The 57,671-nt window shown below is 42.7% G+C and carries 44 protein-coding genes, 1 tRNA gene and 2 pseudogenes (1 of these 47 cut by a window edge); 13 read left to right on the top strand and 34 right to left on the bottom strand.

Going from position 1 to position 57,671, the window contains the following annotated elements; genetic code table 11:
- On the top strand, positions 1-467 hold the 3' portion of the coding sequence (locus AC787_RS34675) for a discoidin domain-containing protein (protein WP_414730971.1). It extends 250 nt beyond the left edge of the window; 467 of the gene's 717 nt are visible here — the last part of the coding sequence; its start codon lies off the left edge, out of view; its stop codon occupies positions 465-467.
- A 64-nt stretch (positions 468-531) separates the two neighbouring features.
- On the opposite strand, the gene AC787_RS05880 is transcribed toward AC787_RS34675, so the two are convergent.
- The 3 genes from AC787_RS05880 to bglX all read right to left on the bottom strand — a co-directional run bounded on the left by AC787_RS05880 (position 532) and on the right by bglX (position 3,964).
- Positions 532-1,122, bottom strand: coding sequence for a TetR/AcrR family transcriptional regulator (locus tag AC787_RS05880; RefSeq protein ID WP_054023923.1), 591 nt, complete (start codon positions 1,120-1,122; stop codon positions 532-534).
- Positions 1,123-1,175: 53 nt separating this feature from the next.
- On the bottom strand, positions 1,176-1,631 hold the full coding sequence (locus AC787_RS05875) for a VOC family protein (protein WP_054023922.1): 456 nt from the start codon (positions 1,629-1,631) through the stop codon (positions 1,176-1,178).
- A gap of 158 nt (positions 1,632-1,789) precedes the next feature.
- Entirely contained in the window at positions 1,790-3,964 is a 2,175-nt protein-coding gene (gene bglX, locus AC787_RS05870; RefSeq protein WP_200930699.1) for a beta-glucosidase BglX, read from the bottom strand.
- Between the two features lie 115 nt (positions 3,965-4,079).
- Here bglX and AC787_RS05865 point away from each other — a divergent pair, with 115 nt between their 5' ends.
- The gene (locus AC787_RS05865) at positions 4,080-4,874 is read left to right on the top strand and encodes a helix-turn-helix transcriptional regulator (protein ID WP_054023921.1); all 795 of its coding nucleotides are present in this window, start codon (positions 4,080-4,082) and stop codon (positions 4,872-4,874) included.
- Positions 4,875-4,938: 64 nt separating this feature from the next.
- Here AC787_RS05865 and AC787_RS05860 read toward each other — a convergent pair whose 3' ends face one another.
- The 7 genes from AC787_RS05860 to AC787_RS05830 all read right to left on the bottom strand — a co-directional run bounded on the left by AC787_RS05860 (position 4,939) and on the right by AC787_RS05830 (position 12,595).
- On the bottom strand, positions 4,939-5,688 hold the full coding sequence (locus AC787_RS05860; RefSeq protein ID WP_054023920.1) for an N-acetylmuramoyl-L-alanine amidase family protein: 750 nt from the start codon (positions 5,686-5,688) through the stop codon (positions 4,939-4,941).
- A gap of 182 nt (positions 5,689-5,870) precedes the next feature.
- The gene (locus AC787_RS05855) at positions 5,871-6,986 is read right to left on the bottom strand and encodes a hypothetical protein (RefSeq protein WP_054023919.1); all 1,116 of its coding nucleotides are present in this window, start codon (positions 6,984-6,986) and stop codon (positions 5,871-5,873) included.
- Positions 6,983-8,446 carry a sensor histidine kinase gene (locus tag AC787_RS05850; RefSeq protein WP_054026921.1) on the bottom strand — a complete coding sequence of 488 codons (1,464 nt, stop codon included), beginning with the start codon at positions 8,444-8,446 and terminating at the stop codon, positions 6,983-6,985. The genes AC787_RS05855 and AC787_RS05850 overlap by 4 nt, the downstream gene beginning before the upstream one ends.
- A 2-nt stretch (positions 8,447-8,448) precedes the next feature.
- Positions 8,449-9,144 carry a response regulator transcription factor gene (locus tag AC787_RS05845; RefSeq protein WP_054023918.1) on the bottom strand — a complete coding sequence of 232 codons (696 nt, stop codon included), beginning with the start codon at positions 9,142-9,144 and terminating at the stop codon, positions 8,449-8,451.
- Between the two features lie 269 nt (positions 9,145-9,413).
- Entirely contained in the window at positions 9,414-10,409 is a 996-nt protein-coding gene (locus AC787_RS05840; RefSeq protein WP_054023917.1) for a cell wall hydrolase, read from the bottom strand.
- 215 nt (positions 10,410-10,624) lie between these two features.
- The gene (locus AC787_RS05835) at positions 10,625-11,716 is read right to left on the bottom strand and encodes an NAD(P)H-dependent flavin oxidoreductase (protein ID WP_054026920.1); all 1,092 of its coding nucleotides are present in this window, start codon (positions 11,714-11,716) and stop codon (positions 10,625-10,627) included.
- 255 nt (positions 11,717-11,971) lie between these two features.
- Positions 11,972-12,595, bottom strand: a complete 624-nt coding sequence (locus AC787_RS05830) for a hypothetical protein (RefSeq protein ID WP_054023916.1) — start codon at positions 12,593-12,595, stop codon at positions 11,972-11,974.
- Positions 12,596-12,955: 360 nt separating this feature from the next.
- Between AC787_RS05830 and AC787_RS05825 the strand changes: the two genes are divergently transcribed.
- Positions 12,956-13,222 carry a zinc ribbon domain-containing protein gene (locus AC787_RS05825; RefSeq protein WP_054023915.1) on the top strand — a complete coding sequence of 89 codons (267 nt, stop codon included), beginning with the start codon at positions 12,956-12,958 and terminating at the stop codon, positions 13,220-13,222.
- A gap of 144 nt (positions 13,223-13,366) precedes the next feature.
- On the opposite strand, the gene AC787_RS05820 is transcribed toward AC787_RS05825, so the two are convergent.
- The 5 genes from AC787_RS05820 to AC787_RS05800 all read right to left on the bottom strand — a co-directional run bounded on the left by AC787_RS05820 (position 13,367) and on the right by AC787_RS05800 (position 19,495).
- The gene (locus AC787_RS05820; protein WP_054023914.1) at positions 13,367-14,002 is read right to left on the bottom strand and encodes a YczE/YyaS/YitT family protein; all 636 of its coding nucleotides are present in this window, start codon (positions 14,000-14,002) and stop codon (positions 13,367-13,369) included.
- A gap of 37 nt (positions 14,003-14,039) precedes the next feature.
- Complete coding sequence (locus AC787_RS05815; protein WP_054023913.1) at positions 14,040-15,173, bottom strand: glycoside hydrolase family 88 protein; 1,134 nt, start codon at positions 15,171-15,173, stop codon at positions 14,040-14,042.
- A gap of 38 nt (positions 15,174-15,211) precedes the next feature.
- Positions 15,212-16,084, bottom strand: a complete 873-nt coding sequence (locus AC787_RS05810; RefSeq protein WP_054023912.1) for a sugar phosphate isomerase/epimerase family protein — start codon at positions 16,082-16,084, stop codon at positions 15,212-15,214.
- A 129-nt stretch (positions 16,085-16,213) separates the two neighbouring features.
- Positions 16,214-17,956: a sensor histidine kinase gene (locus tag AC787_RS05805; protein WP_054023911.1), complete on the bottom strand. Its 1,743-nt coding sequence runs from the start codon at positions 17,954-17,956 to the stop codon at positions 16,214-16,216.
- 15 nt (positions 17,957-17,971) lie between these two features.
- Positions 17,972-19,495, bottom strand: a complete 1,524-nt coding sequence (locus tag AC787_RS05800; RefSeq protein ID WP_054023910.1) for a response regulator — start codon at positions 19,493-19,495, stop codon at positions 17,972-17,974.
- 327 nt (positions 19,496-19,822) lie between these two features.
- Here AC787_RS05800 and AC787_RS05795 point away from each other — a divergent pair, with 327 nt between their 5' ends.
- The 5 genes from AC787_RS05795 to AC787_RS05775 all read left to right on the top strand — a co-directional run bounded on the left by AC787_RS05795 (position 19,823) and on the right by AC787_RS05775 (position 26,211).
- Positions 19,823-20,701, top strand: coding sequence for an ABC transporter permease (locus tag AC787_RS05795; protein ID WP_161807519.1), 879 nt, complete (start codon positions 19,823-19,825; stop codon positions 20,699-20,701).
- A gap of 22 nt (positions 20,702-20,723) precedes the next feature.
- Positions 20,724-21,575: a carbohydrate ABC transporter permease gene (locus AC787_RS05790; RefSeq protein WP_054023908.1), complete on the top strand. Its 852-nt coding sequence runs from the start codon at positions 20,724-20,726 to the stop codon at positions 21,573-21,575.
- A gap of 37 nt (positions 21,576-21,612) precedes the next feature.
- The gene (locus tag AC787_RS05785) at positions 21,613-23,094 is read left to right on the top strand and encodes an extracellular solute-binding protein (RefSeq protein WP_054023907.1); all 1,482 of its coding nucleotides are present in this window, start codon (positions 21,613-21,615) and stop codon (positions 23,092-23,094) included.
- A 73-nt stretch (positions 23,095-23,167) separates the two neighbouring features.
- Entirely contained in the window at positions 23,168-25,084 is a 1,917-nt protein-coding gene (locus AC787_RS05780) for a heparinase II/III domain-containing protein (RefSeq protein WP_054023906.1), read from the top strand.
- A gap of 83 nt (positions 25,085-25,167) precedes the next feature.
- Positions 25,168-26,211 carry a LacI family DNA-binding transcriptional regulator gene (locus AC787_RS05775; RefSeq protein ID WP_054023905.1) on the top strand — a complete coding sequence of 348 codons (1,044 nt, stop codon included), beginning with the start codon at positions 25,168-25,170 and terminating at the stop codon, positions 26,209-26,211.
- Between the two features lie 46 nt (positions 26,212-26,257).
- Here the strand turns inward: AC787_RS05775 and AC787_RS05770 are convergent, their stop codons facing one another.
- The 9 genes from AC787_RS05770 to AC787_RS05730 all read right to left on the bottom strand — a co-directional run bounded on the left by AC787_RS05770 (position 26,258) and on the right by AC787_RS05730 (position 42,011).
- Positions 26,258-31,711 carry an OmpL47-type beta-barrel domain-containing protein gene (locus AC787_RS05770; RefSeq protein ID WP_054023904.1) on the bottom strand — a complete coding sequence of 1,818 codons (5,454 nt, stop codon included), beginning with the start codon at positions 31,709-31,711 and terminating at the stop codon, positions 26,258-26,260.
- A gap of 106 nt (positions 31,712-31,817) precedes the next feature.
- A complete protein-coding gene (locus AC787_RS05765; protein ID WP_054023903.1) occupies positions 31,818-33,377 on the bottom strand; it encodes an extracellular solute-binding protein in 1,560 nt (519 codons plus the stop codon).
- A 95-nt stretch (positions 33,378-33,472) separates the two neighbouring features.
- On the bottom strand, positions 33,473-34,351 hold the full coding sequence (locus AC787_RS05760; RefSeq protein ID WP_054023902.1) for a carbohydrate ABC transporter permease: 879 nt from the start codon (positions 34,349-34,351) through the stop codon (positions 33,473-33,475).
- A 50-nt stretch (positions 34,352-34,401) separates the two neighbouring features.
- Positions 34,402-35,325, bottom strand: coding sequence for an ABC transporter permease (locus tag AC787_RS05755; protein WP_054026919.1), 924 nt, complete (start codon positions 35,323-35,325; stop codon positions 34,402-34,404).
- 210 nt (positions 35,326-35,535) lie between these two features.
- A complete protein-coding gene (locus AC787_RS05750) occupies positions 35,536-37,341 on the bottom strand; it encodes a sensor histidine kinase (protein ID WP_054023901.1) in 1,806 nt (601 codons plus the stop codon).
- Between the two features lie 21 nt (positions 37,342-37,362).
- Positions 37,363-38,973: a response regulator gene (locus tag AC787_RS05745; RefSeq protein ID WP_054023900.1), complete on the bottom strand. Its 1,611-nt coding sequence runs from the start codon at positions 38,971-38,973 to the stop codon at positions 37,363-37,365.
- 131 nt (positions 38,974-39,104) lie between these two features.
- Positions 39,105-40,511 carry an FAD-dependent oxidoreductase gene (locus tag AC787_RS05740; protein WP_235560911.1) on the bottom strand — a complete coding sequence of 469 codons (1,407 nt, stop codon included), beginning with the start codon at positions 40,509-40,511 and terminating at the stop codon, positions 39,105-39,107.
- 432 nt (positions 40,512-40,943) lie between these two features.
- Positions 40,944-41,438, bottom strand: a complete 495-nt coding sequence (locus tag AC787_RS05735; protein WP_063847490.1) for an SDR family oxidoreductase — start codon at positions 41,436-41,438, stop codon at positions 40,944-40,946.
- A gap of 99 nt (positions 41,439-41,537) precedes the next feature.
- Positions 41,538-42,011, bottom strand: coding sequence for a MarR family winged helix-turn-helix transcriptional regulator (locus tag AC787_RS05730; RefSeq protein ID WP_054023898.1), 474 nt, complete (start codon positions 42,009-42,011; stop codon positions 41,538-41,540).
- A 151-nt stretch (positions 42,012-42,162) separates the two neighbouring features.
- On the opposite strand from AC787_RS05730, the gene AC787_RS05725 reads away from it, so the two are divergent.
- The 3 genes from AC787_RS05725 (at position 42,163) to AC787_RS05715 (ending at position 44,085) form a co-directional block, all read left to right on the top strand.
- On the top strand, positions 42,163-42,747 hold the full coding sequence (locus AC787_RS05725; RefSeq protein ID WP_054023897.1) for a DUF3238 domain-containing protein: 585 nt from the start codon (positions 42,163-42,165) through the stop codon (positions 42,745-42,747).
- Positions 42,748-42,803: 56 nt separating this feature from the next.
- Positions 42,804-43,388: a DUF3238 domain-containing protein gene (locus tag AC787_RS05720; RefSeq protein WP_054023896.1), complete on the top strand. Its 585-nt coding sequence runs from the start codon at positions 42,804-42,806 to the stop codon at positions 43,386-43,388.
- A gap of 70 nt (positions 43,389-43,458) precedes the next feature.
- On the top strand, positions 43,459-44,085 hold the full coding sequence (locus AC787_RS05715) for an FMN-dependent NADH-azoreductase (RefSeq protein ID WP_054023895.1): 627 nt from the start codon (positions 43,459-43,461) through the stop codon (positions 44,083-44,085).
- A gap of 254 nt (positions 44,086-44,339) precedes the next feature.
- Here AC787_RS05715 and AC787_RS05710 read toward each other — a convergent pair.
- From AC787_RS05710 to AC787_RS05675, 9 genes and pseudogenes are all read right to left on the bottom strand, one after another.
- Positions 44,340-44,414, bottom strand: a tRNA-Val gene (locus AC787_RS05710).
- Positions 44,380-44,658, bottom strand: a pseudogene (locus tag AC787_RS34670) (hypothetical protein). Before AC787_RS34670 ends, AC787_RS05710 begins: the two are co-directional and overlap by 35 nt.
- A gap of 20 nt (positions 44,659-44,678) precedes the next feature.
- Positions 44,679-46,985, bottom strand: coding sequence for a helix-turn-helix domain-containing protein (locus AC787_RS05705; RefSeq protein ID WP_054023894.1), 2,307 nt, complete (start codon positions 46,983-46,985; stop codon positions 44,679-44,681).
- Positions 46,986-47,065: 80 nt separating this feature from the next.
- Complete coding sequence (locus tag AC787_RS05700) at positions 47,066-48,580, bottom strand: extracellular solute-binding protein (protein WP_054023893.1); 1,515 nt, start codon at positions 48,578-48,580, stop codon at positions 47,066-47,068.
- Positions 48,581-48,672: 92 nt separating this feature from the next.
- Complete coding sequence (locus AC787_RS05695) at positions 48,673-49,053, bottom strand: Rieske (2Fe-2S) protein (protein ID WP_054023892.1); 381 nt, start codon at positions 49,051-49,053, stop codon at positions 48,673-48,675.
- A gap of 20 nt (positions 49,054-49,073) precedes the next feature.
- Complete coding sequence (locus AC787_RS05690) at positions 49,074-49,949, bottom strand: carbohydrate ABC transporter permease (protein ID WP_054023891.1); 876 nt, start codon at positions 49,947-49,949, stop codon at positions 49,074-49,076.
- Positions 49,949-50,851 carry an ABC transporter permease gene (locus AC787_RS05685; protein WP_414730970.1) on the bottom strand — a complete coding sequence of 301 codons (903 nt, stop codon included), beginning with the start codon at positions 50,849-50,851 and terminating at the stop codon, positions 49,949-49,951. The genes AC787_RS05690 and AC787_RS05685 overlap by 1 nt, the downstream gene beginning before the upstream one ends.
- A gap of 11 nt (positions 50,852-50,862) precedes the next feature.
- Positions 50,863-51,978, bottom strand: a complete 1,116-nt coding sequence (locus tag AC787_RS05680; RefSeq protein ID WP_054023889.1) for an amidohydrolase family protein — start codon at positions 51,976-51,978, stop codon at positions 50,863-50,865.
- A gap of 254 nt (positions 51,979-52,232) precedes the next feature.
- Positions 52,233-53,132 (bottom strand): LysR family transcriptional regulator, encoded by a 900-nt coding sequence (locus AC787_RS05675; RefSeq protein WP_054023888.1) that lies wholly within the window; start codon positions 53,130-53,132, stop codon positions 52,233-52,235.
- 112 nt (positions 53,133-53,244) lie between these two features.
- Here AC787_RS05675 and AC787_RS05670 point away from each other — a divergent pair, with 112 nt between their 5' ends.
- A complete protein-coding gene (locus tag AC787_RS05670; protein ID WP_054023887.1) occupies positions 53,245-54,651 on the top strand; it encodes an MFS transporter in 1,407 nt (468 codons plus the stop codon).
- 49 nt (positions 54,652-54,700) lie between these two features.
- Here AC787_RS05670 and AC787_RS05665 read toward each other — a convergent pair whose 3' ends face one another.
- Positions 54,701-55,651 (bottom strand): SDR family NAD(P)-dependent oxidoreductase, encoded by a 951-nt coding sequence (locus AC787_RS05665; protein ID WP_054023886.1) that lies wholly within the window; start codon positions 55,649-55,651, stop codon positions 54,701-54,703.
- 345 nt (positions 55,652-55,996) lie between these two features.
- Here AC787_RS05665 and AC787_RS05660 point away from each other — a divergent pair.
- Positions 55,997-56,600 (top strand): annotated as a pseudogene (locus tag AC787_RS05660) (transcriptional regulator).
- Positions 56,601-57,671 lie beyond the last annotated feature (1,071 nt).

Genomic DNA, 57,671 nt, shown 5'->3' with positions numbered 1-57,671 from the left:
AGGCAATTGATGCTGCGGGCAATCTTTCTGCGAGCAGCAATACAGCCAGTGCAACTACAAGCCCGATTTCAACAAACACGAACCTCGCTCTAGGTAAGACCGCTGTAGCAAGTTCAATAGAGGGAACTGGATTTGAAGCTTCCAATGCGACTGACGGCAACTCAGCGACAAGATGGGCAAGTACTGAAGGAAGCAATAACGAGTGGATCTACGTGGACCTTGGTTCTATCCAAAACATCAACCGAGTGAAATTGAACTGGGAGGCTGCTTACGGTAAAGGCTATAAAATCCAAGTTTCCACGAATAGTACGACTTGGACAGATGCTTTTACAACAACAACAGGCAACGGAGCTATTGATGATGTTACTTTTACAGCTAAGAGCGGCAGATACGTCAGAGTGCTTGGTACAGCTCGAGGCACAGCTTACGGATATTCACTTTTTGATTTCGAAGTATACGGCTCTTAAAGGGTAAACAAATACAAAGCCTGATGAGAATTCTCTTTCAGGCTTTGTATTTGTTCTATTACATTTAACGAAGACCATCAAGGAGCATTCGCAGCGTCTGCAGACAATCCTCCATCGCTTCCGCAGCTTCCGCTGCGTCCGATATCTGTGCCAGCCAGAGTGCCGCTTCATTCATAGCTCCAGACAGCAAATGTGTGGCAGCATCCAGTCGAACACCTCTGAGATAACCTTGTTGCTGCATCATTTCCAGCTGTCCATGCAACAACTTCATAGACTGCTGCTCATCTTGCAGCCGCCATTCCTCCCAGCCAAGCACGGCAGGACCATCAATTAACATAATCCGCCTGTTCTCTGGCTCTATCGCCACTGTAACGAATGCTCGGCAGCCTAGAAAGAGCTGCTCCCACAGATCGTCGCTGAGCGAAGCTTCTTGCTCCAGTCGCTGTGCCACTTCGGATTGAACAAGCTCAAGCACAGCCCGGAATAAACCCTTTTTACTGTCAAAATGATGATATACAGCTCCCCGTGTCACTTCAGCGTTTTTCGCTAATTCCTCTAATGAGCTGTCAGCATATCCATATGTGGTAAAATGATGCCTCGCCACTTCCAGTAGTTTATGTATGGTCTCAGCAGTATCCTTCTTATTTTTTCTCATCCATCTTCTCCTATTTCCTTAACAAGCTCAGAAGGAGGTTCAAGCCAGCTCATTCAATTTCCAGCCACTGTTCCCTCTTGCTGCCACACAGATTCTACATAGTTCATGCTTTCTTCCTCCGAAGGCGGAATGATTGCAATTACATCTATTAATACGCCGCCTGGATCTGAGAGAATAAAATGCCGTTGCCCAAAATCCTCATCCCGAATATCCTGTTCCAAAGCCAGCTTCTCATCAAGCACCAAGCGTTTGTATTCACTATCTACATTATCAACTTCCATGTTTAGAATCAATCCTTCAGCCCGCTTACGATAATTCGCTGGAATCGTCGGATGACTTGCACTGAGCAGTGCTAATTCATAGCTTCCTTGCCCTTCACCAGCCTTCCGCAAGCTCACATACCAGTCAGACTCATACACAACTTCAAAACCAAAGTAACGTTGATAAAAGTCAGCGCTTTTTGCTACATCCTGCGACATGACAACCGGATAAAAACTGTTGATTTTCAAATGAACGCTCCCCCTTAGGATTCAATTGATTGCTGTACCTAAATATTAACATACATACTGTTTGTATGTAAATGACTTTATTTCTTATTCTGTATTACCAAGCGATTTGAAACAATAAAAAAAAACACCAGAATCATCTGGTGTTTTACTGTTCATGCCTATTCGACTACGATTTCACCAATCAAACCCTTCTCAGAATGAGGTCCAACCATCAATTGAAAAATACCAGGCTCAACCGCGAGGTTATCTTCTACTCCTATGATCGCAAGTTCAGAAGGTGTAACTGAGAAAGTCACCGTCTTCATCTCGCCCGCGCTTAAGCTCACCTTGGCAAAGCCTTTTAATTTTTTGAGCGGCTGTGTTACGCTTGCGGCTACATCACGAATGTACAACTGCACCACCTCTTCCCCCGTATAGCTACCTGTATTCGTAACATTAACAGAAACAGATACGGAATCCGAGCAGCTTATGCGAGTAGAGCTTATAACAAGATTATCATATTCAAAGTCGGTATAGCTCAAACCGTACCCGAATGGATACAAGGCTTGCACTGGAGCATCGATGTATCTTGAAGAATACACACCACCTGGAGGACGGCCGGTGTTCTTCCGGTAATAATAAAGAGGCACTTGTCCCACGCTCCGAGGGAATGTTACTGTCAGCTTGCCGCTTGGATTATAGTCTCCAAACAAGACGTCAGCAATGGCGTTTCCGCTTTGAATACCTAAGTGCCATGCCTCTACAATAGCTGTCGCTGATTCATCCAGCCAAACTGTTGTCAGCGGACGGCCGTTAAACATAACAACGACAACCGGCTTACCTAGCTGAATCGCTGCTTCCACGAGCTTACGCTGCTTCCCAGGCAAGTCCAGTTCTGATCTAGAATTCCCTTCACCGCTCATCGTCAGGCTCTCGCCTACAGCAATAATGGCTACATCAGCTTGAGCAACTGCTGCCAGCGCTGCTTCAAACCCGTTTTCGTCTTCACTCTCAATACCGCAGCCTTCCGCATAGAGAAGCTGTGTATCTGGTGATATTTTTGCTTTGATACCATCAAGCAGTGATACGACATCATCCGCATTACCGTCAGCAGCCCAGCAGCCTAATGGGTCTTTCGTATTCGTTGCCATCGGTCCGATAACAGCCAATGTTTGCACCTGTTTGGACAGTGGCAGTGTTCGACTGTCATTCTTGAGCAGTACGATGGACTCTCGCGCCGCCTCGCGAGCCAATGCAACATTCTCCTCTGACAAAATAACGCTACGGCTCAGATCTGGGTTTACGTATGCATTCTCGAACAATCCAAGCTTCATTTTTACAGCTAAAATCCTGCCTACAGCTGCGTCGATAAGACTCTCGGCAATCCGGCCTTCCTGAACGAGCTTCGGCAAATATTTATAGAAAATACCTGAATGCATATCCATATCCGTACCCGCTTTAATAGCAATCTCACATGCTTCCTCCGCATCTCGGGCAACTCCATGAGTGATAAGCTCACCAAGAGCATTGTAATCACTAACGATGACGCCTTCAAAACCCCATTCCTCACGTAAAATGGTCGTAAGTAAGTAGCGGTTAGCACATGCAGGAATACCATTCAACTCGTTAAAGGATGCCATAAGGCTAAGCGCTCCAGCTTCAACCGCTTTACGGAATGGTGGTAAAATAACTTCACGCAGCACCCGGTCCGAGACGTCTACTGTATTATAATCTCTACCTGCTTCTGCAAACCCATAACCAGCAAAATGTTTAGGGCAGCTTGCAACGGACAAGCTTTCATTAGAGGCGTCAGCAAGTTCTGCCCCCTCAACCCACGCTTCAGCCATAATCTCGCCAACATGAGGATCTTCTCCCATCGTTTCGGCAATTCTTCCCCATCTTGGATCTCTCGTAATATCGATCATCGGGGCGAACACCCAAGAAATACCGTCGGATGCTGCTTCCTTGGACGCAGCTGCTGCTGTTCTTCTAATTAATGCAGGGTTCCAGCTTGCCGATTGAGCGAGCGGAATAGGGAATACTGAGCGGTAGCCGTGAATAACGTCTCTACCAACAATCATCGGTATTCCAAGACGGGATCTTTCAATCGTTTGCTGTTGCAGCGTATTCGCTTGTTCAACTCCCGATAAATTAAACAACGAACCTAACATTCCCTTATCGATGAGTTCCTTCATGATTTGATTGATCTCACCGCCAGCATCGGGGTTTATCGCGTGAAAGCCCCAGTCAAATTGCGACATCTGGCCAATTTTTTCTTCTAATGTCATCTGAGAAATCAAAGATTGCACTTTCTCCTTTATTTCTGACGAGAACAACTTCTGCTTTCCTGCCACCTGAAACAACTCCTTTATTCATATACACATGATTATGAAGGAAATGAACGGGTATGTGTAGAAACAAACTAATGATAAACATCAACGATCTGCTTATGGCACAGGAGGATTACCTATGAAGGATACTGGAATAAAGCTGGATTATTGTGCCTTTATGTACCATAACACACCTTTTCGACATACCTATCGATATGGCCTCGAAACCTATATCATTCGATTGCAGACAGAAGGTCTATGCCAAGCCTTAATTGCAGGCCAACTGGATATCATCGAGCCTGGCGACCTTCTTCTGTTTGGGCCTGGTGAAGCTTATGATCTTAGAATTGGCGAGCTTGGACCAAGCGGCGACTATTACGTTATTTGCAGCGGTGCTTGGCTTGATGAATGGTGGAAGCTGCAGCGGAGACCCCAAAGGACAAAAATAGGTGAGAACAGCAGAATAGCTGCGATATGGCAGCAGTTAATATTAGAAAGCAGACGGCATGATGGAGGAAATCCTGAGCTATTACACACGCTGATGCAGTCACTATGCTATTTGCTGGATAGAGCCATAGATGAAGCAACATCTTACACTTCCGGCCCAAAGCTGCTCTCTTATAAAATAAAGCTTTATATCGAGGAGCATGCGATGATTCCATTCACATTGACCGATGCTGCGAAGCATGCGGGACTAAGCGTATCACGCTCGGTTCAGTTGTTTAAAGCTGAATTCGGCTTCTCCATCATGCAATATGCCCAGAAGGTGCGTCTAGCGATGGCTCTTGAATTAATGGGCAAAAGTCCGCTTACACTCGAACGCATTGCCGAAGAAACCGGGTTCGGCAGCTATACTTACTTTCATCGGGTGTTCCAGCGGTATTACGGCATGTCACCTGGCGTGTACCGAAAGCAAATGGCAGACAAACAATAAACCAAGTCCAAAGGACGTGGTTTATTGTTATGTTTTATTTTTGAAGAGATTGATTATAAACGTATTAGGATTGTATGATTGCTTCTTCTGGATTGTTCTCAAAATATTGCTTTAAACCGTCAACAATGGCTTGTGCCGCACGATCTTGTCCATCTTCTCCAAGTAATACCGCCTCTTCAGCGGGGTTTGTCAGATAGCCTACTTCCAGCAAAATCGCCGGCACCTTGCTTAATGAAAGCACTTTTAATTCTTCATACCGTATTCCACGATCCCTGAAACCCATTGCCTTTACAACATGATTATGCATAGTCTGAGCTAATTCAATATTGTCATCAAAACGGTAAAATGTTTCAATTCCTCCAACGTTCTCGTCCTTAAACGTGTTCGCATGGATGGATAGAAGAACATCTGCTTTCATTTGGTTGGCTATATCAGGACGCTCGTCCAGCTCGATGAACGTATCGTCAGTACGGGTTAGATGCGGTTCAAACATGTTCTCTTGCTTTAGCAGCTCATAAACTTTCTGAGATAGCGATAGTGTAAAATATTTCTCCCTTTGCCCGCTAGCCCCTTCAGCTCCTGGATCTTTGCCACCATGTCCTGCATCAATGACAATTTTGTAGACCCTCTCCGGTTGTTCTTCCAAGGCTTCCTGCTTCGTTGGAATCGCTGTTGGGATGGCTGACAGAGCTCGCGACTTTTCTTCTTTGTTTGCGGTAAAGCCGATTAACGTTACACTAATCAAAATTAGAGTGAATAGAAATACAATAAATCTTACTAGACGAGATTTTCGTTTCTTCATATACGAGTGCATGTTGTCCTCCTAAGTAAAAGATGTTAAGCAGCTTCTATTATTTATACTAAATCCTCATTTCGAGCACTTCTCCAACTTGTAAATAAGTTGTATCTAAAAATGTTGAACCACGTCGTTTTATGCAATGCAAAAAAAAACTGCCATCGCAGCTGGAAGCTGTGATGGCAGTTCGGAGAGATTTTTTATTTAAACTCAATGATGTAATGCATCGAATACTGTACCGCCAATTTGCTTTTAATTTGTGCATCAAAGGACTTCCAACCGTTCAAATAGAGCTTATTGCCGGACGGACTCCATTCCATTTGACCCGGATCTATCCCTTTGAAGACCTCCTGTTCATTCAAAAGGTTGTTTCCTTGCAATTTGGCAATATAGGTATTTTGAGAATCTTTCGAATACGCAATGTACTTGCGATCCCTCGTTAACCGGAAATTACCGACTTGCTCACCTAAGATTGTGGTAGCCTTATTACGACGATCATAAGCGAAAAGCAAATTGTTCTCGCTGACAAACAAAATTTGATCATTATTGAGAAAGTCTGCCGTCCCATCACGATTTAACAAATGATTATACAAACTGACAACACTGTTATCATTTAATTTACCGAAGAAGATCGATTGTCCATCAACCATTTGTTTAACGATCAATACCGTTTCCCCATTATCAGAAACTTTCGCATATCTCAACCAACTCTTCTCGCCTTCATTCGGTATATCAATTTTCTTCAGCTTTTTAGTCGTTACGTCGTAAACGACCAGCTTTTCTTCATTCTGATCGTCCCATATGAAAAAAGAGAGGTATCGGCTGTTGTTAGACCAGATCATCGTAGCCGCCGACAACGGGCTTTGACTATCATCGATTGTAGTAATCGCCTTACCATCATTCAGGCTGTAGAGCTTCATCGTTCTGCTTCTTTTATCATCCCAAACGTAAACAGCGATATAGAGCCCATCCGGGGATACCATGCTGGCTTCTGCATTTTGACTGAAGCTCATTACTTTTTGCATCGTTTGATTCTTATAATCGAATCGTTGCAGCGTTTGACTTAAATCCATAGTCTTGCGCATGCCAACAACTTGCTCATTGTCTGTCCATCCAAGAATTCGGATTTCATTCTGTTCTTCCTCAAACATTCGATATATTTTGTTTACTTCAAAATCACCGTTCGAATGGGCCAATTCCGGTGCTGCTTCTGCCTCTGTATCCGGGATAACGACGGTTCTTGAATTAAATTTCGTAGATGCACAGCCCGACAAGATAACGATGATGAGCAGAGCAAGGATTGATTTTCTAATCATAAAATCACCTGCTTGTTATCCATTTGCGGAATTTGAACAATAACGCTTGTTTCTCTTTCCTCGCTTTGGATCTGAATCGTTCCTTGATGTTCTTCTACAATCGCTTTGCTTATGCTGAGACCTAATCCGCGACTGCCGATTTCTTTCACAAGACGACCATTTTCTCTGTAAAAGGGTTCATAAATACGGGCTAAATGCTTCGGAGCAATAACATCTCCCTGATTAATAAAAGTGAATTGTACGAACTCGGAAGTCAGTCCTGCCATCACAATAATTTCAGAAGAAGAATCGCTGTATTTAATCGCATTATCGATCAAGTTGATAAATAGCTGTCTTAGTTTAGTTGAACTACCCTCAATGATAAGATGATCTTCTACCTCGCAAGAAATTTTCTTTTTATATTTTCGGGCTTTGAACGCCATTCCTTCGCAAACGCTCTGCAAAATAAACCCAGCATCAACCATTTCAAAGGCTGCTTTAGAATCCGTCTCCTTGGACAACTCGAGCAGCTGCAAAACCATTTCATGAAGGCGCGCACTCTCATCCGCAATATGCGCAATGCCTTTCTCGAAAAAAACCTCATCACTCTGCCCGTTCTCTTTGATCATCTGCGCGTAACCCATGATAGAGGTCAGAGGCGTCTTCAATTCATGGGTAACGTTGTCGTAAAATTGTTTGCGGTGTTGGTTTAACTCTTTAAGACGATCACGGTCCTTTTCTATTTTACCGATTTGTAATCGAATTTTCTCAATCATTTGGTTGAAGTTATGAGCAAGCTTGCCAAGCTCGTCCTTTCGGTTTAATGAGATATGGACATTAAGATTACCGTTTATGACTTCTGTTGAAACTTTGGTCATCTTGACGATGGGGAGCGTAATGTTCCAGAACAACGCAAAGCAAAGCAGCAAGCCCATAGCAAAAATTGCGATGGTGACATACAAAATGATATCTAATATTTGCCTGCTGTTCTCATAAAGCATCGATACGTCTTTGGAAAATCGTAAAATGCCTATTTTTTCGCCGTCAATGACAACAGGATATGAAAAATAGATGGAGGATATCTTTTCTTGATGAGTGATTGTATAGGCTGTTTCTCCCTTTAAAGCATGCTTGAAATCGTCTCCGGGAGGACTCATGAAGGCAGCGTCGTCCGATGCAGCCATCAGGTTGCCTTTTAGAGAATAAACAGCAACTTGACTAGAAGTAATGTTTTTCAAATCGCCGACCAATTCTTTCGACATCTGCTCAAAATAAATCTCATCATGACTATAATGATTGATCATAAACGTTTGTTTCACATAAACATTGCTGTTTTTCTTCATGGTGTTCAAATCCGCCGTAATGATTGTTTCGTTGTTGGATTCAATAATTTGCATGACGAAATGGTGCAGCAGCAACAGCGATGTGAAAAAAATAACTAACAATCCGATTAAAAACTTAACCTTGATAGACTGTATCATGTTCATTCCACATTCTTCTCGAATTTGTAGCCGACACGAAATACCGTAGTAATGATGTCATTGGCATCAAGCTTTTTGCGTAAACGCTGAATATGAATATCAACGGTTCGAGTATCACCAAAATAATTATAACCCCACACTAAATCAAGCAAATTTGAACGAGTAAATACTCGTCCTCTAGAGCTGGTTAACGTCATCAAGAGATCAAATTCTTTTGGTGTCAGCTCAATGAGCTCATTGTCTTTTTGGACCATTCTTTCGAGCACATTAATTTCTATCGTTTTAAACTTGATTGTAGCTGGTACTGTTTCTTCGTTCACAGCCGATACAGGATTGATTCTACGCAGTAATGTACGAATGCGGACGATTACTTCACGCATATCGAATGGCTTCGTAATATAATCGTCGGCGCCAAGCTCCATCCCGATGACTTTATCGGAAATATCCGACTTAGCTGTAATCATTATAATCGGAAGCATGTATTTCCCCATTATTTGCTTGCAAATATCGAGGCCGCTTTGATCGGGAAGCATCCAATCAAGCAGCAGCAGATCAGGTTTGAACTCTTCGATTTCTCTTAAGCCATCCTTGCCGTTATGGGCAAGTCTGGTTTGAAATCCCTCCTTCTGCAATCCATATGCAAGCAAATCAGCAATAGCTGCTTCATCTTCTATAATCAATATTTTGGTAAGCTCCATTCGTTCATCTCCATTCCACCTTGATGGTATCACAGCCTCGTTTTGACAAACAACTAAGCTCGCAAAAGTTTACAGTATTGAAACAAGTCGGATGTATAAGACTGGATTTATTTAGCATGCGCAAAAAAAACCTTCAACACACTTAAAAAGTGAATCGAAGGTTCTTTTTTGTGCATGAAATGCACAAATTGGCTGTGCAACCGATGACTTCAACCCTGTTAAAAAAAAAAGCCCGCCACAGCCTTATCATGGCCATGGCGGGTGTACATCTATTTAGCAAAACTATGATTGCCGATCGTCGTAATAACGTCTAAGCTGGACCAAAACGATCCTTTGGAAATATCGGGGTTGAAGAAATAGACCGCATTCTCCACGTTATTTTTTCCGTTCAAGGCATCTTTGGCGGCGCGAAGAGAGCTTGCGTTGGGCTTACTCTTATCTAGGAGGCCATTATGTGCTGGAGGGAACTGCTTTCCTGAATAAAGGACGTCGCGTATCGTATCCGGGAACCTCTCATCCTTCACTCTGTTTAATATCACATTCGCTAAACCAAGCTGTCCTTCGTAGGATTCATGGCCTGCTTCAACCATCGTAATCTTGGCAAGAAGCATGTAGTCCGATTCTGAGAACGGTTTTGCTAGTTGATCAACGTTTGAAGGAATGACCACCTTGAGTTTTGTTCCCGGCTTGATCAGCGATTTGTTATCGAGCCCATTCCACTTCAATAGCTCCGTCTTGCTGCTGCCAAACTCCTTACTGATCTCATCCAATCCGAAGTCTTCCTTTATTACAGCAGGCTGCACTTTTATGAGTTCAACAACGCTTGATTCTGAATTTAATGCCACGTTAGCATGCAGCATTTCCGACAATTGGCGCAGAGGAGCATACAACCTATTGTCCTTTAAGAATGGTACCGCATCCAATTTATAACGGTCTTCGTTGAAATAAACAACAGGGACTCCATTTCCCAGCACAACTTTATCCTTGAATTCCGTATGTATCGTCACTTCTTCATTGACATGATCCCAGCTTGACTTGGCACCGAATAAATCAGCGATTTGGGCTACGGGCACAAACAATCTTCCATCGGACATATAAAGTGGATCAGTTATCTTCACAATTTTCCCATTAAATTTTACAGTCCACTCATTCGCAGCTGCTGCATTCCCTGCGTAGACACTCGATATAGGTCCGATACAAAGCAGAAACAAACCTAAAATCATGGTGATAATAAGACTTCTAAACGGCTTGCCATCTCTGATCATGCGTACCTCCCAGTAAATTAAGTTGGTGTAAATTCCAACGTTCATCTTCTGGGCAAAATTATATCACAGTTTATTACGACATTAGCATTAACATTTTCACAGAATTAGCCATAATCACAACGTAAAAAAACTTGGAGTGATCTTAATTACATCTTAAAGATTGTGTTTCGGGCCCTACCACGATTCAGGCAGGCGGTATAATATCCGAAACCTTGTCAAAGGGACTTGCTCTCTTGACATATCGAAAGTGCTTGCCCGATCGTCTCCGCAACAATATCCTCCGCAGTTTGACCGGAAGTTAGCAGCCTTGTACCTTGACCTGCCCATAAAGACATATACTCTGGATTGTTTTGGCGGCTGGCGGCGTTTCTTATATCACGGGTCACCGTGTTTTGAGTTGGAAAAGGAAGTGGCTCGATACCGCTCTCATCCCACTGCTTAATAAATGAATTGCGTATTCCTCTTGCAGGTCGACCCGAGAAAGCTTTGGTCATAACGGTACTCTCTTCCGTGCTTCCCAGCAGTGCCTGCTTGTAAACCTCATGCGCACCAGATTCAATCGCTGTTAGAAATCGTGTCCCCATCTGAACACCCTGTGCTCCTAGAATCAGTGAAGCCACCAGTCCCCGTCCATCCATAATGCCGCCCGCAGCAATGACCGGAATGCTCACACGATCTACAATTTGCGGTACCAAAGCAAACGTCCCAATATTGGCGCCCATCTGATGCTCTGTAATATCAAACGTTCCTCGGTGTCCACCCGCTTCGCTGCCTTGGGCAACTATTGCATCACAGCCTGCTTGCTCCGACTGGAGAGCTTCATTCACCGTTGTTACCATCGTAACAACAAGAAGTTTAGCCTCTTTAGCTTGCCGCATGAAAGGCTCCGGAAGTATACCGAATGCTGTGCTGATGACAGGTACCTCCTCTTCGAGCAAGACAGCCAACTGTTTCTCAAATCGATCTGGAGTCGCCACGTGATCCGCACTCGCATGAGGGATTCCAAGCGTATTACGCATGAGATTCAACTCTCGCTGAGCTTCACCGATTCTAGTATTGTTGTCCGAAGCTTGCGAAGCGAAAAGGTTAACTGCAAAGGGCTGATCTGTCAGCTTGCGGATTTCATGTATAGCTTCACGAATAGCAGACGGCTCCATGTAAGCTGCACCAAGCGTTCCTAGTCCACCTGCATTCGATACTGCGGCTACCAGTTTTGCAGTCGAAGGCCCGCCTGCCATTCCTGCTAAAAAAAGCGGATAACGAATATTAAATAGTTGGCAAAGCTCGGTTTGTAGTGTTATTTTCATAATTTCCTCCATGAATCAATTTCCTGTATTTCTGCAAATGGTATTGTAAACTCTTCACACCTATTTAATCCCTTTTTCTACATTCTTTCTAAAAGCATACGCCATCTCCTCCATGAAGCAAAGAGCAGATAAGCAAAAAAAGAGGTTATCCCTCTGAAGCCCATTTATGCTCCATCGGAATAACCCTGTTAGGAAAATGTTTATTTTTAATAAAAACGCAACCCTTATCAGGTTGCGTTAAATACATAATAAATATTAGTCTAAGCCATGTTCTTTTCGAATGTCATACATTCCTTGAATCAGCAGCTCTCCCGGATCCCGGTTCAACTGCAAATGTGTCAACAATAGATGCAAAGAAATAGCGCATACGTTATTTCCATCTATGATCGTCGGAAATCCAGCTTCAAAGATCGGACCATGGTCTTCCTTCCAAGCTAGACCCGCATGTACCTGCTCCGGAGCAAACTCTTCCGTTACAGCTTTTATACATTGCGGAACGAGTATGTTGTCGATTATCGCTTTAGCCTCTTCTTCGGTTGTAGCTGGTTTTGGGAGGGGCTTGCCGCCCTTGGTCTCCATAAGATCGACGAAAAAAGAAGCCATCCACACTGCAGGATCATTGTCCGATTGGAATCTGGCGATCAATTCGTGCAGAAAAAATCCGCAGGAATATATACTACCCGATTCATCCTTCACATGAAACACAAAAACCGGACCGTAATCTTGGAAATTCGACACTTGTGCTTCAACGTCGTTATAGTGCATTTTTAAAGCTACAAGGCCATTATGGTACACAGCCTTTATAAGCTCCGCCCATTTCTCCTCGGACATCGCATCTTCCTTGCTATTAACTTCCTCGTTAGTTGTCTCATTGTTCATTTTCTTAGTCCCACCTGTCTCCTATTATACTATCATCTTGTAAAGCAGGCTTAATTACGTTCACATCATACGGCAACACTTCTGCAAATCTATTATGGATTACCACAAATGGTTACACCTATTATTATAGGCATGTGTCTATCAGACTAGCAATCTCTATACTATAGCAAATTGAGGATATTCGAAAGATTTGAATGATGAATAACGACAACGATGAGGTATCTGAGAGCAGTTATATTGTCCGCCAAATAAAACTTTTGGTTTAAGCAGGGGTTTGAGGTATTGGGGATACCGTGTGAATGACGTATAATTAACGGTACGAATGGATAGAGGCAATCATTTAACAAGGGGACAAAGGAAATGAACAAAGTGTATAAAAATTGTCAAAGCTGCGGAATGCCGCTATCTCGCGATGAACAAGGCGGGGGCACGGAAATGAACGGCGATAAAAACAAAAAATACTGCAGCCATTGTTACGAGAATGGGGCATTTGTGATGCCGGACATGACGGTTGACCAAATGAAGGATCGAGTTAAGCAAAAGATGGTTGAATTCGGTTTCCCCAAATTTCTGGCCGGCCTCTTTACTAGAAATATTCATAAGCTTGAGCGTTGGGCAAAGAACTAACGCGCAAGGCGAGGATTCCCATCGGACCGCCGGTGTCACTATGGTCGAGCCCGGGTACGACCGGATAAACGCTCTACCATACAAACCAACCACGCTCATATTGGCGTGGTTGGTTTCATTTTTCATTTAGAAATTTCGGGAAATCTAGCAGGATATATATTTTATAACCCTACGTTTGTTCAGTCTATCCTGTAACCATCCAATACAAGGTCCTGTTAACACCACCGATAACACCGTCACAATACCTACAAAACCTCCCAGTGAAAGTCCGATCACGGTATATAATGCATCAGTTAATATCCGAATTCTCTTATAAGGGATACGTGTCATATCCGAAATGATAAGGCCTACGCTGTCAGCAGGACTCGCGCCGAGCTGGGGAGAAATATAGAGATATACACCGAAAGACAAAAAGATTGTACCCGTAAACGCTAGAATCAACTTCAACCACAGTGACAGATCCGTACCGATGAATGGTCCGATCAGATGGTTGAAAAAATCGAGCAACGGACCTGCAATGAATAATGACAGGAAGAGAGAAACATTAATATATTTCCTCTTAAAGATGACTAGAAGAATGACAATGATGGAATTCAGCAGCAAATTTGCTTGTCCATAACTAATTCCTAGCCGCTTATGCACAGCTATTGCGAACACCTGGTACGGATCTGCACCCATATTGATCTTATAGAACAGGGAAGCGCTGAAACAAGTAATGGCAATACCTATGATGCTAGTCAAAATTTTAATGATATATTTTTTTGAGAATGCTTTTTTCAATGCGCCCTTACCGTCCTGTCTTAAGATAAATATATGATTACCAAATAAAAAATCCGTTTCCTTTTAACCGAGTAATTGCTTCTAACAGGAAGTAATCACCATAAATAATAGGCACATTCGTTTCTTCTTCACGATGATAGGCTACAGTACCTCCACCAACGATGCCGTCCGTTTCTACGTTCCAGTCGCAATAGTTTTCTTCGATCGCTCTTAATATCGACAAAGCTCCATTGATATAGAGTTGTTTTTCGTAATCCTCTACATGCTTACTGAGCTCCAGCATTCCACAGGCTGCGCATACACCAGCAGTTGTATCCCACTGCTCTGGCTGTGTTGGAGCTCGGAAATCCACACGGGGAATATAACCCGTTTGCGAAATATTAGCTAGAAAATAATGTGCCGTACTCTTAGCAATATCGAGATAACGCGGATCACCTGTATGGTGGTAATTCATAGCAAATCCGTAAATCGTCCATGCCTGCCCCCTTGACCATGAAGAACCAGAGGCGTAACCTTGCCCAGCTGGATGCTCTTGCAATTGACCATTCATGGGATCCAGCACAGCGATATGATGAGCGGAACCGTCTGGGCGAATTAATAGTTTAATCGTAGTGTCGATATGGTTATTCGCAACATGCAAATATCTCGGATCCTGACTTTCCTCGGCTGCCCAATATAATAAGGGAAGATTCATCAAACAGTCGATGATCATCCATCCTGGGCGATTCTCGTTCCAAGCCGAGATATATCGGCCATTTACGTTGTATCGTCCAGTCAATAGATTGGCGGCGTGCATTGCGCGCAACTTTGCCGTTTCGTTGCCAGTCAAACGATAATTCGCTACAGCAGTATGGAGCCACATAAAACCTACATCATGGTGCAAGCCATTAAATTCGATCATAGCGACATCCAACCGCTGCTCTACACCAACCGCTGATTTTCGATATTTTTCATCGCCGGTAGCTGCATACATCTGCCATAGAATGCCCGCCCAGAAGCCATTCGTCCAAAACGAAATATCTTGCTCACCATAGTCTATATACTTTCCCTCGCTAGCAATGTAGGGAATTTTATCTCCCATACGATCACATTCCTGCGAGATTTTAGCTAGGAGCTTCTCGTAAACAATATTGACCCATTCACTTTCGGATGAGCTGATAGAATAAGGCATGTTTCGCTTCCTTTTCAATTCAAAATGTAATCAGTGTCCTATTCTTCATACAAACGGATTAAATATTTTCCAATGTCAGCTACATGTGCAGTCATTGTTCTACGAAGCTCGACCGGCAATGGACTTGAAAATGCTTGTATTTCGTAAGTGAAATCCCCTTTATAGTTGATTTCTTTAAGAACACGCATCATTTGATGCCAATCTACGTGGCCATAAAACGGTGCCAAATGCTCATCTGCATGACCGTGATTGTCTGCAATATGAGTCGACTTAAGTCGTGATCCAATCTTGCGCAGCTCGGCAGCTTGGTCTCTTACACTAAGGTTAGCATGTCCGAAATCCCAGCATATACCTACGTTTGGACGATTAAAGGCATCCGCTAGCTCCGCCAAATCTTCTCCATTACAGGCATATACATATTCATTGTCCCATTGCACCATATTTTCAAGTGACAGCCCGTAACCTAGCTTTCCAACCTGGTCCAGCATAGGACCATAATAATCCAAATTCAGTTGCATATAATCCTGTCTGGAATAACTCGGCTTGTGCTGATGTAATGGGTGAGTTACAGCCCATTCTGCTCCAAGTACACCCGAGCACACGATAGAGCGCTGTACAAGTTCTCTTTCCCAGCCATGATCAGTAATTCGTGGATCATTCGGATCGTACATATGCAGATGAGTTTGCGAGAAGGTTACGCCCAGCTCGTCTGCAAATTTTTTAAATTTACATATATACTCATACCAGTCATCTTGTGCAATAGGACGACCTGGTCTACCCTGATCGCAGAAGTTATAATCCAGAACCTTAAAACCCGCTTCTAGACACTGCTCTAGACAGCTTTCAGGTGAAATAACTCCAAACTCGTCATATACTTTGTCCAATAGATTTGTTGAAGTGGATAAACGCATAGTGTAGTCCTCCTTTTAATTAGAAAAAAAAATGAATGCGCACCTGACAGCTCTTGCTGGGGTACGCATTCATTATTAAAGATATCCTCGATCGGAACAACCTTGAAAATCAATGTTCTATCACCATAATTATTTAATATCAATTTCAGCAGCTGTATCGTCCGTCCGATGTATCGGCAGGTTAACCATAATCCTTGTTCCTTCTCCTAACTTAGAGGTGATATTCACACCAAATTCCTCGCCGTAATACAGCTTTAAGCGATGGTGTACACTTGCAACACCAAAGTGCTTTCTGTTGACATTGATATCATAATTACGCACATAATCCATTAAGGCATCCAGCGCCTCCTCCGACATTCCAATCCCATCATCCTCCACTATGCATATAAGCTCCTGCCCTTCCGTATACCCCCTAATCGTAATATGTCCTTGCTTCCGACCCTTGAAGCCATGCTTAAAGCAATTTTCTACAAGCGGCTGAATAATAAACGAAGGCACCCTTTGCTGCTGAATCTCTTCCTGAAACTCAATAGAAAACGTTATAAGATCGTCCTTCAAGAACGATTCCAGCTTACAATAAGCGATCAACTCAGCCCACATATCCGAAACGCTAATAAACTCTTTACTCTCATGAAGTGTATGATGCAGAAACCTCGAGAAATCTTGAATAATGTCTGTAGCTTTGTTATAGTCTTTAAACTTCATTGTCCAAATAATAGAATCTAAAATATTGTAAATAAAATGTGGATTAATACTGTTGCGATATACACGCAGCTGCGTTTCTTTCTTATATAACCCTGCCTTATAAACCTCGTCAATTAAGTGATCAATACGCTGGACCATGTCATCTAAGCTCTGAAACAAGTAGGAAAACTCATCCTTACGGTCAGTCTTAAAAACCACCTTTTCATGGCTATTCTGACGATACTTTTTGATCATGGCAGAAAGCTGATAAATCGGAGCTGTTACGTGATCTAACTGTCGATAAAGAAAGATCAGCATCACGACAGAAAACACGAATGCAATGAAGAGAAGCAGTTTTCGAATTTCATAAATACCAGAGAATACCTCTTTCTCGAGCAGCAGTTTCGTATATTTCCAGCCGTATTTTTCGGACTCACCGCTAATGACAATGTACGGCTGATCATCAATCATTACTCTTCCTCCAGAAGATACCTCCTGAATCTTTACCATAACCGCTGCTGGATCATCGTTATTGCTATTGACGACAACCTGATTGTTTTGATCACTAATGATTTGGATCGAGTGAGGGTATATATTATCTTTCACTAAAATCTCTTTAAACGAGTATTGCAGCATATTCACAGATAGCAATGCTACACTATCTTCAAAATAATTTTTCTTTACACGTCCGGCAAGCGCTGTTAGAGAAGCAACGCCCGTAGTAAGATCCCGGGTATGAATCAGCCCTGGTTTTTTCAGTTCTTCTCTAGTAAAGCCCTCTACCCAATAGCCGCTCTTGTGCCTCAAAATACTTGATTCCTCTGTAGAAACGATCACACCGCTGCGAATATCCTTTAAATAAATAGAGTAAACCTTGTAATTCGTTGAAAACAACATATTTTCCAGCTTAGTTAAAATTCGTTTATAGTTAATCTCATCTGGCTCTTTGGCTAATTCTTTAATTATTTCTTCATCAAAAGCAATGGCATAGTAGGCCTGATCCAAATATTTAAACTGATCATCTATCTGTTTAATCGCAAAGTTGATCTCCAAATTTGCAGTATGGATGGCTTTTTTTTGCAGGTCCGATTCTATTATGTTATAGATAATGATGCCCGAAATAGCCATTGTAATAGTAAAAAAAGCAATAATGGTGAAGTAGGTTTTCCATTTGATAGAATGTAACATAGGTACTCCTTGCGTCTAACCGACATCAGTTAAATTTTTATTCTGATACTCCTTGGGCGTCATTCCCATAAACTTTTTAAAAAGAAAATAGAAATTTTTCTGTTCCAGTCCTATTCGAGCACAAACATCACCAATTTTAGCGTGAGGAATAGACAGATGCTTCTTTGCCAGTTCAATCCGGTAAAGATTCATATATTCCGTATATCCTATTTTATAGTCCTCCTTAAACGCTTTACTCAAATAGACATAGCTCGTATTTAATTCGCTTGCAATAAACTTTAAACTTAAACCTACCTCTTCAATATGATCCAAGGAATAAGACAGTGCCAGCTTTACAATCGGGCGTATTTTTTGGGTTTTATTTTTTTTAACCTCACTCGAAATAGACCTAATACGCTCTTTCATATAACTTTGCAGCTCTGAAAGACAAGTAATGAGCTCGAAATCTGCAAGAACGGCCTCAGGCGTAAGAGCAGCATCGACCGACAGCTCTGACGTTAATCTGGAGATGCTTTCGCTGCACTGATTGATCATATGAGTGATGCTGCTGTTAACGTCCTTCCACCTCGTAGACATCTTGTCGATGTATTCTGCCGCCTCAACATCCCATTCCGCTTCCATACATTTGATTAAATAAGAAGTATCCAGATAGAGCGTACTGTCCTTCCTCTTTTCAACATACAGGTCTTCCCGTATTTGTTCATAGAAGGTGATCATATTTAAACTGTGCAGAAAGCCATAGCGATAGGACTGCAGTGCACTTTCGTATGATTCTTTCAGCTCGGCAGGCGTATCAGCTTTTATTCCTACACCAATACGAACCTTTTTGCTGAATTTAAAGATTTTGTAAAGGTCTTCAAAATATGATCTTTCAAGAGGCTTGTCCTCAAAGATAACCCCGGTAAGCAATGTCCCGCATTGCAGCAGCATTATTTTCATGCCTGAGCTAGCTACCTCTTCCTTCAATCTGCGCATAGAGATTCGTTCTCCATACCCCCGAAGCACAAATGCAGTAGCTCGAGTAAAATCCAGCTCACTTTGTAACGTTTCAAATGCTTGCTCCAGCATGGAAGGATCTAATGCTCTACTCATGAAATAGGCTTCCATCGTAGTTGAGAGCTCCTGTAAGGTCACTAATGCGGTAAGAGCATGAACCTCACGTTCCTTCATGATTTGATGAGTAGCATGACGTACTTTGTCCAGCAGCTCCTCCTCTGCAATTGGCTTTAACACATAGGAGAATACACCTAATTGAATCGCCTGATGAGCATAGGAGAATCGCTCGTAAGCACTAATAATAATGATCTTGGTCTGAGGCATTCGCTCATGAATATATGCTGAAAGCTCCATCCCGTTCCCGTTCTCCATCTCAATATCTGTAATGACAATGTGGGCCTTATTGCGACTTAAAAAATCAATCGCCGACTGCCCGCTTTCAAAGGCTCCTATAACACGTGCGTTAATGGATACCCAATCTATAAGTTGGACAAGCCCTTCTCGGGTTATTTTCTTGTCCTCTACGATTACAATATCAAACATTACCTTCGCCTCCGATCGAGTAGCAATAGAAATGACCCTGACAAGAGGATCACCCATTTAGTATACATAGCAACATAGCACAATCTATGCATCCCTTTGTTAACGCAGTGTAATTGTTTTTAAAGCGCTTTCAATAAGTCGGTTGATTTTCAGGATGTTACGTTAATGTTGTGGATTGTGAGGGCAAAAGGCAATTTGTTAAGCTTCAAGTGAAAAGTCGGTGAAGCAAATACAACAGAGGAGATGGAAGTTATACGTACGAGCAAATCTGAGGCATACCTATCCTTGCAACTACCAAAATCGAGAGCAGCTTCAATCTTTCGGAACATGTACAAACAACGACAGCTGTTTTTTATTATCGCCATCCCGCTGGCATTATATGTACTCTTTGAATATCTCCCTATGTTCAAGCTGCGTTGGGCGTTTACCAACTTCGGAGAGGTTCCCGCATCACAGGTTTCCTATATTGGTCTAGATAATTTTATAAGACTAATCAACTCAGCGTCATTCATGAATGCTTTCAAGAACACGATTATTATTAGCTTTATGAAGCTCTTATTCGGTTTCCCAATTCCTATTATTATTGCGCTGATGCTGAACGAGATCAATTCAAAGCTGTTTAAAAAATCAGTGCAGACCATTATTTATTTCCCGCACTTCCTGTCATGGGTTGTAATCGGAAGTATTTGGTTCCTTATTTTAGCTCCTCAAAACAGTATAAACTCGCAGCTATCCACACTGATGGGAGTGGAACCCACCTACTGGTTCGCCAGCAAGGAGCATATTCGAGAGCTGCTCGTACTAACTGATATTTGGGCAGGCGCTGGCTACTCCGCTATTGTCTACCTAGCTGCAATTACCTCTGTTGATCCAACCCTTTACGAGGCAGGCAAGGTGGACGGTGCAGGCAAGCTATCGCAAATATGGAACATCACATTAGCTTCAATTCGCCCCACCATCGTAATCATGCTCATCTTCGAGCTTGGAAAAATACTAAACATATTCGATCAGGTACTTATTATGGCAGCTCCTGTTGTATATGAGACAGCTGATGTTATTCAAACCTATGCCTATAGAACCGGGATTAGTGAAATGAGGATTGGATACGGTATGGCTGTTAGTATCTTTAAGGCTGCCATTGGATTTACGCTTGTGTTGATTACTAATAAAATCGCTAAAAAAATTAATAATGAAGGTGTATTTTAATCTAGGAAGGAGCGTGTAGACATTGCTTATCAAACAGAGTCTTGAAGAAAAAATAGTAAAGATAATATCCATCGTCGTAATGGGATTATGTTCATTAAGTGTGCTGCTGCCGATCATGTATATTTTCCAGCTCACTTTTTCAACTTCTTCCGATGCGTCATTTCGCATATTACCTAGAGGTTTTACTCTAGATCATTATAAATATGTACTGGAAAATGAGCTTATTCAGGGACCATTTTTAAATTCCTTGTTCGTAACCGGATGCAGTCTTATCGTGTCTATGGTGCTTACGATTGGAATTGCGTACCCCCTCTCCAGAGGAGAGCTTGTAGGAAGAAGATTTCTGAACTTTATTATTGTACTTCCCATGCTTCTTAGCTTAGGGTTTCTGCCCAAATATTTGCTTGTAAAGGACTTAGGACTGCTTAATTCTTTTTCCGCACTTATTTTCCCAGCTGCTTTGAACACCTTTAATATCCTAATTATGCGAAACTTTTTGGAGAGCATCCCATCATCACTGGTGGAGAGCGCACGGATCGACGGCTGCTCGGAGATCAAAATTCTGTTCAAAATTATACTGCCTCTATCAACTGCAGCAATAGCAACGGTCGGATTGTTTTATATGGTATCCTCATGGAACAGCTATTTGGAGGTCATCCTTTATATTAGTGATCCTAATATGCATACGTTACAGGTTATCCTACGCACCTTAGTTATGGAAAACTCGATGGATTCGACCAGTACCGATCAGACACTATTAAAAAACATTCAATATACGACGATAGTTGTAGCATTGATCCCAGTTATGATTGTTTATCCATTTCTACAAAAATATTTTGTAAAAGGTGTACTGATTGGCTCTGTAAAGGGTTAATGAAAAAATAAAAATAAAAATAAGAGGTGCAGCAATAATGAAAAAAGTGACAACTACTCTCGCAATACTTTTAACCAGTACAATGGTATTAGGTGCCTGCAGTTCCAAAGGCCAGGCCGAGAAGCCTGACGCAGAAGGGTCAGCTAAAGATGGAGAGCTATCCTCCATCACGTTCCTAAGTAAAGATTATTACTCTAATCCCGATGTCGCACAAATGTTATCCGATCAGTTTAAGAGCAAAACAAACATTGATTTGGAAATTAAACATATTCCGCAAAATAACTGGGAGGACAAGGTCACTGCCTCTTTCGTTTCAGGCGACATGCCGGATCTAGCTCGCTTACCTGCTAATCCGTATCCTTTTGTCAAACAAGATTTTCTAGTCCCTCTGGATGATTATATTAATAGTAATGAGAAAGTAAAAAAAATTCTCGATGCTAACCCGAGTGTTGTCGAACCATTTAAGTTTTTCGGAAAAACTTACGGTATATCTGTTACGAACCAAAAGTATATGACTATGTGGTTGCGTACAGATTGGTTAGCCAAGCTTGGAGTAGAGCAGCCGAAAACGGTAGATGAACTTGTCAATGTGCTGACATTATTTCGTGACAGTGATCTAGACAACAACGGACAAAACGATACAATCCCATTGACCCTCTCTGCTGTGCTGAAAGATCAAGATTTATTCGCTGCTTATTTCAACACCCGCAACCAGATTTACATGAAGGATGACAAAGCTGTTGTACCATACCTGACGCCGGAATATAAAGAGTATCTTGATTTCATGAAGAAGCTCTACAGCGAGAAATTAATTGATCTTGAAATGCCAACAAACACAAGCTACGGTGCAGTTAGAACGAAATTCATGAATGGTGAAGCTGGAGCGATCATTATGTGGGATGATGTTTATGACACGCTCAAGGCTGGCTTGGATGAAAACTTCAAGGATGCGGACCTGGCTTTTGTAAAGCCGTTTGAAGGTGAGAAAGGTGTATTCGGGCTATCATACTATGAAGCCGACTCCCCTATCGGCATTACAAGCGCAAGCAAACACCCTAAGGAAACGTTTGACGCCTTCTTCACTTGGCTGCTAACAGATCCCGAAGCCATTATTGCAACTAGCCGCGGTATCGAAGGTTATCATTATGATTTAGTTGAAGGCGCACTTGTTGCGAATGTGGATAATGGCGGAGTCGGCTTCCGCGGGCAGTCATTCCCGCCGCTTGACCGAGACTTTAAATATCCATTCTCCTTTGATCATGATACTCAAGGTGAATATGACAATATTATCGAAATTGCGAAGATTGGTGAAACCTATAAAGAGAAAGTAGTCACAGACCTGCCATCCAGCGAGTTTTCTCTCTATAGCAACGTTGAAGGCGATCTTAAAGCTAAAGTAACGGATCTATTCCACAATTATGTCATGGGCAAGCTTGATTACGACGGTTACGTAACTAACTTTACGAATTATGCCAAAGAAATCGACCTTCAAGCTGTCATTGACGAAATCAATAAATAAGACGAAATGGGGAGAGTGGCCTTGTACAAACAAGCTATTCTTCCCATATTCTTTCTAATAATGGAGGTACAGCATGCTAAGAGAGCTAGTGTATGAAACAACCGCATCTGGACAAGTAAGAACAAGGTCTTTTCCAGTTCTTCCCTTAAAGCAATTTACCCCCTTTCCAAGCTATGAGCAGCGAGAGCTATGGGATTCAATCGATGATCAGATCAGAAATTTAATTATTGAGCAAGCAGAGACATACAAAAACTTTGCCTATCCAATGCTTAAAGCGACTGACTTTATGGAATACTTCAAAAGCGGTGACCGAGCCATCTTTGAATCACCTTATTTCGCTCGCAGACATGCCCTTTCCACATTGACGCTAGCGGAGTGCTTTACAGGCGACGGCTCCTATTTGGCGGACATCATTAATGGTATTTGGTGCGTATGCGAGGAAAGCTCATGGGTCGTATCTGCTCATAACTTTATTTATGAGCCAGAGCCCATTAATGGCGAGAGAACTCTTCCCGATATCGATATTCCTGCACTTGATATATTTGCTGGCGAGACCGGAATGACGCTAGCGATGATCTACTACCTTCTTAAAGACAAGCTGGATGAAATCGAGCCACTCGTTAGTCGTCGAATAAAACGAGAGCTCAAGCGCCGAATTATTGACCCATTTTTGACGAGATATGATTATTGGTGGATGGGCTACAGCGATCGGCGAGATATGAATAACTGGAATCCATGGTGTGTAGTCAACTGCTTAACCAGTATTCTATTCTGTGAGGAAGACGATGATCTTCGGAAAAGAGGAATTGTCCGCGCAATGGATATGCTGGATTATTACTTGCAAGGAATAGACGAGGACGGCGGCATCGATGAGGGAGCCACTTATTGGGGAAGATCCTGCGGTATGCTGCTAGAAGGACTTGCTTTGGTCGATTATGCGACTGACGGCTTCATTCAAATCTATCATGAGCCTAAGCTTCGCCAATTTACCGACTATATTCGCAAGTTATATATTGGCAAGGATTATGTGGTTAACTTTGCGGATGGCAGTGCAAAATGCAATCCTGCTGCAGAGATTATTTATACCGCAGGCATTCAGATGAGTGATTCGCGGCTAGTGGACTTTGGAGCATATTGCTTTAAGTACCAATTGGATAACAAAAATTTCCCTACGCTCTCTCTCTCAAGAGCCATGTCCTCGATCGATCAGTCCCATAGCATGCTGCAGAAAGCGCGGTCCGTTAAATTTGAAACGGAATCCTATATTGAAAGTCTAGGAATTATGGTAGCACGGGAGACCGAAGAGGCGGATAAAGGCCTGTTCCTCTGTGTCAAAGGCGGAAGTAACGGAGACAGTCATAATCATAATGATGTTGGAAATTATGTCGTCTTTTATAATGCCCGTCCAATACTCATTGATATCGGGGTAGAGGTTTATCGCCGAGAGTTTTTCGGTCCAAACCGCTATGATATTTGGACAATGCAGTCCCAATACCACAATCTGCCCACCATCAATGGCGTGATGCAGCACGAGGGCGCTGAATACAGCGCAGAACAGGTATGCTATCGTGCGTCTGAGCAAATAGCCAGCTTGTCGATGGACATTAGTAAATCCTATGGGGCAGAAGCCATGATCAAACACTATACGCGTCATGTTTCCCTTGACCGGCTTGCGCAACAGATCATCATCCATGATCGTTATGAGCTGGAACAGAACAATAGCTTGCTGCACCACTTTATAACTCCTTGTGAAGCAAAACATACGGAAGATGGCATATTGTTCTTATCGGGTAGCGATGTGGTACAAATGAAATTTGATACGAGCAGCTTTAACGTTCAAATAGAAGAAATCCCGTTGACCGACAGCAAGCTCGTATCCAGCTGGGGAAATAAAATCTTTCGAATTGTACTGGATCAGAAGGATGTTCCGATAAGTGGAGATACATTGTTTATAATATCGAAGACAGGAAGTATTAACTATGATCGCTGAGAATTAAGTTTAATTTTTGTTTAATGAATAATAAGAACATGCTACGATAGGTATATGAATTCTGAACGAAGAGGGGTACATTCATGCCTATACGCAAGGAGGTCACATTAAAGACGATCGCCAAGGAGCTGGGACTAACCGTACAGACGGTCAATAAGGCTTTAAAAGGAAAGCCGGGCATGTCTGAGACTACCCGGCAGCTTATTGTCGAAACTTCGGAAAAGCTGGGCTACTTCACGAAAGACCAGATTCGCAGCCTTAGGGCTGAACGCATTGTCTCTTATCCGATGGAACGCATGCGATTCTTACTCATACAAACGGAACAATCGGTTGGCTACAACCGACTGTTACTCGAAGGCTTGCACGAACGCTTCGCTTCCTTCGGCCATCATATTGAAACCTGTATGCTTCCTGGCGCTATCAGAAAAACGGAGATGCAGGACTGGATTGAAACGAAGGGACTGGAGTTTGCCGATGGCTTATTCATCGCTCCAAGTATCGTCCCCAAAGGTTGGGAGCCTGCACTTCTTCGACTATCCATCCCTAGGATACTGCTTAGCTATCCCCCACTAGGGACTAGAGTAGACAGTGTCATCTGGGACATCTACGAAGCAACCTATCAAGCAGTCGCCTATCTGCAATCCATCGGTCATCACCGTATAATGTATGTGGGTGATACACATTCCCAAAGGGGATATATTTTACGCTGGCAGGCCTTCCTTCACGCCATGAATGAATGCCATACGGAGGTCGACCCGATTGTCCATTCGACCAGCGAGCGGAGCACCCATCCCCAGTGGCTGGAGGAGCTTAGTGATAGGCTTATTCACTTTGCTCCCACAGCTATCATCTGCGGTGTTGATGGAGAGGTTGACGCCGTATACCAACTCTGTACCAAGCTTCAACTGAACATTCCTCAAGATATTTCCATAATAGGTATCATGAACGAACAACAGGAGCAGCTGCCGTTATTTACCCGTCCTCTTCTGTCCATTCGGGAAACCGGATACCGGGCAGCCGATCGCATGTTATGGCGTATCGCTAATCCTACCCTCCCCTATGAGCACATCCGTATTCAAGGCGAATTATTCATTGGGAGCACTACGGCTGTTCATCAGCAAAAATGATTCCTTTTCGATAGTCGGTAGTCATTTCGAGGAGATAGGTTACCTCTTATTTCGTTACTTTTACTGTCATCTTATCACTCGAGGTAACCCCACCCGCATTGACTAATTCAATACGGTACTCATACACACCAATTTCTCTGCCAGCAATCGTCGTCACGGCGCTTTGAGCACTTGGAGTAGCTGCGTTCAAACTCTTCGTTTCGATCAGAATGCCATTTTCGTATAGGCGATATTCGGAAGCGTTAGTGCCCCACCACATGTTCATTGTTACATTGTAATTTCCATCTCCATCCCAATTATTTTGAGATAGTACTGGTTTACCTGGTGATGCGTCCGTAATTTTGACCACAAGTGGGCTGCTGGTTGTGGTTCCGAAGGAATTAATAAGTTCACTCGTATAGGTGTAGGTGCCGTTCGCTTTGCCTTTCACATCCACTTTAGCCACTTGTGCTGCTGGGGACGCGTCTATCAAAGTTTTTGTACTAATAAGTACGCCATTTTCGTACAACTTGAATACGGAGCCGTTATTCCCCGACCACATGTTCATCGTGACGGTATAGTTGCCATCTTTTAATCCAGTTGCCTGACCGCTATTATCTGACAAAACTGGTTTACCTGGTGCCCCAACCGATAACGGCTTCACAACCGTAATAGTCACAGCATTGGTTTGTACTGTTTTTCCATTCAGGGTGACGGTTGCTGTAATTTGTGCAGTACCTTCTGCCAAAGCACTAACTTTACCTTGCTGATCTACAGCAACTACCACTCTATTACTTGTGCTATAGGCAACAACTGCACCACTAAGATCAACAGGCGTTCCGTTGCTTAATACCCCGGTTAGATGTGTAGCCGTCGTTTCACCCGGCTTCAGCGATACGATGTCAGCAGCAAGGGTAGCTTCACTGAACGTAACATTCGCATTCACGTTGAATGTTCGTGTCGACTGTACCAAATTGCCTGCTGCATCCACTACACTGTATTGCACCGTATGTGCACCTAATACTAGACTACCTGCAGCAATGGTTTGACCGCTATTAATCACAGTGCCATCCAAAGTCAACGTCTGAGTTGCCACACCGGAGAGTACATCTGTACTGATCAAATCAAATCTCAGCGTATCCGCATCTGTCACGTCCGCAACTGCGTGACCGGACTGCGTTAATATAACCTCCGGCGCTGTTTTATCTAATTTTACCTGCAACGATTTTGCCGCTTCCACATTCCCCGCGACATCTGTAGAGAAATATCCGATCGTACTCGTACCTTCGCTTTGAATGACAATTGGTGCCTCGTAAGCAGCTGTAGTCCCACCATTGATACTGAATTCGGTCCTTACTGCACCCGCTGATTCATCCGTAGCCGTCAAGGTAACCGTCACATCTTCTTTAAACCAGCCCTCGCCATTCGGAGCACCAGACAATGCCGCCTTCGTCACAGGTGCCGCTATGTTAGAATCCCTTGCAATGATGAATGAAACCGTCTGAATGCTCCCTGAATTGCCTTCATGGTCTATGGATCTATAACTCATATGGTAGAGGCCATCCTGCTCAAATGTGATCGGCCCCGCGTATGCCAGCCACGTATTCCCACTATCCAGACTATATACGGACTGTGTAACCCCCCATAATGTTTGTGGAGCAGACAATGTAACCGTTACTGGATTCATGTATCGCCCATTTGGTCCATCCGGCTGTGAAGGAGATAAATTCGCTGTCGTAGCAGGTAAATCTGCGCCAATCACTTCAATTTCCAATAATCTGGCGTCGGTATAGCCCGCTGCGCCAGAGGCTTTCGTTATGTTCATTTTTATTTTCTTGGTGGGAATAGGAGTACTCCAACTCAGAGAATTGTACAAACCACGGTTGGCATCATAGGTGTTATTGGTTACAGTCTCTGCGGTTGTCCAATTGGCCCCATCCCAATACTCTATCGTATAGTCTTTAATTTGAAATCCATTGCCCCCGATCAGACCGCTCCAGACGTTGATGCCCTTAATTAACTTATCCTCCGGCCAATCCATCTGGAAGTAATGCGATTCACCACTTAAAGAAAGCCATTTGCTGCTGTTGTCATTTTTAATTCCATCTACTGCCTTATTTGCACTGAATGAACCGTTCGTCGAATCAACAGCTAATACCGCGCTTGACGCTATATTTTTATATCGATCTGTCCCGAATACTTCAATCTCTAACAATCTGGCGTCTGAATAACCGGCAACTCCAGAGGCTTTCGATATGTTCATCCTTAATTTTTTGGTAATAATCGGTTGATCTAATTCCAATATGTTGTAGGAACGAACATTGACGTCATTTTTATTATCGGTAACGGCAGCCGCCGTCTTCCACGTTTCTCCGTCCCAGTACTGAATCGTATAATCTTTGATTTGGAACCCGTATCCTCCGATTAGTCCGCTCCAAACGTGAATACTACTGATCAATTTGTCCGCTGGCCATTCCATCTGAAAATAATGCGGCTCTCCGCTTAAAGAAAGCCATCTGCTGGCGTTGTCATCTTTAATTCCATCTACCGCCTTATTCGCACTGAATGTTCCATTGGTCGAGTCAACGGATAACATCGCGCTTGGCGCAATATTGATTAACGGTACCTTTGGATAAACAATCGATAACGGTGAAGTATACGCGCTCTCGCCACTATCATTCAACGCTGTAATTACATAATAATTATGGAGCGCTGGATTTGCGCTGGTATCTTTGTAGGTACTGCCTGTTACTCCTGTCGCTACAGTTGTATAAACGCCTTTTAGACTCGTACTTCTTTTGATCGCATAACCAGTTGCATTATCCAATCTCACGGAAATACGGTCGAAATCAGCCTTCTGGTTGTTCGTATAAAGACCTATCTTCCCGGAAAGAAGGGGATAACTTCCATCCGTCACTGAAGCTATTACAATTCCGTCCCTATATAGGGTCAACTTATCGCCCGATACCTCAAACCTGAATTTACTATTTGTACTTGCTCTAAGAATAAAATAAGGGTCCGCTATTGGCTCGGATGATGCTAAAACCGTCTCTGCCCCTTCAAATCGCTTCATAATTTTATAATTTTTCTCTTGAGAATCGTAATACGCATAATAGTAATTATTATTGTCCACATATCTTGCGACCACGCCATAGTCTCCCGTAACAGAATCGGGCGCTACAATTCCAGCTTCAACAACATAGTCTTTCCAAGTGCTGTCTCCAGCAACGCTCATTCCATAACCGGAAGAATTGCTGCTTCGGTACACGTTGGTACTGCCAAGACCGCCTTCCGTACTATGAACAATTCCCCATTCACCATTTATTGCGGTCCAAAAATCGTCTCCAAGTTCAAAGTTTTCATAAAATTGCTCTGAATACGAGGGGCTCCAGCTTAAATCGACTCCCGTTCCGGCTCTGAAAGCTTGAACTGTGTGAGGAGAATAAGGCATATTCCCCCTCGGAACCGCCCTGTATTCGTTGGATTTTAAGCCTTCTCCCATACCGTTATACGCAGATACCGTAAAATAATACGCCGTATCATTTGTTAATCCGGTCACTTCGTAGCCTATGGAATTACCAACGTCTTTAACCGTTGTATTACCGGATCCTGTTCTATACTTCACATAATATCCAGAAGCGTTGATTGAACTATTCCAATGAAGTACGACCGAACCTTCCTTTGCTTTCGGGCTTTCCAGCAATGGTGCGCTTGGTAATGCAAGCTTGGCAGCTACTTCATTCGAATTCACGCTTGAGCCTGTACTATTCTTAGCGCTTACCGCAAAGTAATAGGTTTTCCCGTTGGATAAGCCCGTCACGGTATAGTTCTTAGAATGGACTGCCTCTATCGTATTTGTATAAACGCCAGGTGTCATCCCATACTTCACGACATATCCATCTGCTAGCAGCGAATCAAGCCAAGTTAACTCTACCTGACTATTACCTACAATAGATTGAACAATACGGGTAGGCTGCGGCAGTTGTCCTCCGGAAGCATCCCATTCTACTCTCATCACACTGTATGGAGGAATCGTTACCGGGTTTAGTGTGTCTTCCGTTTGAATGGTGATAGCATTAGGGTCTGCCGCTGTATTTTTTATTTCTGGGTCTATTGATGAGATATACGTTTTCGTCATATTGGATGCTACGGGAACTCCATTCATGTTGATTGTTGCCGTGTGAGTACTGTCCGATTTGTTGGTGATCATGACATAATTTTTATTGTTTTTCCCCTTATATGCCTGCGAATATAAAGCAGGCATATTGCTGCCCGAATACTTGTTAACCTCTGCCCCTCCTGAAGTTGTTGTTTTCCATAAGTGGGAACTGTTGTTGATGGCTTCATAGGTGATTTGCAAACCTAAAGCAGCACCGCTTTTATAAATGCCGAAATCATAACCCGTTGTATCTAATGTCGTCTTTTTCTCATAAGCATCTCGCATTGCGACAGCATAGTTATTGGTGGGCTGGGTCCCAAACTGCATCATCGCATGAAGAAGTACACGTTTCACATTCGGATGGCTCGACATTCTGGTCGCATATTCCGCAGCGAATATTCCATTATAAAGCGTTTTTATCATCCCGGATGTGGACAAACTGGTCATTGTGGAAGGAGTCGTATTAAACTCGCTTATCGTTACAGGCATATCAGGTCTTCCTTTGGCAAGGTAATAGGAATCGATATACGAATTGGTACGCTCTGCTAAGGCGGAATTCAGGTCTTTGCGCGCTTGGTCGAACGTTGAATACCGATCACCGCCCCGATAAAAATGATAGGATACACCATCCCAATATTTATTCGGATAAGCAGCCAGTTCTTTATCCCATTCCGGTTTTTCGCCTTGAGAAAACATGACGTTAATCTGCGCTTTCGAATCTACGGATTTGATTGCATCATAATATGGCTTCATCTTATCCGCATAGTCCGTTGCTGTCGGAAAAAATTTACTGAATAAAAAAGCTTCGTTGCTCAGCTCGTAGGCGCTAACTTTAATATGATTATCCTTGCAATATTTCGCAATCGCCATTGCCGTTTCTGGAGTATCAGTGAATCCATTGATAATAATCATAGTTTCTCCCTGCACATTATCCAGAAAATATTTCCAATCCTGAAGTTGTTGTTTGTCCGGCTTGGCTCTCAAGATTTGCCCGTCGTTAACGGCAGCATGGAATGTGGGCATCTTTCCGAAAAATTGTGATACCCACTCGTCATCGTCATCCCCTCTCCTAATGTCGAAATAGTCACTATCCGTCCCGGAAGGAAATCGAAACACACGGCTATTCAATCCATTTGCCAAATCGATGGCCGTCTGATCGGTGTATAGGATGCCATATGTTTGAAAATCCCCATTATATCCCCCGAAGTTTTCACTTAAGCTGGGTTCAACACTCGTATCTATTTGTATGGTGGCCGAATAATCCGCAGCATGAACAAGATTCCGTTGATCCATGAACATTGCCGACAGTAAAGTGAGAGAAATGAATACGCTTACAATTTGTTTGATTAATTTATTCTTCATCCTATTATATTCCCCTTTCCATTACTTAGATAAAGTTGAGAGTGGAAGAAAACACGCTCTTGTGTCTTCTCCCACTCTTAGCTTTTTGTTGAATCGTGTTACTCTATTACTTCTTAGCCGAAGCATACCAATCATTCACTTCAGTGTAACTTGCTTCTCCGCCTGAGGATTTGAATTTGGCGATGAAAGCATCTAGACCACTCAATTGCTCAGCACCGAAAACCAGCTTCATCGTATAATCCCCCACCAAAGTGTACAATTGCTGAAAGGTTTTCGAGAATTCAGGTAGATAAGGAGCAAAACCCAATGGATCTTCTACTTTCGTATGGGCTGGCTCTTTTTTGTTCATAAATTCCCATGCTTCGAACAAACGCATATCCTTGCGAACACGTGCCTGCCAGTAGATCGGATAGTTGGTGTCGTCGGAGCCCGATAAGAAATTATTGGCCGCATTGCGCTCATCGGAAAAGATAGGTTGAATAGGCGTATAAGTGCCATCCTTCAATGTATAGTGCTTATTTTCTTCACCAATGGTCATGTTTAAAAACGTTTCTTTTTCAAGCTTAGCATTTATCCACTTAATCGCATCTTCCGGATGCTTAGAAGCTTTAGGAATAAATGTAAGTCGGTCAAAGCCCCTGAATGCAGCTAGTCCCGCTTTTCCATCCTTACCTTTCAATGCCGAAATAAAGCTCGCTTTCGCCGTGGGAATATTTTTCGTTAAAGCATCGGAAATAGTGGGAACATCAGACCAGTTCAACAGAATCATGCCCGCTTTTCCACTTGTGAATTTTTCTTTAGACGTCGCATCTTTGTTGGCTGCATATTCTTTATCCAATAGTCCTTGGTTGAAAAGGTCGGTAACATAATTCACATAATCGGTATACGCAGGGTCCAAAATACGGGGTGTCATCTTGCCGTTCACATCATTCCAGAAGTTCGGCATTCCGAATGCACCAACAATGTTATCAATGAAGGCTACCTCACCTTTTACAGTCAAAGGTATATTTTGATCTCCATTTCCGCCAGGGTCCTTCTCTTTGAAAGCTTTAAGAACCGCTGTAAGCTCATCTAATGTAGTAGGCGACTTCATATTTACCTTTTCAAGCCAGTCTTGGCGTATATATAAGCTTGTGTTTACATTCGGAATGCTTTTGGTAGGAATCGCGTACAGTTTTCCATCCACCTTGGCAGCTTCCAAAGCTTCAGGATCTATAGCTGCTTTAATGTTGGGTCCAAATTTGTCGATCAACGGTCCCAAATCGATTAATGCGCCTTTTTTGGCATAATCAGAATATAGCGCTTTGAAATCGGTGCTTCCAAATGTTGTAATCGTATCATAAGGCTCACCGGAAGCAATCAATATATTCAACTTGTCCTGGGGTTTGTCTTGCGGCAGCATATCATATTGAACTTTATAACCCGTCTTCTCCTCCAAATATTTGGCGACCGGATATGTATTATAATCATCCTTCTGCCAGATTTGGAGTGATTTCAATTCGGATTTGGGTTCTGTCGTTGCCGCTGAGACCTCTGTTGATGTGGTACTAGCTGGGGTTTTGCTGCTAGCTGTTGGTGTTCCGTTAGAGGAGCAAGCGACCAGAGATGATACAGACAATCCTCCTACGAGTACTGCCACAATCCATTTTTTATAGTTCATTAACATGTGTAGACCTCCCTAATCATTTCTGTACTATATCATTAAACCCTTGATGTGCACATCGTGGGCATTAATGCAATAAGGTCAGGTAATTCAAGTCATTAGCCTTTAACAGAGCCAATCAGAACGCCTTTGACAAAGTGCTTCTGCAAATAAGGATAGACGAGAAGCATCGGTATGATCGAAGCGATAACCGTTGCAGAACGAACACCTTCTGGGGATACATTCATCAGATCGTCAACACTCTTATTCATAGCCGAGGAGCTGTCTGCATCCATAACGATGTCACGCAGGTATAGCTGCAGTGGCTTTAAGCCTGCGTCGTTAATGTAAAGCATCGGATTAAAGTAATCATTCCAGTAATATACGGCATAAAAGAGGGCGATAGTTGCCAGAACCGGACCACTTAATGGGATAACGATACGAAACAAGACAGTGAAGTTGCGGGCGCCATCCATCTTGGCCGACTCTTCTAATGATTCCGGAAGTGATTCATAATAGCTTTTAATGACTAGCATATTGAATACGCTAATTAAAGCTGGAAGAATTAAGGACCATAGACTATTGATCAGATGAAGCTCCTTCATCAACAGATAGTTAGGAATAATTCCGCCATTAAAGAGCATTGTGAATATAAATAGCAGCATAATGAAGGAAATTCCTGGGAGATTTCTTTTGGATAAGGGATATGCCGTCAAGGCTGTTAATGCAATCGCAAGCACTGTTCCTGCAATCATGACTAGTAAGGAAATCCCTATGGAATTTATAAATTGATTGGAGGATATAACATATTTCATCGTTTGCAGTTGAAAGCCTACCGGGAAAATTCCCACCTTGCCGGATATGACGGCTGACTCATCGCTCACCGATTTGGACAGTACGTTGGCTAGTGGCAGCAGGGTCACTGCTCCCATGAGAAGAAGAAACAGGTAGATAAACAGATCCAAGCACCGATCGCCCATCGTTTTTTTATGCAACATTCACACCCCCTTAGATTTTTCCGTAGTAAAACTAACATCGTAAACATCATCTACCATATGCTGCGTTTAACTAATCTTTTGCTTAGCTCGTTACCAAATACGATCAAGATCAAACCGACAACCGAGTTGAAAAGGCCGACTGCCGTGCTAAAGCTATAATCCTGCTGACCAAGTCCTTGGCGGTATACGAAGGTTCCGATCACATCTCCTGATGTATATACAACCGAATTATACATCGTCAATATTTGCTCGGTTCCAGCTTCAAGCAAGTAGCCTAAGCGTAAAATAAAGATCAAGATAATCGTTGGCAGTATACCTGGAAGTGTAATGTTAATCATCTGTCTAATCCGTCCTGCGCCATCTATGGCGGCTGCCTCATACTGTTCTTGTTCTATTCCCGCAATAGCTGCGATAAAGATGATGGCATTCCAACCGGATTCCTTCCAACCTGCTGTAAAAACAACAACGCTTCGAAAAAAGTCATTATCGAGGAAAAAGGAAATCGGCTTCCCCCCCAGCCATTCGATCACATGATTCACCAGCCCTCCTGACGGAGAAAGGATATTCATGAATAGCCCAGAAATAATGATCCAAGACAAAAAATGCGGCAGAAATATGATCGTCTGGATCGTCTTCTTGAAAAAGGCCTTGCGAACCTCATTCAGGAAGAGTGCTATGATGATAGGGATCGGGAAGAGCAGGACGATTTTATAAAAGCTGATTAAAAGCGTATTCTTGAACACCTGATAAAACTCATCCGAATGAATAAGCTTCTCGAATTGATCCAGCCCAACCCATTTGCTTCCGATAAACCCATCAAAAATGTTGAACTCCTGAAAGGCAATGATGATGCCATACATCGGTGCATATTTGAATAGCAGCAAAAATATCAAGCCAGGAATCAGTAATAAATACAGTTCGTAATTATTTTTAATGATCTTCCAGCGGCTCTTATTTATTGACTTCGTCTTCATGTGAGCTGTTTGCTGTTCATGCTCTGCCCGTATCCTACTCAAAGTTGGCTCACCTCCGTGTTCTTATATTCAAATTATAAAGAGAGGCCCCATCCATTTGTAGATGGTAATATTTTGGTTTCAGGTAAAATCTTAAGGTATTTACAAGACGCAAAGAAGCTGCCCCACAAGTAGAAAATCTACCACTGGGACAGCCTCTATTTAGCCATGTTATTTCATTTTAAAACGAACCGAAACCGTAGTACCTTCACCAAGCTTCGAATAAATATCCAAACCATAGGTTTCCCCTGCAAACAATTTGATTCTCTCATTTACATTATATAAGCCATAAGAACTGCCCGCCCCATCAGAATGCAGGTCCGGCTGCGGCTTGGTCAGCAAACTGCAGGCAAGCTCTTGCTCCATGCCAATCCCATCATCCGTAACGGACAGGACCAGATCTTCACCATCCCTGCAAGCTCGGATTCGGATCGTTCCCGATTTACTCTTTGATTTACGTATCCCATGCAGTAGTGCGTTTTCCACTAGGGGCTGGAGCGTCAACTTGGGCATTTCATAACGATCCAGGTCTTCGTCTATTTCAAAATAAAAGGTGAAACTCTTAGGAAAACGTGTTTGCTGAATTTCCAAGTAAACCTTGGCCAAATTAAGCTCATCGCTTATGCTTACTAAATCTCTGCCTTTGTTCAAGCTAAGCCTAAAATATTTGGCCAAACCATCAATCATCTGGCTAATATCATGAGCATTACGTCCAATCGCAATCCAATTAATGGTATCCAGCGTATTGTATAAGAAATGTGGATTGATCTGTGCCTGCAAAGCACGCAGCTGCGCTTCCCGCTCCTGTACCTTGGATCGATAGGTTTCCTCCATCAAATCATGAACTCTATGTATCAAATGATCGACACTATTCTCTAGCAAAGCATCGGAAGTTCCAATGCGGTCGTCCAAGCTGTCAATGCCTTCCCGCTTAATCGCCATGATGACTGTCTGTATCCTGCGGTTCATCCCACGTACAATCACAGCGAGCAATATGAATACAAGCAGCAAAAATAGAATGGTAACACCAAATAAAGTCGCTACGCCTGAAAATTGATTCAACGCAATCACACGAGAGGTTATCTCTGCTTTGGGTACCTCTGCCACTAGCCGCCAGCCTGTTGAAAGAACGTTAGTGTAAATCACATATCGAGGATTCTTATCCTTCATCAGAGGAACGATTCCTTCGTCCTTTTGCCCTAATGCCTCCAACACCTCCGCTGATTTCAAGGTGGTCCCCAGTAATTCCTTTTCGTTACTGGATAAAATCGTTCCATCCGGAGCTGCCAAATAAATATGCCCTTCATTGGTCAGCTTCATTTTGGACAAAATATGCTCGATCGTTTTCTCAGCTACATCAATCAATAAATACCCTGAAATCTCTTCATAATCGTCAGGGTCCCTTAGAATTCTTGCACCCGAGAACACATAGGTGGATTCAGTATCTATATAAGATTCTAAATAAGCACCTGTCCACAGCATTGTACCTCCTGCATCCCTCACTTGTTGATACCAAGGCCTATCCTTCAAGGTATCCAGCGTAAAAAAATTGACTTTTTCGCCAGCATACAATCGATTCCCATTCACAAACAATCGCACTCGGAATACATTCGGATTCGTTTGGGCATTATCAACCAAATATCGCAGCTCCTTGAGTGAATCAAGCTGCTGCCCAACTGTTGCCGTGCTGCTTAAATATTGATGCAGCTTGGGGTTCATAAAAATAATATTGGATGTATCTCGTACGGAGTCAAACTGATAATCCAGATTAATACTCGCTTGTTTAAGCGTTTGCAGCATCGTATAACTTACTTCTTCTACCAGAATCTGCGATGATTTCTGCGTATATCCATATAGTAGAATCGATGCAGGAATCAGAATGAATACAACATAGGCCAACAGCCATGACTTAGCCGCCATAACTCCCTTCAAGATCAACAAGCCGTAGTCCCAACGTCTCTTCAGGAGTCTCTTCATCCTGCTTCACCACCTTCCTATCTATTGATCGCGGAAGGCACTCGGTGTGAGACCTGTAACCTTCTTAAATAATTTACTGAAATAGCTGGGATCAGAGTAACCCACCATATAGCAGACCTCATAGAACTTATTGCGTGGATCGCTGAGCAGCTCCTTTGCCTTCTCGATCCTGACCCTTGTGATGTATTCATTGATCGTTTCCCCCGTCTCCTGTTTAAATAAGAGACATAAGTAAGTAGGGGATAAAAAAACCTCCTTGGCGATATCGCCTACCTGTAAATTTTCCGCATAGCGCTGATCAACCAAGAGATGGATTCTCTCAATCACATTTTTGGGCTTGCCATTTCGCTTCTCACCAACACGTTCACATACCTCAAGCAGATGAGCTTCTACAATGGCCCTTAAATCAAGCATTGTCTCCTGCTTAAAAACCTGCTCCCAGAGCAGCGCATCCTTGTCCCCTATTTCCGGTGCCAGCATATTTAATTCCAGCATAAGACGGCTTGTTAATAGAATCAATTGCAAGCTGACATATCGACAGGTAACAAATCCTTCCTTGCGGCTGCGTGCCAACGGTTCAAAAACCTTATCCAGCTCTGATAGCAGCTTATCCTTATCCGCTGCTTTCAGCATAGACAAGATACGTTCTCCTTGGGCAAGATCAAATCGATAGAAGCTATTCTTATCCTGCTGTAAATTATCGATCGATATGATATGATTTTTGCCCAAAAACCATCTCTGATCAGCAGCTTCACGCGCCTGGGTATACGATTGAGGCAATGAAGACAGGGATGAGATGCGCTCGCCAACTCCGATCGTCACACTTATCTTCAGCCATCGCTGGAGATTATCCCGAATCTCCTCTGCTAAACGGAATAATTGCTCCTCTTGGTTATCCTCCTTTCCCATTCTCAGAATACCTACGAACTCACCATTTCTATTCTCAAACATATATCCATGCATTTGCTGATCGATTAATTCCTGGATAATATTAAGAACGGAATAGGAAAGCAATTGTTGATCCCGCTCGGAGCGAGTTAAGACGACGATTGCGCTATCATCGATGTTCACTAGAATCGTCCAGTAATCAGCCGTCATCGGCAGATCAAGCCCCAGGAAATCAAGCTTATCCTTAATACGCCCCGGATGTGTGACCCCATCGCGAATCAAGGACATGAGAAACTTCTCGCGCAGTAAAGGCATGCTCTGCGTAAGCTTTACCTGCATATCTACTATATATGTGCGTTCTTGCTCCGCCTCTTGCAACACAGCCACTACGCGCTCAATAACGGTGGCCAGCTCCTGCATATTTACTGGCTTGAATACATAGTCAACCGCATTGACCTTCAGCGCAGACTTGAGATAATCCACATCATCATGGCCACTGACAAACACAATTTGGGTGGTTGGAAACCGTGCCTTAATTTCATTGGATAACCGGATTCCATCCATATGGGGCATACGCACATCCGTAAGCACAATATCCGGTCTGACCCGCTCGATGACCTCTAATGCAACATCCCCATCATCAGCCTCACCTGCGACCTCAATGCCGTATTGACTCCAGTCAAAATAATTGCTTAGTCCAAAGCGAACGGTAGATTCATCGTCTACAATAACTAATCGATACATAAGTTCATTGACCTCCTATGCTTTGCTTATTTAGTATATCTGGAAATGCAGCTTCAACCTATAATAAAACAAAAGATCGACTCCCCTGTAAAACTTAACAGGAGGTCGATCTTCATCATTATTAGCAGCACCTAGCACTCCTCTTCAAATTCAATATGACCAGAAATAGCGGCTTGATCATGCTCTGCGTAACCCGGCCGCTCCCCAAGCCAAGCGCCTTGCTCGATTAGCCTATGCTGAAGTCCGGAAACGGATATTTCGCGGAATCCTCCTCCGTCCCTACTAGCCATGGCCGCTGCCGTACCTGCGGCTTGCCCCATCGCAAAGCAGTTAGGCATTACACGGAGCGAGCCCTGTACCGGACGATCGGATGAGACGGAACGTCCAGCTACAATAAGATTAGATTTACCTTGTGGCAGCATGCAGCGATAAGGGACGCCATGTGATTTTCCTTTTGGCAAATACTTGATGGTCATTGTGCTGCTGGCATTTGCGAGATGAATATCAATGAAGTAGGCGTTGCGCGCAATATCATCCTCAAACGATCGCATCGACATGTAATCTTCCACGACCAGTGTATAGTCACCTGCGATCCGCCTTGTTTCACGAATACCAATTTGATCACCGGAATGAACGAGATGGATATCCTCAAACCCAGGCACATATTTACGCAAAAATTGGATTTGAACTTGAATTAATTGCCGTCCTTCGATAGCCGCACGGGTTAAATCCTCCGCCTTTGTGCCATCAATTCCAAATATATGTCCAAAGTTAAAGCCAGCAACCGTATCCGTAATCCAAGCAATGCCTGAAATACGCTTACGTCCTTGTGGAAGATCCCCATTTTGCTGTGCTTCTATGACGGTATTCTCCAAGGCTATATTTTGTTCCGTATCTATTAGAAATTGATCAAAGCGAGCTTTGTTCGCTCCTGTGACTAAATAACACATGGTGCCTGGCTGCAATTCACCTTGCTCTCCCCCGGTCTGGAACGGAACGCCAGCAAGCGCTGCGAGATCCGCATCCCCTGTCGTATCGATATACAGCTTAGCTTGGACTACCGAGCGTCCGGATTTATTACTTATCACAAGACCGCTGATGCGATCTCCCTCCAACAGAACCTGATCGGCAAAGGTGTGAAATAAAATTTTTGCGCCGCTTTCCAATACCTCCTGGTCATACACACCCTTTAGGGTCTCAACATCGATAGCTACCCAATCTAATCTATCCTTATTACGACTGTAGAAGGCTTCACCGGCAGCATGTTTCATCTTCTCAAGCAGCTCCAGTCCAATCCCCCGTATGATAGGTTTCTCACCATCCGTATAAGGGCAGAATGCTGGTACCAGCGCTGCTGTTCCCATTCCTCCTAAATACCCTCTTTGCTCGATCAATAAGGTTTCCGCCCCATTACGAGCGGCAGCCATAGCTGCTGCAATACCGGATGCTCCGCCACCCACCACGACCACATCTGGTGTATAGGAAACAGGAAGCTTAGATGATACTTGAATACTGGCTTGCGCTTGGTTATCCATCATTAAATTTACCTCCTCTGTGTTATTCCCATTATAATCCGTCATAGCAGCGGAACTAGTTTAACTTTAGTTTCATCTAAAACTGCACCCTTTTTCGTCAGCAGATGGCATTCCTGTTTGTTCACCAGATTTTAGGGGAAGGCCTCGTGGGACAAGGTTTTTTTGAATTTGATGGTTCTACGTTCGAGTACGCCGCGATGCTTAGGAAAGAAAAAGTATGACCAAAAATGAAGGATTTTGCCTGCTAGATGTATCTCCAAAACGAAAAGGCTTTCGCTTAGCAAATTATATGTAGTAGGGGTTTCCAGTTATCGATCCGTCCATTCTTGATATAATCGCAAAAAACTCCGCCCCTAAGGGACGGAGTTAATCCGCGTTACTACAAAAGCGAAGAGTATTCCTTTGGTTGAAACATCCTATCAACATGAATCGCGTTTACAGCTTCAAACCACCGTATACGACAATGACTGAACCTGTCATATAGCTGGATTTGTTGGAAGCCAAGAAGACCACCATCTCTGCTATTTCTGATGGATCAGCAAACCGAATCATTCGCATGTTCGGGAACTCCTCTGGCACGTAGCCGGTCTCCTGTATCATCAAAGGAACGGCTTGCGTCAATGTCGTATAGACGCCGCCTGAACAAATCGCATTGATGCGTATACCTTTTTTCACGTATTCCAAAGCCGCCGACTTCGTCAATCCTATCATAGCATGCTTGCTCGCGGAGTATACTGCGAGGCCGTAGGCTTGAATGAAGACGCCATCACCACCATGTTCTCGTATGAGTACGAGCGTCTCTTCCCCCGTTGTTTGATTGAAATCGACCGCAACGACTTTCGCTCCGTTCTGCGCCAGCTTTATCCAACTTGCGCGTCCGATTCCGCTGCCTAGAAAAATTGTATATAGCAAAAGGTTAATAAACGGAATAGAGACATTTCGATGATGCTAACCCTAGCGGTAGAATGAGACTGAAGAAATTCTAGAGGGTGCACTTCATGTCATAGGAGGTGTTTAAATTTTCCATCATTACCAGATAGGTCTTACTCTCTTTGGTAAATTACCTTCATTTGCTTCATGAATAAATTTCGTTAAATCTTCTTTGAGCATTTGTAGTCGTTCAACTCCTATAGTTTTAATCCAACGTTGCTCAATCTCAGTAAGTATCTTCTCTTTTGCCTTCACTACTAACCAACCTCGTTCGGTTAAAACAATAATTTTCCCTCTATTATCAGTGGGATGAGTTTTACGTATGACATAACCACATTGCTCGAGATAATCCACCATTTTACTCACAGCTTGCTTTGTAATCCCTAAATATTCGGCTAGCTCTATACCTGTTGCTCCATTAGGATTAATACATTTAAACATAAAACCATGTACAGGTCTAATATCATCAAATCCCAATTCACTCAATCTGTCATGTAGTTCATTAATCGATACACTAAAAGATAATGATAAAAGGGATGTTAGATCTAAATCTTTAAAATCGTGATGATTCACACATAAAACCTCCTTAAATAAAGTCAATTAGGTTGACTTTGTTTGAGGTTCATTGTACTATACGAAATATAGTCAATCAAATTGACTATATTGTAATTATGAAAGAACTAGGATTCACCGAGACAAATTTATTAGAGTATGGAGGGTTCTCATGGCTAACATCGTTAAAATTAGAGGCAGTGTATTTGCTCCGTATGCCTGGTTGGAACCTATTAAAGATCCCTCAACAGGAAGGATCTTAGAATATACTGGGGATGCTCGTGAATTTACACCCAATGCTGTAAACACTATGCGGTCAAGATTAGAGCAAGAAGTAATTATTGATTTATATAAAAAAGAAATTTTCACATTTGCAGATGCTTGTATCACGACTGTAAAAATTACAAATCCAGACGGTTCTATTGAACATCAAAAAGGAAAAACAGATACACAAAACATTGTATGTACGAATGTTGTATGGGGCGCTGATGAGGTTTCTTTCGAAATGAGGGCAAGTGCCAAAAATCCTTTGAATACAGCAGCACCTGCATCTGACTATGTATTAACTATAAACGTTAACAAAAGTGGGGTCGCGCATATCGAAGGTTCCCATGATGGGTTCCCTTGCTATGAATTTTATAAACAAACAGATTTTGGCCCATTTGAATGCATATATACACATGATTTCAGAAAAACGGGTGACACTCCAGCAGCACTAGCTGGGGAAATGGAATACCATTTCAAAGCGACAATCTAGACATAAATATTAATTTTTCAACCTAAACCACATTAAACTTACAGAGGTGTGTTCTCATGACTACTATCGTTAAAGTTAGAGCAAGTGTATTTATTCCAATATCTTGGATTGAACCTAGGAAAGATATTCAAACGGGAAACACAATCGAATTCGAAGGTGACTCACGTGAGTTTACACCTTATGCAGTAAACACTATGCGTTCAAGAATTGAACAAGAAGTAATTGTAGATTTCTACAAAAAAGAAATATTCACATATGTGAATACGGGCATAACAACAGAAAAAATAACAACTCCTGATGGTTCCATTAATAAAAGATCAGGAAAAGCTAGTACGGAAGGCATTTTGTGCACGGATGTTGTATGGGGGTCAAACGAGGTCAAATTTCAAATGAGTGCAAGTGCTAGCAACCCATTAAATGTATTAGCACCTCCTGTTGACTATCTATTAACTGTACTTGTCAAAAAAGATGGTATTGTCGATATTCAAGGGGAACACGATGGATTCCCTTGTTATGAATTTTATAAGCAAGTAAATTGGGGTCCGTTCGAAAAAATTTATACCCATGATTTCAGAGAAACTGGTGATACACCTACTGCTATGGGTGGAGATATGGAGTATAGTTTCAAAAAGATATTGTGAAACCAATATGATGAACTTTTTAGTAATTAAAGATACAACACCATAGAGTAGTGAACATCAGGAGGAACAAATGACAACAGTTTTATTCGTAAAAGCAAACAATCGCCCAGCAAATCAATCGATCAGTGTAAAATTATATGATGCTTTTTTTGCGAGTTACAAAGAATCGCATCCAAATGATAAATTAATAGAGCTTGATTTATACAAGGAAGAATTGCCATATGTAGGCGTAGATATGATTAATGGCACTTTTAAAACGAGTAAAGGACTTACGTTAACAGCAGAAGAAGCAAAAGCAGTAGCTGTTGCTGATAAATATTTAGATCAATTCCTCGCTGTTGATAAAGTTGTGTTTGGTTTCCCGTTATGGAACCTAACAATCCCAGCTGTGCTACACACATATATTGATTATTTAAACCGAGCAGGTAAAACATTTAGATATACACCAGACGGTCCAGTGGGTCTTATGGGGAATAAGAAAATTGCATTATTAAACGCTAGTGGCGGTGTATATTCTGAAGGACCAAAAGCTGACGTTGAAATGGCTGTTAAATATGTAGCAAGTATGATGAGCTTCTTCGGAGTAAATGATATAGAGAAAATAGTGATAGAAGGTCACAATCAATTCCCAGAAAAAGCAGAAGAGATAATTGCGGTAGGTCTTGAAAAAGCGTTTAAAGTAGCAAGTAAATTCTAACTAGCAAAACAATTTTCAACTGCGCGCGGGCGAACCATTACGGATGTCCGAATCTTGATCGTAGACTGACGAAGCTTACTCGAAGAGGACCTTTAGCGGTAGATTCAGACGCCGTGCTCCTCCATTTGATGTATTGCTTCGAGGTCTTATCACTTCATTACGTCCGCGCGGACTGAATCCCGGGGTTCGCCCCATGGGCACTCCACCAAATAAACAGAAAACCACATCCTCTAGACGTGGTTGAATTGTTTATTTGGTGGAGCCTAGGGGTTCGAACCCCTGACCTCATCGCTGTTAGCGATGCGCTCTACCAGCTGAGCTATGACCCCACGATAATTCATTTGGAATTTTTTCGTGATAGTGTAACCACCCTACTTGAACTCCCACGGTGGTTAGTTTCAATATCAAATGCTCAGGCTTCATACCCGTCGCGCGACGTGGCAAGATTTTGCCGCGCTCGCTGGGGGCTTAGCTGCTCCACTTCCCGCAGCTAATTAACTTACGAAGCAAGTCCAACTCTTTGTAATCCACGTGGGTAATTTTATTTACCTTGACGTTTGTTACGGTCGTCATGGCGGAATTTACGAGGCGCTCTATTTAAATTGCTCTCGATACTGACTCGGAGTTACTTGTACCATTTTCTTAAAGTTACGATTAAAATTCGAGGCTGTGCTATAACGCAGCGTCTCAGCAATGTCGGAAATCTTCATATCTGTTTCCTTCAACCACTTCTTGGACACTTCGATTCGATATTGCGATAAATATTCTGTGAAGTTGATCCCCGTATCCTTCTTGAAAACCCTGCTAATATAGCTAGGATGATAATTTAGACGGGCAGCAAAAAGCTCAATATTGAGATCCTTATCATAGCTCTCATGAATGGCTTCAATAATTTCTTTCGAGATATTAACCTCTTGTTTTCTTTGCTTATCCTCCATCCATTTGATCGAGGGTACAAGAATTTCTTGTTCAAACCACGTTTGAATCTTCTCAGGAGATTGCATTCTTAACAAGATATCCGATGTAAAAATATCCTTCTGAAAAATCATCTGAACAGATGCTCCCGCATCTTGCACCAGTCCTGTCAAATTATTTAATAACCTACCTAAAAATATTTGATAATCGTAGTGATTTACAGGATTCTCGAAAAAACGAGAAATGATTTGCTTCAGACCCTCTTTTGCTTGTACAATATCCGCTTGTCTCACGGCTTCTAGAATACGGAACTCTATATCCTTAGGATAACGAAAGTGATCCTGCTTCTCTAGTTGAACCTCATCAATAAAGAGGATAGACTCCTGCCCCAATCGAATGCGATAGTCTAAGGCATCCAAGCTTTCCTGATGCGCCACAGGCGCATGGACGAAATGATTATAGCTTCGACTAATGCCAACACTGACCTTTAATTTTAGGTAGTCTTTTATATTTCGCTGTATACTTTCCGCATTATTGAACACCTGTACCTTAAACGGTACGGCACTATCAGCAGGTGAGCCGACAAACAATAACAGACACTGATTTTGTATAATCGGACTTAGCCTCATCCCTGTAGGAATGATTTCTTCAACCATGTTATGAATCGCATATAACAGTAAGTCAATATCCTTCTCCGAATATTGCGTTTCTTCTAATGTATCAATTTGTAGAGCAATCAAGCACCACTGATCCCAATCAACTGGATAACCGTACTTTTCAAGATTGTCTTCCAGCTCATCTGCCTTAACATCTCCTAGTAATAGCTTGATAACGTAGAATACGCGTGCTTGCCTGTTCAAACTCTCGATCTCAACGACCATTCTCGTTTGCGATTGTACCATTTGTTGAACCTGCTCACCAATAATCTGCAACTCATTCCCCTTTAACGGAATAAGATCAGGCTTGATGAACCTATAAATTCGGCGAATTGGTGAATACATACGAAGGGAAACAATAATTGAAGTGATAACAATAAGAACAATTAGAATACCAATCGCGATGATTGTATAACCTCTTATGATTTTCGACTTTTCAGTTAGGCTCTCCAGTGGGGTTAGAGAAATGTAAGTCCATTGATTATATAGGGACCGATTATAGATGCCTGTATATTTCTTGCCCTTAATCTCATAGCCAAAAAATCCTGATCGCTCAGTCTGATTCAGAAGCTCCGAATAATAAGGCTCATTCTGTACTTTCATTCCAATATTATCAGAATTCAAATGAGAGAGGATGACCCCATCGGAATCTACAATCATAACGGTTCCCAGCTGCCCTCCCCCGGTTAAACGTTTACTTATCTCGTTCATGGGAATGTTAACCGTGATCAAACCATAGGGGTCGGAGGAATTCAGAGGAATATGCTTAATCAGCTTTAATACAAAGCCTAACTTCTCATCTTTAATTAACTTCCAATAGGAACGCTTCTGATCGTCTCGGTAGGCTGTAAGCTGCTGCTTCAATTGTCGAAGATATTCATCCTGTACATTATTCGATTTTCGATCTTCCATGGGGTACACGGACCCACTCTCCACTAGCCAGTTCTTACGAAAGCTGATCAGATGAACATCATTAATGCCCAGCTCGAATACTTGGATTTGTACCAGCTTATAAATCAAGCTCTTAAACGTCGTTAAATACTCATATTGGTAGGGAAGATCGAGCGCAGTAGACATGGAAACTGCGTTTGTCGTCACTGGTCCTCCGATCGTCTGGGTCGTAAGCGTATCGATTGTTCTCAGATGGGACTCCACCTGTTCCTTGTTCTGTTGCAGAATAAGTCGGTTTCCCGCTGTAACCTCCTCCTGAACAATCGTCGCAGATTTCGTGTACGACAAATAACCTAGCAGGAGCAGAGGCAGGATTCCCAGTATACAACTAATAAGAACAAGGCTTTTAAAGAAACTAGGTGTTTTGAATCGTTTCATGTAAGCCTCCTGAAATGATCTCGATACAAAATTCACTACAAGGGGATTGCTCTTGTGGACGCAATCCCCTCTATACGTTATTATTTCTGAGAATATAACTCTGCCAATTCCTTCGCTACCTGGCTGCCACCAATTTTCTTCCATTGCTCAATCGCAGCATCTAGACTCGCTTCATCGATTTTACCAAGAATAAACTGGATGGACGCGTCTTGAAGAACCGTTTTTAATTGTTCACCTTTTTCTATTTGCGTTGGAGAGATCAGCCCAATCGACGGATCAGAAATACTGACAGCTGAATGCTCTTCCATTCTTGATTTCAGCATTACATTCAATTCGGATTTCCCAGGTGGATACATCGCCGCATTGTTGACAATAAGGTTTTTCAAATCGTCAATATTGAATTTCTCGTCACCCGGCTTTTCTTCATTCTCAGTCACTAGCTTCGTAAATTTTTCTGTCGCTTCCGCACTATTCTGGGTATCGAAGTAGCGCAAAACCTTTTTGAGCTCGTCTTCCGTTTTCACACTGGTCTTTGGAATCATCGCTCCGCCGTAATGACCTGCAGTAGCGAACGCTTTACCTGCGATCGGATGTCCAGCGATCAGATCAAAATGGTTTTTGGTTTCTTCCATTTGGAAATAATAGAAAGTAACAACCGCATCTAGCGGTTCAAGACTGATACCAACCTTATTGTTATACAAATCCTTCCTTGCTTCATTACGAACAACAACTGGAAAATTCGCATTGACCAGCCCTTCCGAATACAATTTTCTAACAAATTTCAGACCTTCTTTGTATTCTGCTGTCTCTATATCTTTAATGAATTTACCATCTTCGACTTTCCAATTGTTCGGTGCCCCGAACCAAGAATAGAGATCAGCAGGAATAACACCTTCGTATAACATCATACCGTAAGTATCATCTTTTCCATTACTGTCTGGATCTTTCTCCTTGAAGGCCTTCACCAAATGATAGAATTCATCAACTGTCGTTGGTAATTCCAAGCCTACCTTCTCCAACCAATCCTTACGGATGACCAATCCATTTCTGACAAGCGGACGAGGACGAGGTATAACATACATTTTCCCATCAATTTGTAAATTGTTCAACATTTGTTCGTTATAGTTTGCAAGGTTAGGAAATTCATCTAGGTAGGGTGTGATATCCCAGAACATTCCAGACTCAATACCATTAATAATCGAGGTTGTAAAAGGATTATCTACCATAATAATCTGTGGCATTTCTCCGGAAGCCATCGTAACATTGATTTTCTCCGCATATACGTTAGAAGGAACATATGTCATTTTCAAATCTGCTTTAGATATCTCCTCAACCGACTTGATCACCGCATCATCGTCCGCTGGAGCCGTGTCAGTGTGATAAATGTTCATCATGGAAACGTTCACAATTTCTTCCGCAGCAACATCCGTCGAAACATCTACAGTTGTTGATGGACTCGCAGCAGTTGAAGGACTCTTAGAGCTATTTCCAGCCTCCTCATTTTCCGCATTGCCGCATCCCGACAATACACTTGTAAGCACCAGTATCGTACACAGCATCAGACCCCACGTTTTGTTACCTACAACTTTTTTCAAATCAATACCTCCCTCATTCTATGTTCTATTTTATTTATTAAAAGATGCTGGCGCAATTGACGCCCCATCATTTAACCGCTAATTGTGTACCTTTATAGCAGCAGATAGATGTCCTCGTTGTTCAATTCCAGCTCTCCCTTTTCCAAGTGTTCATGCTCCAGATTGCCGCGTCTAAGCTTCACCTCGGGATCCACCAAATGTTCCCCATTCGTAAGATCAAATTCCCATCCATGCCAAGGACATCGTAAAATTTCATTTTCACGGCCTAATTTATATTCATAAACCTGAGAAGGCAGCCGTGTACTCGTAATCGATCCCTTGCACACCGGAGCACCGAAATGCGGGCATACATTTCTCCAAGCGACTAATTGTCCCTTGACCTCGAATAGCCCAAATTCAATGCCTTTTACCGCGACAAGCTTGCATTTCCCTTCATGAACCTCATCTCTTCTTGCTACCCAATGTTTCTCCACTCTCTATTCCTCCCAATCGATCATCCCTTAACAGAGCCCAAGAGGACCCCTTTTGAGAAATGCTTTTGCAAGAACGGATAGACTAACAATATCGGTAAGGTCGCTACCGTGATTACCGCCATCTTGATTGTATCCGCTGGAATAGATTGCTCTCCTGTTACCACTCCTTGCTCAACAAAGCCAGCTTGCGAAATCAATACGATTTGTCGCATCAGCACCTGGATCGGCCATTTTGTTGAATCGGTAATGTAGAGAATGGCATGCAGATATGTGTTCCATTGGTATACAGCGTAGAACAATGTTAATGTGGCAAGCGCCGGCATGGATAAGGGGATGATGATACGGAACAGCATTCGCAAATCGCCGCAGCCGTCCATTTTAGCCGATTCTTCAATCTCTTCCGGCAAACCTCTGAAGAAGCTGATTAGAATGATGAGATAGAAAGGGATCATCGCTCTCGGAACAAGGAGTGACCAGTAAGAGTTCAACAGCCCCAATTCCTTAACAACCAAATAATCAGGGATGAGCCCGCCATGGAAAATGATCGTAAAAACAATCATGAACATAATCAGCCTACGGAAATGTAATTTCCTTCTGGACAAGGAATACGCCGTAAGTGAAGTGATAATCAAGCTGAGCACTGTTCCAGCAGCAGTGATGAAGATGGTAATTAATAGACTTTTCGGCAAAGCATTCGTTGTGAAAATATATTCGTACGCTTTCAGGGAAAACTCTGTCGGGAAAAGCATGAAATTAGACTCGTTGTAGGCGGCAGTAGATGCAAATGAGCTAGCTATAATATGGATAAATGGCACAAGGGTCACGATAGAGAAAAGAACAAGCAGCGTGGAATTAATTCCGTCAAACATTCGACTGGCTAAAGTTTTATCATTCATCAGTAAATGCCCTCCTCCCCGGCTTGTTTAGCTGCCCTGTTAGCAACCATAACCAAAACCAATCCAACCAAGCCTTTGAATAGACCTACAGCAGTCGCGTAGCTGAGTTGACCATTGATCAATCCAACGCGATACACGTAAGTATCGAACACTTCGCCGACTTCACGGTTTAGCGAGTTGAGCAGCAGATAAACATGCTCGAAGCTCAGATCCAGAACATCACTCAGCCTTAATAGTAACAAGATGATAATCGTACTCCGTATGCCTGGCAGCGTAATATGCCATATTTGTCGCAAACGATTAGCGCCGTCCATTCGTGCGGCTTCATATAGTTCAGGACTAATGCTTGCCAGCGCAGCCAAGTAAATAACTGTACCCCAGCCGCTTTCTCTCCAGATCACCTGCAAGATGTACATAGGTCGGAATAAATCTCTATCCATCATAATAGAGAATGGTTCAAAGCCCACTGTCTTTAACAAAGATTGGAACAAGCCATTCTGTGATTCGAAAATGACGAAGAACATCGAAACGACAACGACCCATGACATGAAATGAGGAATATAAATTAGCGTTTGGATCGTACGTTTGAACCTCATATGTCTAAGTTCATTCAACATTAAGGCCAGAATAATCGGTGCGGGAAACCCAAATGCCAAATTGTAAAAGCTCAGCATTAAGGTGTTCCCCAGCAGCTTGAAGAAATCTGGATCTCCAAACAGACGAGTAAAATGCTTCATTCCAACCCAATCGCTTCCGAGGAATCCCTTGAAAGGATGATAGTCCTGAAAAGCAATGACGACGCCGCCCATCGGAAGATATTTGAACAGCAGGAAGTAAATGAGACCCGGCACCAAGAGAATATAAATCCAACGGTCTCTCTTGATATCCTTCAACACTCTTATCCCATTATTGATCACGGCTTCCCCCCTGACTGTAGGTTCGGCCTTACATGTAATCCATATAGATTGGACGCAGTAGTCGCCTGTATCTTGCTCCGAATCTCTCTTGGAAAAGCAGTAAGCGCTAGCTTAGGATGATCGAAATCCCAGTGTGGATAATCGCTGGAGAACATTACTCTATCCTCAATCCCGCTCATTTGAATGATCTGCACGAGATGCTCCGGGTTTTTCGGCTCCTCAATCGGCTGTGTTGTCAAATAAATGTGCTCTCGAATATATTCCGAGGGGGATTTTTTTAACCATGGTGTAGTATCTCGTAAAGCTTTATAATTCTTATCCATCCTCCACATGAGATGAGGAAGCCAGGCAATGCCGCCTTCGATACCTACAAATTTCAAGCTCGGGAATTTCTCGAACACCCCTTCACAAACTAAGCTATTGATGTGAGTCATATAGTTGGTAGGCAAAATATTGTGCCACTCCATATAGCGAGAAGGATAACCAGAAGAAGTTGGCGCCCCTGCAATTCCTCTCCCCTCCGTACCGGGGTGTATAGCCATTGGTAAACCATTCCGCTCCGCTGCTTCATAGATGGGATGATAAAAGCGCTGTCCGAATGGTGTGCGAGCTCCGCTGCACATAATAACTTGGATGATATCCGGATGCTTACCCAAACGATCAATTTCCTTAGCTGCTGCTATCGGGTCTGCATGATTAATGACCATTGAGCCCTTAAACCGTGGACTTGCACTAAGCCACACATCCACCAAATAGTCATTATAAGCAGCGACAACGGCATTCCCGTAGTCACAATCGGGATTGATTGACATTTCCAATACACTCGCACCTGTCAAGATAGCATAATCAATGCCGTAGCGATCCAGATGATCCTTAATCATATACGTCGGATCACTTCCAGAGGCACCTCCGCTATCTGGTTCAGCATCCTTACGTATTACCCCTACAGGCGAATAATAGGGACTTCCCACTCCAGTTCCAGTTGCCAGCCATTGGCTATGCCAGGGCTTTGCGAGATAAGGAAGTAAATCCTCTGACCTCCTCATTCCATTATGGACATCCGTATCAATTAGATATGGTTTATCAATGTGGTTCGTTGCTTCTGTACTCATGGTCTGCACCTCACCTTAGTCTGATGATCATTGCTTTGGACTTCATACTATAAGCTCAAGGGCTTCCCATCAATAATCAATTTGTGACTAACGTCACGCCTTGTTAGGACTGAGTTTTTCGCGGTGTGCTAATCAAATTCAACACTAAACAAATCAATTCATGACACGGATTACCTTGGCATATCACCCATTCTTGGCGCAAAGACAAAGGAGCCCCTCGCCTATTGTGGCGTGGAGCTCCTTTGTCTTTTATCTTAATTCGTTTTTTCATGCAGCTGTTTGGATATCGATCCAAAATATTGTACAACGACCTCACGGAATTCCAGAGCAGCCCGCGAAATGTACCGACTCCTGTGCCATAACAAAGCTATCTCCCGTACCAATTCGTGATTATCTACTTGGAGATATTTGATATGTTCCCGTGAATTCCTTGCCGTACTTGGTATGAAGGCTATGCCAATTTCTGCTTCCACAAGAGTGCTTAGCCTTGCAGGTTCATCTCCCTCATACACATATTTAGGTACAAATCCAACCGATTTACATATAGAGTCCACTAGATCGCGAGTACCGTAACCTTTCTTTACACCGACAAACCATTCATCCCTTAGTTCTGTCAAGGATACGCTGCTTCGGTCTGCCAGCCGATGCCCCTTTGGAACAGCTACAAGGATTGGGTCAATGAACACGATTTGGCATTCAATGTCATCCCCTTGTATAGAAGGTGAGGACAAGCAGAAATCGACCTCTCCTCTATGAAGAAGCGTAACCATTTCCTGCGTGGTCAGCATTTGCACATGAAATTGGATATTGGGCTGCTTTTTCCGAAACTCTCGAAGGATATTTGGTAACGTGCTTGCGGTGGTCACCGCCAATTCGAGTGTGCCATGTTCCGGGCTGGACAAATCGCTAATCTCCTGCTTCCCCTGTTCCAATTCAAACAAAGCCCTTTCCGCACGGCGAAGGAATCTGCTGCCGAACTCATTCAGTCGCAGCCTCCTCCCTATTCGATCGAATAGAGGGACCCCTAGATCCTCCTCCAAGCGCCCAATTGTTTTGCTTAGTGACGATTGAGAAACGTGCAGACTTCGTGCAGCTTCGGTTACATGTTCCAAACGAGCGACCACGAGAAAATATTGCAGTTGAAGAAGTTCCATTTTGCACACTCCATTCATTCCTTCAAGTCAATGAGATCATAACATGAAATGCGTTGGAATGAATAATCGATTTCAAGTAAGATGACATTAATATGTTTTAGGGGGACCAAAAATGAGTGTTCGCAACTGGTGGTTAATGATTTCGGTCGGTCTTGGGATACTATTGAACCCATTAAATTCTTCAATGGTTTCAGTTGCTCTTCCAAGGCTGCAAAATGTGTTCCAACTTGACTTTACAGTTGTGTCCTGGATTATTTTTTCTTTTTACATTGCAAGTGCTATCGCTCAACCTGTCATGGGAAAGGCCAGCGATTTATTCGGTCGTAGGAAGATATATCTTACCGGGCTTGTTGTAGCCTTCGTTGCATCATTATTAGCGCCACTATCACCAAACTTTGGGTGGCTCATCGTGTTCCGCATTGTGCAATCCATCGGAACAAGCATGATGGTTGCGGTTGGAATGGCTATTGTGCGAATTCATATTACGGAGAAACAAGCGACTGCGCTGTCTGTTTTGTCCATATTCCTATCCGGAGCGGCCGCAATTGGACCTTTTATTGGCGGAGTCATCATTCACTGGTGGGGCTGGCCTGCTATCTTTTTCGTCAATATTCCATTCGTGGTTTTGAGCTTTCTATTATCTTGGAGGCATATTCCTAAGGACGAACCGTCAATATCCGTTGCACAGGGCATGTCCTTTCGTAAATGGTCTGATTTGATTGATGCGTCAGGGATCCTGCTATTCACAGTGGGTCTGGTTGCCCTGCTCGCTTCATTACTTTCAGCAAAATCATCTGGGCAAATCTCATTAAGTAATGTCATTGCCATGCTGATTGGCCTCGTTGCACTGGGGGCTTTTGTACGACATGAGTTCAAAGCGAAGTCACCCTTTATTCCTTTGCGCACATTCGCCAAATATCCTGCGATGACTTGGCTCAATGTCGAATTTATGCTCACTAACGTACTTTTTTACTCACTCTTTTTCGGGCTTCCGTCCTACTTACAAATGGTACGTCATGTCAGCGAGTTCCATACAGGGATTCTCATGTTAAGCTTAGGCTTTTGTTCGCTCGTTACTGCTCCAATAGCGGGCCGATGGATAGATAAATCAGGACCTCGACCCGCATTGCTACTATCCGGAATACTGATGACACTTGGGTCAGTATGGATAGTGACATTGAACCAAACTTCACCGGTTATTAGTGTATGTTTGGCTTTAGCTGCATTTGGTATTAGCAACGGGTTGAACAATGTCGGTATGCAAGCGGCTTTGTTCAAAAGTTCTCCAAAAGAAATTATAGGTGTAGCATCCGGAATATTTAATACATCAAGATACCTGGGAACCATTCTCTCTTCATTGTTGATAGGCATCGTAATGGGAGGTAACTTCAGCTTCGAAGGATTTCGAGTGCTTGGGATTATCCTCACGGTAATTGCATTGTCCTTGGTATTCATGAGTCAGCGGCGCCGGGAGTCAGGGCAATTGGAAGAGTCAGTAGGTTCATCAAGTTCAAATTAGAAGGAGTATCGATGTCGGGAGGAATCGTTGCTGTAGTTACTTATCAGCCTTATAACTCAAAAGAATTACTAGTTAACTCCATGCTCAAAATCCATAGTTTCTCAGCATTTTGACTATCATTCGCGTAATTAGGATAGCTTTCCGAACCGAATATGTTCTTCAATTGTGCAAAACCTTTTTCACTTGTGGATGGCTTAACAATTTCTCTCTTGTGATTGATTAGCTGGCCAGTTACATCGCGGAATTCTTCCGAGGTACAAATATAAAAATAGTTGTCTGCCATGCCGGCTGGTATAGGATTAGTCAAATTTTGAGCCCTAGCAAGCACTTTCCAAAATGAGCTTAGTTTGTTTATCGTTTCTTTTGATAGTTTTACCCGGTTTATTTGAAGAGCGTTGACTTTAATTCCTCTGCTTTTCAATTGATCTGCCAACTTGAAGGTTAAAATCAATAACGCCATTTTTGAGTCTCCGTACATCTTATATACGTTGTAACGCCGCTTATTTCGGAATTCACCGCGCAAATTATCGAAATCGATTTTTCTTTTTGGATCGAAGAAGTTTTTAATATTTGTCGTACACGCGTTAAGAATTCTCGGGTCTTGCGATTTTTGAAGATGGTCTGTTAGTAAACTAGTCATTAAAAAAGGACCAAATGTATTCGTAGCAAATGACAATTCGATATGTTCAGGACTAAGTTTATATTCTTTCTCACCATAATTTAAGTAAGCAGCGTTATGTATTAAAATGTCTAAACGCGGGTATTTGGCTATGAAAGCTGAGCAGAATTTACGAATACTATCAAAAGAAGAAACATCCAGCTCCATCAAATCTACGTGGATATTGTCTGTTGCTTGTGTGATTTCTTTTTGCACTGATTTACTAATCTCCATATTGCGGCAAGCCATGATAACATGATATCCCTCGGTAGCAAATTTTAGCGCTGCTGCTTTTCCGATCCCAGAATTTGCACCCGTTATAATAACAATCTTATCTTTCATGCCGAACCTCCTATTTAATTTTCTTCATTTTGTCCTTGATGCCATCAAAGTCTTTGGGTGTTTTATGCATGCTGCATATCATTAAATATACAGGTTTCCATTAACAGATAGTGCACTTTAATGTTAAAAATACTAATTTTTTTCGGGCTAAAAAGACGGCTATTGATGAAATAATCAGCTGACGATATACTTACAGCATAGGTCGTGAAGAACACGCCGCTTTTATACAAACAATCCCTAAATGGGGTTGGTTGTATGAAGGCGGCGTTTTTTATTTTACTAGGGGGAGAGTAGATCAAGGTGTCTCAATTTGAACACAAATATAAGGAATGGTTACACGCGAATATGGATTCAGAGAAAAATCAGAGAAGACTCCAATTGCTCAATAAGGGACTAGGCCACGGAACAGTTGAATTTCTACGCTCAGTATGGTTTCCCGCTGTCGGTCATTTCGATCACCTGCTTCCCGAATGGGAGGTTCGTGATTTCAATAATGGCTATCGTTATCTGGATCTTGCCTATATGCCAGGAGGCGCAAAAGGTGGGATTGAGATTCAAGGCTATGGATCCCATGCAAGAGATCTTGATGTAAGGCGATTCAAAGACCTATGTAGACGACATTTGTTTATTATCTCTTGATGGTTGGATGTTGCTGCCTGTTGCTTACCCATCTATCACGGATGAACCGCAACAATGCCAGCAGCTAGTTCTCGCTTTTATCGGCAAGTTCATTGCATCCGATGTGCCTTCTCAGCTGATGTGCTCAGAAGCGGAAACCTTACGATTAGCACGACGTCTACTTCGACCGCTAACTCCTTTGGAACTCGCGCACCATCTTAGAATAAGTGATCGTCATGCAAGACGTATTTTGTTTAAACTCGTTGAACTGCAACTTTTAGAGGTAGCAAGTGGCCATCAACGTTTTCGTACTTTTAAAATCCGATTGTGACTCTTATTATTGCAAGTAGCATGGCTAGTTACGGACATAACGGACATGGGATCCGCTATTTATACGATTTGGCTCCTTTTTAGATTTTAACGGACATGAGATCCGCTATTTGCTAAAAATCAAGGGTTTTTGGGTGTTAAAACACAAATAACGGCTTTCATGTCCGTAACAAACTCAAAATCCTCTTGAATTCTTATTTAGCGGAACTAATGTCCGTTAGCACAGTGTTAGAGGTATCAAGTGGCCATCAACGTTTTCGTACTTTTAAAATCCGATTGTGACTCTTATTATTTGCAAGTAGCATGGGCTAGTTACGGACATTGGTTCCGCTAATTATACAATTTAGCTCCTTTTTAGATTTTAACGGACATGGGATCCGCTATTTGCTAAAAATTAAGGGGTTTTAGGTGTTACAACACAAATAACGGCTTTCATGTCCGCAACAATCTCAAAATCCTCTTGAATTCTAATATAGCGGAACAGATGTCCGTTAGCACAGTGTGAGCGGTAGCAAATGGCCATCAACGTTTTTGTACTTTTACAATCCGATTGAGACTGTTATTTTCCGAGGTGCATGGGCTAGTTACGGACATAGGTTCCGCTAATTATACAATTTAGCTCCTTTTTAGATTTTAATGGACATGGGATCCGCTATTTGCTTAAAATTAAGGGGTTTTGGGTGTTACAACACAAATAACGGCTTTCATGTCCGTAACAAACTCAAAATCCTCTTGAATTCTAATATAGCGGAACAGATGTCCGTTAGCACAGTGTGAGCATCGATTGATATCAAATACTGAGTTCGTTCACAGTTAACTGGATATGCAGGTTCGTGGGTTCATAGGTTCTTGGATTCGTAGGTTCTTGGGTTCATAGGTTCTTGGATTCGTAGGTTCGTGGGTGGGTTCGTGAGTTCGTGAGTTCGTGGGTTTGTGGGTTTGTGGGTTCCTGGGTTCCTGGGTTCCTGGGTTCGTGAGTTCGTGGGTTCGTGGGTTCGTGGGTTCGTGGGTTCGTGGGTTCGTGGGTTCGTGGGTTCGTGGGTTCGTGGGTTCGTGGGTTCGTGGGTTCGTG

The sequence above is a fragment of the Bacillus sp. FJAT-28004 genome, from assembly GCF_001280845.1.
Lineage (GTDB): Bacteria > Bacillota > Bacilli > Paenibacillales > Paenibacillaceae > Pristimantibacillus.
The sequence above is the reverse complement of the archived record's forward strand: the minus strand, read 5'-3'. Positions and strand labels throughout refer to the sequence as shown.

Coding starts and splice junctions, on each gene's coding strand:
- AC787_RS05880 (WP_054023923.1), bottom strand. CDS start 1,122: ATGAGAAAAAATAAGAAGGATACTGCTGAGACCATACATAAACTACTG.
- AC787_RS05865 (WP_054023921.1), top strand. CDS start 4,080: ATGAAGGATACTGGAATAAAGCTGGATTATTGTGCCTTTATGTACCAT.
- AC787_RS05860 (WP_054023920.1), bottom strand. CDS start 5,688: ATGCACTCGTATATGAAGAAACGAAAATCTCGTCTAGTAAGATTTATT.
- AC787_RS05855 (WP_054023919.1), bottom strand. CDS start 6,986: ATGATTAGAAAATCAATCCTTGCTCTGCTCATCATCGTTATCTTGTCG.
- AC787_RS05850 (WP_054026921.1), bottom strand. CDS start 8,446: ATGATACAGTCTATCAAGGTTAAGTTTTTAATCGGATTGTTAGTTATT.
- AC787_RS05845 (WP_054023918.1), bottom strand. CDS start 9,144: ATGGAGCTTACCAAAATATTGATTATAGAAGATGAAGCAGCTATTGCT.
- AC787_RS05840 (WP_054023917.1), bottom strand. CDS start 10,409: ATGATCAGAGATGGCAAGCCGTTTAGAAGTCTTATTATCACCATGATT.
- AC787_RS05835 (WP_054026920.1), bottom strand. CDS start 11,716: ATGAAAATAACACTACAAACCGAGCTTTGCCAACTATTTAATATTCGT.
- AC787_RS05830 (WP_054023916.1), bottom strand. CDS start 12,595: ATGAACAATGAGACAACTAACGAGGAAGTTAATAGCAAGGAAGATGCG.
- AC787_RS05825 (WP_054023915.1), top strand. CDS start 12,956: ATGAACAAAGTGTATAAAAATTGTCAAAGCTGCGGAATGCCGCTATCT.
- AC787_RS05815 (WP_054023913.1), bottom strand. CDS start 15,173: ATGCCTTATTCTATCAGCTCATCCGAAAGTGAATGGGTCAATATTGTT.
- AC787_RS05810 (WP_054023912.1), bottom strand. CDS start 16,084: ATGCGTTTATCCACTTCAACAAATCTATTGGACAAAGTATATGACGAG.
- AC787_RS05805 (WP_054023911.1), bottom strand. CDS start 17,956: ATGTTACATTCTATCAAATGGAAAACCTACTTCACCATTATTGCTTTT.
- AC787_RS05800 (WP_054023910.1), bottom strand. CDS start 19,495: ATGTTTGATATTGTAATCGTAGAGGACAAGAAAATAACCCGAGAAGGG.
- AC787_RS05795 (WP_161807519.1), top strand. CDS start 19,823: ATGTACAAACAACGACAGCTGTTTTTTATTATCGCCATCCCGCTGGCA.
- AC787_RS05785 (WP_054023907.1), top strand. CDS start 21,613: ATGAAAAAAGTGACAACTACTCTCGCAATACTTTTAACCAGTACAATG.
- AC787_RS05780 (WP_054023906.1), top strand. CDS start 23,168: ATGCTAAGAGAGCTAGTGTATGAAACAACCGCATCTGGACAAGTAAGA.
- AC787_RS05775 (WP_054023905.1), top strand. CDS start 25,168: ATGCCTATACGCAAGGAGGTCACATTAAAGACGATCGCCAAGGAGCTG.
- AC787_RS05770 (WP_054023904.1), bottom strand. CDS start 31,711: ATGAAGAATAAATTAATCAAACAAATTGTAAGCGTATTCATTTCTCTC.
- AC787_RS05765 (WP_054023903.1), bottom strand. CDS start 33,377: ATGTTAATGAACTATAAAAAATGGATTGTGGCAGTACTCGTAGGAGGA.
- AC787_RS05760 (WP_054023902.1), bottom strand. CDS start 34,351: ATGTTGCATAAAAAAACGATGGGCGATCGGTGCTTGGATCTGTTTATC.
- AC787_RS05755 (WP_054026919.1), bottom strand. CDS start 35,325: ATGAAGACGAAGTCAATAAATAAGAGCCGCTGGAAGATCATTAAAAAT.
- AC787_RS05750 (WP_054023901.1), bottom strand. CDS start 37,341: ATGAAGAGACTCCTGAAGAGACGTTGGGACTACGGCTTGTTGATCTTG.
- AC787_RS05745 (WP_054023900.1), bottom strand. CDS start 38,973: ATGTATCGATTAGTTATTGTAGACGATGAATCTACCGTTCGCTTTGGA.
- AC787_RS05740 (WP_235560911.1), bottom strand. CDS start 40,511: ATGATGGATAACCAAGCGCAAGCCAGTATTCAAGTATCATCTAAGCTT.
- AC787_RS05725 (WP_054023897.1), top strand. CDS start 42,163: ATGGCTAACATCGTTAAAATTAGAGGCAGTGTATTTGCTCCGTATGCC.
- AC787_RS05720 (WP_054023896.1), top strand. CDS start 42,804: ATGACTACTATCGTTAAAGTTAGAGCAAGTGTATTTATTCCAATATCT.
- AC787_RS05715 (WP_054023895.1), top strand. CDS start 43,459: ATGACAACAGTTTTATTCGTAAAAGCAAACAATCGCCCAGCAAATCAA.
- AC787_RS05705 (WP_054023894.1), bottom strand. CDS start 46,985: ATGAAACGATTCAAAACACCTAGTTTCTTTAAAAGCCTTGTTCTTATT.
- AC787_RS05690 (WP_054023891.1), bottom strand. CDS start 49,949: ATGAATGATAAAACTTTAGCCAGTCGAATGTTTGACGGAATTAATTCC.
- AC787_RS05680 (WP_054023889.1), bottom strand. CDS start 51,978: ATGAGTACAGAAGCAACGAACCACATTGATAAACCATATCTAATTGAT.
- AC787_RS05675 (WP_054023888.1), bottom strand. CDS start 53,132: ATGGAACTTCTTCAACTGCAATATTTTCTCGTGGTCGCTCGTTTGGAA.
- AC787_RS05670 (WP_054023887.1), top strand. CDS start 53,245: ATGAGTGTTCGCAACTGGTGGTTAATGATTTCGGTCGGTCTTGGGATA.
- AC787_RS05665 (WP_054023886.1), bottom strand. CDS start 55,651: ATGAAAGATAAGATTGTTATTATAACGGGTGCAAATTCTGGGATCGGA.